Consider the following 56,797-nt stretch of genomic DNA (forward strand, 5'->3'; position numbering starts at 1 on the left):
ATTCCGAACACAGAAGTTAAGCTCACTTGTGCCGAAGATAGTTGGCTGGACACGGCCTGTGAAAATAGGTAGATGCCGGCTTCTCTCACCATCAGGATATTGAAACCGTATCCTGATGGGTTATGCACCTCTAGCTCAGTTGGTAGAGCAACTGACTCTTAATCAGTGGGCCCAGGGTTCGAGTCCCTGGAGGTGCACCAGATATTGAACGTCAAATCGCAAGATTTGGCGTTCTTTCTTTATGTAGGAAAGCGGCTGCACACTTTCTGCACACCGTTTGCACATTTGCCCGAATCGGGGGCTTTTCTGCGCAAGGTTTGCACAGCCTGCTTTCCTTTGCATAAAAAGAAAAGAAGTTAGGCGAACAAGGCTCTCGTCAATTCTCTGCGTTCGTCTGCGTCCATCAGCCGGATGGCTTCAAGGATCTCCTTACCGGAGATTTTTGTTGCCGCCGGCTTTTCGTTTTGCCGGGGCTGAGGTGCTGCCGGGGTCAGGTCTTGGGAATAGAAGTTCGCTTCGATCTTCTCGGTCAGCTCCAACCGGGGCTTGTCCTGCGTGTGGGCGTAGGTGTCCATCAGGACAGATGCCGTTGCATGACCTGTGTTGCCCTGCACCGACTTGAAGTCACCGTCAGACTGCAAAAGCTGGTAGGTGGCACTGGAGTGCCGCAGACCGTGGAACACGATCTGTTCAAACTCTGGATGCTCGGCTCTCCACAGGCGGTACCATTTTGTCAGCAACTCCGGCGCGATGGGCAGGCCGTCCGGGAGACGAAACAGCTGACCGCAGTTGCTGTACTTCTCCGGAGCGTTCTGCTCGTCCTGTTTGAGCTTTTCAAGCCATGCTTGAAGTTCCTCTTTCAGAGGTTTGGTCATATACAGGACACGGTTGGACTTCTTGGTCTTAGGCTTTTTCAGGATGAGAGAGGACTTGCTGCCCTCACGCCTGTCCGGGAAGGTGTGGTAGACCTGATTGGGGTCGAGCTTTTCCAAAGCGTCCTTGTTGGCTCGCTGCATGGTCTTGCTGACTGAGATGGTGCCACGCCCATCGGCGGCATCGAAATTCAGATCACTCGGCTGCAAGCCGAGAATTTCGCCCTCACGGAGCGAAAGGACCATGCTCATGTGCACCGCCAGATGCAGGGCGGGGTTTTCGATGGTCTGCAAGGCTGCCAGCATGGTTTTCTCGTCCCAGATGGTGCGTTCCTCGATATTGACCTTGGGGGCATCACGGGGCAGGGGAATCTTGTGGATCAAGTCCCATTCCACCGCATAGGAAAAGGCGGTTTTCAGCAGGGTGTGGACTTCGTGAATAGAGGTGCTGGACAGTAGCCGCTTCTTCTGCTTCTTGGACAGGTCCTGCTTCACACCGTGCACATATTGCCCGCAGGGGGTCTTGGCAAGGGTGGCATAGAACTTCTCAATGTCGTAGGTGCGCAGCTCCTGTACCTTCCGTTTCCCGATATACGGCACGATAAGGTTCTGCACCATCGCTACGGACTGAGTGTAGGTCTTGGGGGACCACTTGTGCTTTGTGGACTGAATTGGTATCCACTTGTACAGCATTTCCTCCACCGTCATGGTGTCGGGGACGAGGAACGTGCCGTCCAGCAGTTCTTTCTCGACCGTGATCTTTCGCTCCTGCGCCTCCTTCCTGGTCTTGAAACTTTCCCATCCCTCGCAGGGTTTGCCGGAATGGTCTTTGTACTTGTAACGGACGGAGTAGGAATCTCCGCGCTTCATAATAGATGCCATAGATTACCTCCCTCAGACCGCCGCAAACCAGTTGTCAAAGCTCTGCTTGTTTACCCGGATACTGGTGCCGATGCGCAGCACCCGAAAATCCTTCGTGGTGTTGCACAGGTTGTACGCAGCGCGAGGAGAAATCGCCAAAAGCTGGGCGATTTCCTCCACCCGGTAAACAAGAGGTTCGTGCTTGGCTGCTTTGGTCTGGTCAGAAGATTCAATGGCAGGGGATTTAGACGCTTTCATTGTAACCGGGTTCGAGTCCTTTTGCAAGAACTTATTCGTATAATTTTCGGATTTCACAGTTTCGGTCATGTCAGGCCGATTCATATTCATAGGCAGACCTCCAATTCCTTGTAACCGGGTGCCGGGGCAGAAAGTGCCAGCTTTCTGCCCCAAACGTTCCCGATGAGTTCAGATTTCCGAATGCCCCTCCTGTTTGCGGGGTTGTGCCGTTGGTTTGTTTTGCCCCTGCTCTGCCTGCAGGCGGTTCAGCAGTTGCAGAACCGAATCCCGTGCTTTCTCCTTGACCTGCTCCTTGCCTTTCTGCCGGGCTTCCGGTTTCAGGAGCTTTTCCTGCAAGCGGGCAGCGGTAGTCTGCATGGTCTTGAGGAACTTGTCCAGCACGCTATCCAGATGTTTTGCGGTGTACTCTCGTGTGGCCTTGGGAGCCTTGCGTTCCGGGGACAACAACCACTTCTTCGTGTCCTCGATCATCCGCATATCCTCCTTCCGGGTCTCACTGCGAACCACGTCCGTCACGACCTCCACCGCCTTGTCATAGGCCGCAGCCGAAACATCTTCCAGCAGGGCCTCCATCTCCGAAACTTTCACGGTCAATTCGTCCAGCCTGTTCTGCTGGGCGGCAAGCTGCTCCTTCTGCTTGGCAAGAATGAAGTCCTGCTTTTCCAGATACTTTCGATTGCCGTACTCCGCTTCTTCCTCCAATTCCAGCCCGTGCCGCTTGGCGATCTCAAACAGCATCTTCCGGCAGGCGGCATCAAAGGCGATTTTGCGGTTGTTGCGGCGGCTGAGGGGCTTGCCCGGGTCAGGCAGTTCAAAACCCAACGCTTCCAGCGCCTTTTCCTGCTGGGGAGCCACCTCGCCGTACTTGTTCTCGCAGTCGAACACATGACGTTCGTGGATATGCGGCGTACTCTCATCCAGATGCAATGCCCAGTCCAAAACATGAACATGGTCTCCGAACCTTGCCTTGAACTCCTCGATGAACTCCGTGACGATATTCAGCAAGTCCTCTGCGGAAGCGTGTTCATCCAGAGTTCCCAGCTGATAGATGGTTTCTTCCGGGCAGGTCTTGCGGCTGGACAGTAGGTCGGGAATGCTGCGGTTTCGTTCGGCGTGCCGGATTTTGGTATTGCGCTCATTCTGCCTTTCGATGAACTCCGAATAGTGGGTCTCGTAGAATTGCCGTTCCACATCCGAGAAGGTCGCTGCCAGATCGTCTGGATCTTGTGGAGCGATGGCAGAGCGAAATCCGTGGAAGCAGTCCCAGTAGATGTTGCCCTTGGCTCGTTCCGGGTCGATGTGCTCGCTGTTGGCAAGGTTGAAACTCCGGTCGTTGTGTTTGGGGTTATAGGCGCCGTTGGTTCCGGCTCGTCCGTTGTGTCGTGTCAGTTTCAGATAGACATTCCTCCATTTCAACGTCTTGGTGGGGTGCGCAGCAGCTTTGCTGCTGAATCTGCCGCCTGCGGTGCGCCAGATAATACCCAGTAGGATGTGACGCAAAGCATCATATCACTGGGGCAAAGGGCTGCACCCTCTGCACTCCTGCACCGGGCAAGCTGGAGGTCAAAGATTTGCGAATCCCTGCCCACCAGCTCGTCCGGCTTTTTCAGTTGGTCATTTTGAACACCTGATTTGGCAAGCTGTCAAATTGACAGTATGCCAGAAACACCCCTATAAAGTGCGTTTTCGGTCAATCGCTGCGTACGTGCGTACGGAGAAAGAGCAACTGCCGCGTACGCACGTACGCAGCAAAACACCCAAATTCTCCTTTTATGGGGGTCATGCCCGCCAGCCGTTTGGCGTAAGGTCAGGCTGCACAAGGGCTTCGATGCCCACAAAGCCCCGGACACGCCGCCCGGAAGAATTGATAATGTTGTTGGTGTGTTCCAGATTGTACCTGCGCCGGTTGGCGATCAGCGCATCGCTGAATCCACGGGACTTGATGGCGTTCAGGCTGTTCTCCTCGCACCACATTTTGTAGACCTCATACAGCTCTTTCGAGCTGGTGCAGGCATCCGCCTTCAGGCGGATGTAGCCCTCGGATTCGAGGAAATCGAACACATTGTTGTTGTCCCGCTTCACCAGTTCCCGGTTTCGCTGGGCACGGTCGCTCTCGGTGAACTGGAAGCCATTTTTCACCAGCCGCTGTAAGCCCTCAAATGCCCATAGCAGGATGCCATCAACCTCTGCAGCCATCTTCTCGGCAATGTCCGGGTCGTCCACACGGGACAGGGGCTTGTCCTTGGTGGTCAGAATGAGTTGGCGGCGGTAGAAACCGTCCGAGCGGTCATACAGAGCCTGCAGATCGCCGTTGCTGAACGCCAGCAGACGGGCGTACATCCAGCCCTGATAGCTCTGTTTGCCCTTGCGTTCCAAGTCCATCTGCCCCTGCGCGGTCACGATGGATTTGACGTAGTTGGTCTGACGCAGGGCTTCCATCCGCATATCATCGTCCACGCAGAGCAGGGTGTGTTCAAGGTCTGCGCGGGCAAAGCGATTCTCCGAGATCTTGCCGATGCTGCCATCCTTCATGTTACAGCCGAACAGCCGGGACAGCACCACGCCGATCTGCGATTTGCCCTCGCCGCCGCTGCCCTTGATGACCATCATGCGCTGCCCCTTATTGCTGGGAATCAGGCAATAGCCGATGAACTCCTGCACTGTGGGAATGTCCTCCGGGTAGAGCAGGTCGGACAGGAACCGCAGCCAGTGGACGGGCTGGGCGGCTTTCGGGTCATACTTGACGGGCAGACGGTTGCGCACAATCTCCGGCTTACCTTCCTGAAAGGTACCGTCCAGATACAGGGTGCCGTTTGCCAGCGCAATGCGGTCGGTGACGGGCGGGAAGTCCTCCACCTGTGCCGCCAGTTTCAGAACATCTACGACATTGCTGACCCGTTTTGCGATATTTGCGCCGATATGGTCTCGCAGCATATCGAAAATTTCACAGCGCAGGTTCATGGTGTCCGTGACCCTGCCTTCCGGGGTGAAAAATGCACCATTCGAGTAAAGCAGCTGGTGGGTACTCAGAAAATCATCACAAAACAGGGATTCGTTGAAAAAGCCTTTTTTGATCCATGCAGGGGTAAAGTTGTTTCCCATAGGCACACGTCCTTTCTCTGGTGCTGCGGCTTTTCCATGTGGTCAATTTGGCCACATGGATTTTCTCTGCTGCAACAGGTGGATAAACGTCCTTTTGCTTGTGCTACGGTCAATCAATGTGATCATTTTGATCACATTGATTTCTTCTGCGTCACGGCTGGAAAATGTGGTCAATTTGACCACATTTTCCTACAGCAACTGAGGAATTTGCGTTCTGCCGTTCTCCCTGCATGGATTTCCTGCCCCCTTCCGGCGGCGTTTTCCGGCTCTCCTTCTCAGGATCATCGCCGGGTATCCCATGCAGACGGTCATGCGGTTTTCAAAGTGCGAGGCTGGAACGGCAACAAAAAAGTCGCCACAAAACAGACCGGTCATGCCTTCGCTTTTTCGGAAGGTCTTGCCAGTCGGTTATGTAGCGACTTGAAAAGTCAAAAAGGGGAGCTGCCCAGCCCCGCAGGTACTGAGCGAATAAGTAAAATATGTAAATATAAATTGTTGGGATAGATTACCACAAAATCCGGGTCATGTCAACAAAAATTTTCAAAAACACGTCACTTTTGGCAGAGTGCAAGAAAACACGCGGAAAACTTTGGCAAAAAGAGAGAGGGCTGGGCGGTGCCAGCCCTCTTGACGAGCAAATAGAGTGTGTCAAGATGGTTTTGCAAATTTTATTGCAGTAAAGCAGTGATAGTGAGACTTATTCATTTTCCAAAGAGGAGATGATGTGCCTAATATCAAAAGAAATTCATTCTGAAAAAGAAAGCTGGAAATGAATATAAATATTGTAAGAACTGTCCAAAAAGATTATAATGAAAGAAAATCATTTGTGTTTTCTTAAGGCGGAGGAATAAGCCATGATCCCAAAATTACTTATAGGAGCCGTCGGCGCTGTCATCATCGGAGCAGTCAGTGTGATAGGTGCAAGTCTTTCGAACAATGACTCAGCAAAATCTTCAACTTCAGAAACAGCCAAATCTGCAGGGACAGCCAAGTCTGCATCCGGGTCTGATCCTCAGAGTGCAGAAACTTCTGCCAAGGCTCCACCTACTGCCCCGAGCGACAGCCCTGCCCCGGCCAAAGCACCGGAGACTGAACCGCAAAGTACTGCGATAGTGCCCGTTGCTGCACAAAAACAGGCAGAGCCTGCACCACAGGCAAAGGCGCCCAATAAAAAGCCGACATTCAAAAAACCGAATTTCAATGATGACCCGATGCAGGATTTCGTGTTGACGATCAACGACGAGGACGAAAATGGACAAAAGGATTAATGTCTATGTCCCGGTAAAAGTCGGAAAGGTCCTGTGTCACTCCACCATGCTGGATGAGATCGGCGCATTTACGCAATTTGTAATCTGGTCCATCGGAAACGGCTATCCGGAGTCACAGATAAAAGCGACTGTGCAGTTGGACGAGCTGGTCGTGGATGAGGCATTGGAAGCGCTTGAACGCTGGAAATTCGCGGAGCCCGAATATGAGGACAAGTGGAAACTGACGTCTACGGGCCGGGAGTATTTTGAACTGATCCGCTGCATGGAAAAACTCGGAAGCGAAGACAATGGTTTTCCGTGCTGTGTGGAAATGTACGAAGGAAAACTCGAGCTGATCTCTCCGGACCAGATCGAAACGCTGCGCAGATCCGAGCTGCCGGACAATGCGCTCCAGCTGCCGAAAAAGGCAACGGAGGTGTTCCTCCACAACGATAACTATGGGGACTCGCTGGAGCTTGTAAAGGCTGTGCTGCGGGAAAAGCGGCTGCTCGATGATCAATACATGGGGTCTCTTTACACAACGCTCAACCTGGAAAAAGAGATTCGCTATCGTGTATACAAAACACCGCCCTATGATCTGGCTGCCCCTGTGAAGGAAGAGAAAAACGCATGTGTCCAGTTTGCAGTCCCTATCGCCCAGTTCCAGTACAAAAAATATGCTGTGGCGCTGGACGAATATCGTACCGTGCTGGAGACTATGGAAAATCTGCAGGTGTTTGAAGAACAGCGTTGTCTGGCAGGAGGAACAATTCTGTCAGAAAATGCGCGGAAGATCCTGGAAGCTTATAAGTCTGAAAAGGCCTGTGCGCCCATCAACATCTATGTCGATGAGCATATTGGCGAAATGATCTGGCGTACCATCCCGGAAAATATCGTTCTTCAGGACCGGGCAAAAGCGAAACACCTTTTGTCAACGGTAAACGTTCACCCGCAATACCATGAAGGCGGCGACTGGCGATATGAGGAGAGCAAAACTGACAGAGCGCACGCCTGTCCGGTGAAATTCCAGTTTTCCGAATTGTGTCCCGCAGAGAGGGAATCTACCGATGAATAAAAAGAAGATGTTTAATCTCATTGCGGATCTGTGCAGTGATGCCATTCATCTCAGCCGGCAAAGTACGGAACAGAACGCAATCGAGGCCGCTTTCCGATGCTTTGATACAGCAGTCGATGCGTTGGAATATGCCGCAGCACGAAAAACAACGGCCGAGTTGGAAAAAAGCGCAGAAGTCTATGAACAGGCCCAGCAACAGTACGAAAAAGCGGAAGCTCAGAAAAAACAGAATGCTGCCCAGCGCGCCCGTTATGAACAGCAGGAAACATGGGAAACAAGGCTGGCGGAACTGAAAGAAAGCTGTGAAGAACAAAGGCATAAAATGGAACAAAGCATGGATGACCGTGCCATAGTCCGTACAATAGGACATCAAATGGCAGATAATTTGGATCAGACCACGAAAATCATACAGCAGCGAATTGAACAATTGTCTGCCACTGAAGAAATGGTCAACAGGAATCAGACTGAGATCCTGAAACTGCAGCAGGTGCAGCAGGATATTCTGCGGCATTTCACGCAACTGATAGCTTATGAAACAGGAGGTAAATGATCATGGACGGATTCGATTTGAAAACAGCAGTGCAGGCAGTATCTAAGATGGTAGATGATTTGACCGAGCTTGCAAAAAATGGTCAGGACAACAAGACAAAACGATATGAGTCCGACAACAAACGGGCAGTCGAACTCAAAAAGGAGGGCACGCAGAAGATCCTGGCGGCGAGTCAGGCCGTGAACAACATCGGGTCTGCCGCAAACCATCTGGGCAGTGCCTATAAAAACATCCGCTCGGCGGAAGGCGATCTGGAAAAAGCAAGAGCTGAGGCGACAAAAGCACAGGCTGAAATCAAAAAAGCCGATGCTGTACTGGAACGGGCCAAAAACGAAAAAAGCAAAAACGATCAGGAACATGTAAAAAACATGCACGATATTGATACGAAGCATCAGGAAGCTATGCGCCAGAAAGAAATCGATTTCACCCAGACCTGCCAGGACAATGCCAACATAAAGGCCGTTGTGGACGATCATCTCAAAACAAGCGAGATCTATCACCAGAAACTGAAGGACGGGAGCCTTTCTGCCGCTGAAGCTGATCTGATGAACCAGTCTGATGCCCGAGGTGTCGAAATCGTCAAGGCTATTTTGGAGAAGCGCAAATGATGACAGAAGCGGCCGTCGGCTCCCTTGTTGTTGCGGGCATCTATCTTACAGCGCGTGTAGCTTCCTTTATCTTTGGAGAATTAACGGAGGAAGAGCGCCAGAAACAGGACGCGATCCGACAGAAATATCAACAATTCCAGGCAGCTAAAAGTTCCGCACAAGCTGATCTGCAGGCAATTCAGGATGCAACACGCAGAGAAGGACAGACATACCAGATACACTATAATGCGCAGCTGCAGGAATGGCAGATCTATCTGCGCCGGGCGGTCGCATCGCGGATCGAAGAGCAGGACCTGCTGAAGCAGGAACTGGTGGACACCATCAAAAAAGTCCGGACGGCGCTGAAGACATCAACCGTCACACTGATGCGCAGCAACAGTCTGGAACGTCTGCTGAACCAGCTGCAGGAGGCAAAAGCGCGGTGTGACGGATATGGGATCTATCTGAAAAAATATCAGAAGATCATGAACCGCCTTCTGGGGACGCAGGACGATGAGACCCTTGAAGATCTGGCTCCGTTCGAAATGTGCATCCCCCAAAATTTTCCCTATCAGGGAAAGATGATCTGGCTCTCACTGGACCAGTTTGACAAAAACAACAGATGGACAGATACCAGCATTCCGAGCATTTCCGTTACATATCAGTGCGACCCAAGTGAATTCGGATGGGAAAAGACAGATGGTCAGCGCGCACCTTTCATGGTGGATGGATTCAACTTCGAGCAGCATGTCTACTCTGTTTCTCTTGTCAAAGGCCGTTTCATGGCAGAAGCACTGCGTGACACCCGGATGGGGGTCACGGCACTTGTAAAAGAAAACGTCAGGGAAAACAATAGGAAGGGCAGCATTTTGTGCTATGAGAAAAAGCTGGAGCTGTTCCTTCCAAGCAACCTGTGTGCAAAGCCAAACTATCCCCCTGTCCGGGCAGAGTTGCAGGTCTATCCGGTGCGATGGGAATACGGCCTTTCCTCATGGAACAAAAATTTCTGTCCTGTGACAGTGAGCGAGTATGTTGCGAATGCGACTGCCAGCCTGCAGTTCAAAAATTTTCCACTTGTCTTTACCGCAGACCAGTGGGCAGAGCTACGGAAGTATCTTGAGGACAATCATCTGACGATCGACATGGAAGATGGATGGAAGGTCGGACCGATGGAGGAAACCCAGATTCATCTGGCCGAAGGCACCCGCTTTAAGTTCCAGTTCGGCGATGCGCTGGTTCTGTGCGCCAGACTCGGGTATTCTGAGCCGCCAGACACTTCTGACCGCAAGTCTCCAATGCTGATCCCCTTCTTTGAGCGGATTATGGACCAAGACCAGAGTTTTTCCAGTGATGAACTCTTTGTGGACATCGATGTTGACATGACTCCGGTTTTTCAGGAAAGGCTGGGCCACCTTGCGGAGTATGTCAAGGAAGAAGAAACTACACTTTCTAAGGAAGAAAAACTTAAACTTTTTTTAGAAGAACTTACACTTTTTTTATATGATATCGTTTCGGAACTGCAGGTACAGCGCAAAAACAAACTCTCCATGGCAGGCGAACGGTATTTTCAGCAGTGGGCAGATGTGACACAGAAGCTGATCGACTATCACCGCAAAGGCCACCCGAAAAACCAGGAAGCGTTTGAGGTGGACATAGAGACCGATCCGGGTAAAAAAGTGTCCAAAAGATTTTACACAAACATCCGGGTCCATGACCCGGAAAAGCTGAAGACCGAGTTGGAAGCATACGATCAGGAGCGGAAGCAGGGACTTCCCGCCAGCAGAAGAAAAAAGGATGATCTGAAATTCTTTGCTGAAGATGACAGAGGTCAGCCCTGCAGCGCAGAGATCAAACCAGATTGTACAGAGATATCCCTTTACAATGGCGATTTTGAGAAGATCCTGAACAGCGACAGACTTCAGTTCTATGCAGAGGAGAAAAACATCCCGGAGCTGAAGCAGAAACAGGCACTGATCCATCTGCGCAGTGGACGCATCGCCAATGCTCAGCTGCAGATGGCCATGATGGACGGTGCCAACATCGTTCCGGAAGACAGCGGCGATCGCGTGAAAACACTGGTCAACGCATCCATCGGGCAGAACGAAGCCCAGTACAAAGCGCTGTGCGGTGCACTGGAAGAGAAGAATATCTTTCTGATCCAGGGGCCTCCGGGCACCGGCAAAACAACGGTTATCCGGGAGCTTATCCAGCAGTATCGCTCCCTGCATCCCAAAGCCCGTGTTCTTGTGGTATCACAGGCAAATGTAGCGGTAGACAATGCGCTCTCCGGATTGATAGAAACAGAGTCCTCGCATATGATCCGCTGCGGCAGCAACGAGAAAATAAGTGACGAGATGAAAAACATCTCTCTGGAAACGCGTTACGACGAATATATGGCTTCCATTCAGGAGCGGCCGCAGGATACGCGCATCCAGCAGAAATGGGCAGACTTTGTAAACCCGCAGAACGGGACCGTTTCAAACATCAGCGAGCTAATTATCCGGAATCGTCCTCTGGTGGGTGCCACCTGTGTGGGGCTGGCAAAGAAACGAGTCGGATTGGAACAGTTGAAATTTGATCTGGTCATTGTAGACGAGGCTGGTAAAGCCCTACCGGGCGAGATTCTAATTCCTGTTCTTCGCGCCAAGAAGCTGGTGCTGATCGGCGATCACAAACAGCTTCCGCCTGTTATTGATCCTGCGTTGTTTGATCCGGACAAGATTGAGCTGGAAAATCGCCAGCTGCTGAAACATGAACTGTTCGACATCAGCTTCTTTCAGCGGCTGTATGAGCGCACTCCGGAAACCAACCGCGCTATGCTGGAAACCCAGTACCGTATGCCCGCTGTTATCGGCACACTGGTCAGCAGGCTGTTCTATGACGGAAAGCTGAAAAACGGTGCAGGAACCGAATCCCGTCCAGCTCTTTTCGGAACAGGCAATCTGGTCATGTACAACTGTTCCCACGATGCAAAGTACCACGAAGGGAAAGATGAGCGCGGAGGCAGTAGCGGCATCGTCAACAAAAGAGAAATCGAGCTTGTAACGGAGATTCTGAAGCGGATAAGCCAAGAACTGCCCGGACATCAGGTGGCCGTCATCACGCCGTACCGCCGACAAAACCAACTTTTGCATGATGCGTGGGAGAAGCATCAGAAGGAATGGGAAACACTGGATCTTGCCATCAACACCATCGATGCTTTCCAGGGAGACGAGGCGGAGATCGTGATTTATTGCTCTACACGGGCAGACCGTCCTACCTTGTATTTTTCGGATTATCGAAGAATCAATGTTGCACTTTCCCGTGCAAAAAACAAGCTCATCCTTATCGGAAACCTGAAATATTTCAAGGAATATTCCAAAGCAAAGGGGGCACTGCGCAAAAGCCCACTCCCTGCTATTGCGGAGTATATAACGAATTATGGACGGATTGTTCATTCTGTCAGCGATCTTTAATATCAGGTTCTGAAAGTTCGCACATAGAGAACCCTGATAACAATGCCCACCAGCTGTGGCGAAAACCATAGGTCGGTGGGCATCGTGTTCTTTATAGGGACTTAATCTTCCAGCCTGCCGTGGTCGCATCCCAGCGAGAGATAGTGCTCCATCTCTCCTCCCAGCACAAGCTGTGCGTACTCCGGCGGCTTATTGTACAGCAGCCAGTCCAGTTCTGCCCGTTGTGCCGGGGTGTTGCCGTATTCGTCCTCCACGGCGATGCAGTCGATGGTAAGGGTAGTGCCACCCTCGAACCGGGCTTCCACCCGGTTGGTGTCCATGTTGTAGCGGCAGGAAAGCAGTTTGTTCATAAGGAAACCTCTTTCTATATTAAGGTGATGTCTGTTCGATTGTCCAAATCCCTGCCATGAATCATAGTTGTGAATGTACATTTGATGCTTGGTCTGAACAGGCAAGATTTCAGCTGCTGTTTTGGGCTCGAACCTGACCGGTTTCCCGGTTTTGCATAAAAATCCGATCCCTGTTTTAAGAGGCTGATTTTGGCTCTGCACATTTTTGCACACTTTTTGCACACCGGAACGGCTGGATAACGGATGCAAGAGGGAATAATAGGTGCAAAGGATGCAGCAGATGCAAAACGCAAATTTACGATAAAGCGATAAAAAGAACGAATCTGCGTAATTCTGGAAATTGACGATTGTTGCACGTTGGTTTCTCTTAATCAGTGGGCCCAGGGTTCGAGTCCCTGGAGGTGCACCAGACCTCATCCCGTGTGCTGTATGCGCACGGGATTTTTTGTTTGCCTTTTTGGCCGCCGGGGTCTATAATGAAACCCAAAGGAGGGAAAAGCAGATGGCCAATATCGTGATCGTAGGGGCAAACCAGGGGATCGGCTATTATCTGGCCGAGGGTTTGCTGGAGAAAGGCAATGGGGTGGCGGTGCTGGATACAGATATAGCCGGGATCAGCCGTTTGAGGTCGAAATACCCGGACAGGCTGCTGACCCTGCAGGCGGACGCGGCCGATCTGGCCAGCATCGAGGCTGGGGTGGCGCAGGCTGCTGCCCAGTTTGGCTCGATCGATGCGGCTGTCCACAATGCCTGCCTCTGTACCTTTGCGGAGGAGCCGCTTACCGGATACGATGTCTACCAACGGGTGATGGACGTCAATTTCTATGGGGCGCTCCGGCTGGCCAAGACGGTGCTGCCTTTGATGCGCCGGCAGAAAAAAGGGCGGGTCATCTTTACGAGCTCAGGGGTGGGGGTCACCGGCTTTGCAGGGATCTCCCCTTATGCGTCCAGCAAGGGCGCCATCGAGTCCCTGGCCAAATGCCTGGATATTGAAAATGCCGCCGACGGCATCTCGTTCCATCTGTTTCATCCGCCTCTGACCGACACCGCCTCGGCAAGCGGTCTGCCCATCCCCAAAGAGTTCAAAGCGGACCCCAAAAAGGTGGGCTATGGGCTGGCGAAGCACTTTTGGTCCAGGAGGTTTGTGATCTGCCACTCGCCTCTGCAGGCAGTGCAGATGGCCTTTTCTTACCGGCATCCCTTGTACATCGGGCGGCTGATGACCCAAATGGCCATGCGCGCCCGGAATCCCTGACAAGTCCTTACCCCATCATCGGGACCAGCAGGGCGCACAAGGGCAGGGTGAAGATGGACAGCAGGGTGGACGCAACCACCGCGCCGGCGCCCAGCTGCTCGTCGTAGTGGAACTGCACCGCAAACACCGATGTGATGGCAGCGCAGGGGCAGGCCTCCAGCAGGATCACCACCGCGCCCACCATCCCGCCGGTGCCGGTGGCCAGGCAGAGCAGAAAGGACACGGCGGGGATGACCGCCATCCGCAGAACGAGGATCAGCCACAGCCTGCCGCTGCGTATGACCGCGCGCAGGTCGCTGGTGGCGATGATGGCGCCGGTGATCAGCATGGACAGGGGGGTATTCATGGCCCCCAGCAGGCTGATGGGCTGGGCGATCAGGGCGGGGACCGGGATCTGACCCAGATAGAGCACCAGGCCCGCCGCTACCGCCAGAAGGGCCGGCTTTTTGGCCAGTTCCAGCAGGAGATTGCCCTGGCTCGCCTTGGGGTCCAGGATGGCCATGCCTGCCGTCCAGATCAGGATATTGAAAAAGGTGTTGAAAATGCTGGCGTACAGAAGCCCCTCGGCCCCGAACAGGGCCTCGATGAGGGGGAACCCCATATAGGCCGCGTTGGAAAAGGTGATGGCAAAGCGGATCAGGGGCCGGTCCGGATGGCGCATCCGGCAGGTGAACGCCAGCGCCACCGCCAGCCCGGCCACAAGCACCCCCAGGCTGACCAGGGCGGTGCGCACCAGGTTGGCCAGGATCTCGGGGTCAAAGGCGGTCATGTAGGAGTTGACGATCATGGCGGGCACCACGATATTCACGAGCAGGCTGGAAAAGCTGCGGCGTGCCCCGGCATCCAGGATATGGCACCGGACGGCCAGGTAGCCCACCAGGATCAGCAGGAACATGACCAGCACCTGCTGCGCTGTAATAGAGACAAGATTTCCCTGAAGCATAGATTTTCCTCACATCCCTCGGTTTTGGGCGGGCCGGGATCGCGGCCCTGGAACCCGCTTTTATTATACGCCGGGGGATGGGGCGGTGCAAGGAGTTTGTATACAACAAAAATCAAAAATTGACCCTTGACAACAAGCCCCGGCTGCGCTATAATAACCAAGTCGGGAGTCGCCTCCCGCCAGCTGAATAAGGCCCGTTGGTCAAGCGGTTAAGACAGAGGCCTCTCACGCCTTTAACATCGGTTCGATTCCGGTACGGGTCACCACGTATAAAACGGTTTGCGCCGTTTTATAGATGCCTCTTTAGCTCAGTCGGTTAGAGCACCTGACTGTTAATCAGGGTGTCGCCTGTTCGAGTCAGGCAAGAGGCGCCATAAAGCGATGGACTTTGGTCCATCGCTTTTTCTTTTTGCCTTTCTCTGCGCCTCTTGCATCCTGCGGCGGCATATGGTACTCTGAATGTACAGAAACAGAGCGGAAAGGAGCGCAACATGAAGGAATTGCTGAAAAGGGCCGGGCTGGTCCTGCTGCTGCTGGCGGCCGTCCGGGGGATCCTGGCCGGCTGGGCGGCGGCTCCCTCGGTGCCGGAGGACTATACCGGATCGGTGGCCACCGGCGGCCCGGTGGAAGCTGCGTATCTGGCCATGGGCAGCTATGAGGTGGCCTGTACCACCGCTGCCGCTCCGCAGGAGGAGTGGGGCGACCTGGTGATGTATTATCCCGCCGAGCTGCCCCAGAGCCAGTCCCGCTACCCGGTGGTGGTGATGGTCAACGGCACGGGGGTGGGGGCCTCCAAATACCCCAGTCTGTTTGAACATTTGGCCTCCTGGGGGTTCATCGTGCTGGGCAGCGATGACCCCGGCACCTATGCGGGGGACTCGGCGGAAGCCGATCTGACATGGCTGCTGGAAAAGAACGCAGACCCCGACAGCGTCTTTTATGACAAGGCAGACCTGGACCGGGTGGGGGCCTGCGGCCACTCACAGGGGGGCGTAGGGGTGTTCAACGCCATTGGGGCCACGCCCCATAAAGAGCTGTACCAATGCGCCGTCAGCCTGTCGCCCATCGACGTGGAGGTAGCCCGGGCCCTCAACATGCCCTATGACCCCGCCGGCATCCGGGTGCCGGTCCTGATCCTGGCGTCGGCGAGCAAGGACGTGATCCAGATGGAGGGCCTGCAGCAGCTGTACGACCGGATCGACGCCCCCAAGGTCCTGGCACGCCGGAAGGCGGAAGGCCACGGGGAGATGCTGTACAGCGCCGACGGCTATGTGACCGCTTGGTTCATGTGGCAGCTGCAAGGGGACGAGAGGGCCGCCGCGGCCTTTACAGGCCCTGCGCCCGAACTGCTGGCGAACCCCCTGTACCAGGACCAGCGGATCGACCTGTGAGCCGAAACGAGAAAAACGCCCCGCCGTGCGTCTTGTGGGAACAGCACGGCGGGGCGTTGTGTTGTCAGATGGGTGGGGCGGGATCAGGCGTGGGTGCGGTTGGCGATCTCATCGCAGACCTGCCGGATGAAGGCGTCCAGCTCCATCACGGTGGTGTCGCCCTTGCGGTCGCGGACCGAGATGTTGCCGGCCTCGGCTTCCTTGGCGCCCAGCACCAGCATATAGGGCACACGGTCCACCTGCTGGGCCTGGCGGATCTTGTAGCCGATCTTCTCGTTGTCGCTGTCCAGCACTACGCGGATGCCGGCAGAGGCCAGCTTGTCGGTCACTTCGCTGGCGTAGTCGAGGGTCTTTTCGGACACGGGCAGCACCTTGACCTGGGTGGGGGCCAGCCAGGTGGGGAAGCGGCCCTTGGTCTCCTCGATCAGGTAGGCCATGAAGCGGTCGATGGAGCCCAGGATGGCGCGGTGCAGCACCACGGGGGTCTTTTCGGTGCCGTCGGTGTCCACATAGGTCAGGTGGAACTTGGCGGGCAGGCAGAAGTCCAGCTGGCAGGTGGACAGGGTGTACTCGGCGCCCACAGCGGGCTTGACGTTGACGTCCAGCTTGGGGCCATAGAAAGCGGCCTCGCCGATCTCCTCGGTGAAGTCGATGCCCAGCTCGGTCAGCACCTCCCGCAGGGCGGTCTCGGCGTGATCCCACATGGCGTCGTCGTCGTGGTATTTCTTCTTGTCGTTGGGGTCCCGCAGGCTGAGCACGCAGCGATAGTCGGTGATGCCGAAGTCCCGGTACACCTCAAAGATCAGGTCGCAGACGTTGGCTACCTCGCTCTTGATCTGGCTGGGGGTGACGAACAGATGGGCGTCGTTCTGGCAGAAGTGGCGGCCGCGCTCGATGCCCTTCAGGGTGCCGCTGGCCTCGTAACGGAAGTCATGGGCGATCTCGCCGATGCGGATGGGCAGCTGCCGGTAGGAGTGGGGACGGTTGGCGTAGATCATCATGTGGTGGGGGCAGTTCATGGGGCGCAGCACATAGCTCTCGCCCTCCATCTCCATGGCGGGGAACATATTCTCCCGGTAGTGGTCCCAGTGGCCGGAGGTCTTGTAGAGGTTGACGGTGCCCACGCAGGGGGTCATGACGTGCTGGTAGCCGCGGGCACGCTCTTTGGCCTTGATATAGTTTTCCAGCTCCTGCCAGACCACATAGCCGTTGGGCAGGAACATGGGCAGGCCGCGGCCCACCAGGTCGTCGGTCATGAACAGCTGCATTTCCTTGCCGATCTTGCGGTGATCCCGGGCGCGGGCCTCCTCCTGCTGCTTCTCCCAGGCATCCAGCTCTTCCTGGGTGCGGAAGGCCACGCCGTTGATGCGGGTCAGCATCTGGTTTTCCTTGTCGCCCTTCCAGTAGGCGCCCGACTGCTGGGTGATCTTGAAGGCTTTCAGGCCCTTGGTGTAGGTCAGGTGGGGTCCGATGCACATATCAACGTACTCGCCCTGCTGGAAGAAGCTGATCTCGGCGTCCTCGGGCAGGTCGCCGATGTGCTCCACCTTGAACTTCTCCTTGCGCTCCTCCATCAGCTGGATGGCCTGGGGGCGGGGCAGGATGAAGGGCTTGATGGCCAGGTTCTCCTTGGTGATCTTGCGCATCTCCTTTTCGATGGCAGCCAGATCCTCGTCGGAGAGCTTTTTGTCACCCAGGTCTACATCGTAGTAGAAACCGTTGTCGGTGGCGGGGCCGTAGCCAAAGTCAGCCTCGGGATAGAGGCGCTTGATGGCCTGGGCCATGATGTGGGCGGCGGTGTGACGCAGGACGTGCAGTTCCTGGTCCTGGGGGCACTCGGCAACGGTGCCGTCTTTGTAGATGATCTTCATGGCGGTTTTCCTTTCTTCTCGGGTTCAAAAATAAACAAAAAGACGCTTCATCCCGCAGACAGCCTACACGGGATGAAGCGCCGGTATCCACATTTGGCCGGACCGCTCCACGGTTCCACCCGAATTGCGCAGCCCTGGGGCCGCGCCTCTCGCTGTGCTGTAACGGGCACGCCCGGCAGAGGTTCGCCTCTGCGCTCCGCGGTGGTAAGGGGCGGCCGGACGCCGGGCTGCTTGCAGCACGCCGCGCCTGCGGCGGCAGCCCTCTCTGCTGTGTCCAGGATCCGCTCCTGATGGTCCGCATCCAAGGGGGCTGCGCCCCCTCGCGCTTTGACAGGATGAAACTGGGATGTATCGGAGAAGCCGCCCGCAAGGCTGGACGAACGCCGGGAAGGTGCAGATGCACTGCTTCCCCGGCAGAACAGGGCGGAGCAGGGGCGTTTTCGGATACAGCCTGTGGTGATTGTAGCACACCTGCGGCAAAAATGCAAGCGGCAGCCTTGGCCGAGACACAAAACAGCCCCTGTCAGGCCGGAGAAGGCGGGGGACAGGGGCTGCTTTGCTTTGTGCATCTGGTAAAAGGAAAGAAAAAGAAGAAGGAGAATGCCCTGCGCGCCGCGCCCGTGTGGCAGGGCGGCCTGCCGCTGAGAGAGCCCTCTATCCTCTCCCAACGGGGGCGTATGGGCAGCGGAAAGCAAAAAGGCGCTCACAGACCTTGTCTGTAAGCGCCTTTGCTTTCCACGATGCCAGTATAGCCCGCTTTGTAGGAAATGTCAAGGAGAGACGGCAGATTTTGTCTGATTCCACAGCGCTTCCAAAAAAGGCCGCTGCTGGTCCGTCAAAATGCCAAAATCACTCCCCGCGGCTGCCGGGGTCCTGGTTCTGGCCGCCGTCCCGGTCCTGCCAGGGCCACACAAAGGCGCGGGACTGGCGCACGGCGCGCTGTTCGGCCCGGTGCTCGTCCCGCTTGGCCTCGGCCCGTTCGGCCCGTTCCGACCGCATTTCCACCCGCAGCAAAATGCTCATCAGGGCGCGGGAACCGAAGGTGGCCACCAGCAAAAGCACCGCATCCAGGCTGGGCAGCAGGATGGTCTTGGACACCTCGGCCGCCATCAGGAATTCCAGGGCGGTGATCAGGCCGGTGCTCATCTCGAGGTGGTAGTCGTAGTCATCATGGAACAGCACCACCCGCATGTAGTGGTAGGTGGTGCGCAGCAGGCTGACCACGATGATCAGCAGGCCGATCAGCTCGGCAATGCCCGAGATGAGGGGGACGGCCACCGCCAGGGCGGTATCCATCCCGATATCCATTTGCTCCAGCAGGTGCAGCATGGGGGCGGCTCCTTTCAAAAGGGGTTAGTCCAGCAGGGTCTTGACGTAGTCGGCCAGGGCCTGGTCCTTGCAGGCGGGGAAGAACAGCTGGCTGAACTGCTCGCCGGCCACGGCGCCCTTGACCAGATCCTGATCGAGGCTCTTCAGGCAGTCGATGAGGGGACGGAAGGTCTGGGCCCGCACCCCGTCCAGGATCTTCTTGTTCCGCTGCTCGGGCTCCCGGCGCTCTTTGGGGTAGCCCTGGCCGTGGCCAAAGCCGAACAGCTTCTCGAAGATGTACTCCAGGTTGAGCTCACCGCCCCAGCCAAAGCCTTTGGCAAAGGGCAGGGCCACGGCGTTGCCGTCGTTGACGTGGGCGAAGGTGTAGGCGTCCACAGGGTCCTCCACATGGCCGCACAGCACCCCGGGGAAGCTGTTCAGAGCCAGCATGGCGCCCTCGCCGGTGCCGCAGCCGGTGACTACATAATCGGCGGCGCCGCTGTTGAGCAGGATGGCGGCCAGGATGCCGTTCTGGACATAGGTCAGCTGGGCGGCGTCATCGGCGGCGTACATGCCGTAGTTGACCACTTCGTGGCCCATGGGCTCCACCGCCTTTTTGAGGGCGGCCAGGATGATGCCGTTCTTGGCGGCCTGGCTGTTTTCGTTGATAAGCGCGATCTTCATCAGGATGAACCTCCGTTTTCTCCCTGCAGTCCGGCCGGACGGCGGGCCGCAGCTGAAACTTTTGCATACATCTCTCAGTGTACCGGTTTTGGGCCGGAAAGTCAATGGACCTCCCAAAAAGGCCGCCGCCCTTTGGGCGGGCGGCGGCGGATGCGGTCACGGCTGGTCCGGGTCTGCGTAGTAGGGGCAGTCCAGGCCCAGGGCGCACAGCTGGATGTGGCGGCGCTGCCACGGGCAGTCGGGCGCCTGGGGCGGACGGCAGCCATGGCCGTGGCCCTGGCGGCGTCCGCCATGGCAGCAGCCGCCGGTGACGGCGGCCAGCTCCTCCGGCCGCAGGGACGTGCTGCCGGCAGGCAGATGCAGCGAAGAAAATGCCATACAAAACGCCTCCTTCCTGTCTCTATTATATCGGTTTGCGGCCGGCGCCGCAAGGGGATGAGGGCAGAAAAACGCCCCGCCGACCGGCGTCTAAAAAAGGACGTAACGTATGAAAAATCCTGGGCCTTGATTGACACATCCCGCCCCCTGTGATAGAATCAAACCAGGATCAAAATGCTGCCGCAGCCGTCTTTGGGGCCGGGGCGGCGTATCAAATGTGAAGGAGGACATCCCTATGTCTTGCAAGATCTCCCGCAGAAACTTTATGAGGTGCGCCGGCATAGGCGCCCTGGCCCTGGCGTCCAGCAGCCTTTTGGGCGGATGCACCCGCTTTGATACCGAATATGGCCTGAACGAAGTGGCATCCTGGACCGACAAGAAGGGCGGCACGTTCACCATGGCCATCACCCAGGCGCGGGAGATCACCGCGGGCCGCAACGAGGACCTGGCGGAGAATTTCCAGCTCAAGATCGACGACAACCAGCGGTATGTCTATCTGCACATCGAGGTGAACAACAACACCGGCGAGGAGATCGAGCTGTACAACAAGCGGTACAACATCGACTGGTTCGAGCGGAACTACACCGACGAGGTGATCCGCGACCACTTCTATGAGTCGGAGGAGGATGCCGATGTGCGGACCACCTATCCCAACGCCAACAAGATGGTGGACGCGCCGGCCGTGCTGTGGGCCTACAACAACGGCCTGTACCTCAACGGCCGGGGCAATTTCGGCGTAGTCTGCTACACCGGCACCGCCGGCGAGCCCCGGGAGGACCAGACCTGGGCCGACATCCCCGAGGGCGCATCCTACCTCGACTGCATCGGTCAGATCACCGAGAACCTCCAGACCTTCCGTCTGGTCTACCGTCTGGCCGGCCAGGAAGTCAACTTCGTGCTGTATCCCTCCCAGTTCGCCTGAGGCGGGGACCATCCCAAACATATACAAACACCGGGCTGCTGCGGGGCGTCATCCCCCGGCGGCCCGGTGTTTTTGTCATTTGTCCCTGTCCTCCCGGCTGCCGGGGCCGCGCCCGCCCTGGAGCTGGCGGCGCAGAGCGTCCAGCGAGAGGCGGCGGCTGCCATGGCGCAGCCGCGGGAAGGCGTTCAGCAGGCGGCCGGGGCTGAAGGGGCCGCGGCGCTGCAGCTGCGCCTGGAGCTGGGCCTGCATCTCCTCCGCGCGGGCCTCCAGCTCGGCCGCCAGGCGGGCCAGCCGCTGCTGCTGTTCGGTGCCGCTGGGCAGGGCCATCCGGGCGGCCTGGATGGCCTCCTCCGCCTTGGCGCGAGCGGCCCGGGTCATCTGGCGCATCTCATGGACCGACAGCCTGGCCCCGGCGGTGCGCAGTTCGGCCCCCGCCAGCTTGAGCTGCAGCCGGCTCTCGTCCAGCTTTTGGTCGGCGTCCATGGCGGTGGAACCGATCAGCCCGGTCATGGCGTCGCTGACGGCGTGGATGCCGTCGGCGATCTTTTCCAGGGCCTCCAGTTCGGCGGCCAGGCCGGCTGCGGCGATGGTGGTGGCCACCAGATCCGCGGCGTACACCAGGTACAGCGCGCCGATGAGGACCCACCCCGGGGTGACGGGCACAAAGTCCACCAGGGCGGCCACCGTGGGGTGCACCAGCTTCATCACAAACACCGCCCCCAGCCCCCAGTACAGGGAGAACTCCAGGCAGATGTAGCCCCCGAGGTTGAAGGGCCGGTCGGTGTAGTCCCACCAGCGGGTGTGGTACAGGCGGTAGAGCACCCAGCCTCCCGCCAGCTCGATGAGGCTGGGGATGAGCATCCCGCCGGCAAACAGAAGCAGGTTGTTGTCCAGGACCGGACGGAGCAAAAACAGGAGGGCCAGCATCCCGAAGCCGTAGATGGGGCAGACGGGCCCGTTCAAAAATCCGCGGTTGACCAGCTTGCCGGTGGTGACGGCGGCATAGGCCACCTCGACGCACCACCCCAGGCAGGAGTAGATCAGAAAATAGGCTGCGATCTGATAAAAGGTGAAGGGCATGGCGTGCCTCCCGTAGCAAGGTGTGTGGGGATCGGGTCAGTCCCCGCTGCCGGGGACGGGTCCTTCGGGGGCGGCCCGGCGCTTGGGCTCCACCCAGGTGACGCTGTCCGGCCCGGGCAGCTTGCGGGCGATGAGGGCCTTGATCTGGATGCCCATTTCGGTGAACATCCCCTCGTGTTCGGTGCGGATGTTCCAGGCGGGCTCGTCCTGGTGCAGGTCGTACGTCTGCCAGGTGATCTCGTACCCCGCCGCAGGGAAATAGCCCAGGCTGTCCCGGAACAGATCGTCGTCGTCGGTCTTGAAATAGACCTCGCCCCCGTCGGCTAAAAAGTCCCGGTACTGGATCAGCTGCCGGGGATGGGTCAGCCGGTGCTTGTTGGAGGAGGCGTTTTTGCTCCAGGGGTTGCAGAAATTGATATAGATCCGGCTGACCGTGTCCTCGGGGGAAAGGATGGTGCGGATCCGCTCGATGTCCACGCTCATGATCCGCACGTTGTCGATGGGGCGGCCGGCGGCGGCGTAGGCGGCCTCGATCTTCCGCTTGGCCAGGATCAGCACCTTGTCGGTGATGTCGATGCCCAGGTAGTTGTTTTCGGGGTGGGCGGCGGCCAGCTGGGAGATGAACCCTCCCTTGCCGCAGCCCAGCTCCAGGACCAGAGGCTGCTGGGGCCGGGCAAACTGCTGGTGCCACTGGCCCTGCAGGTGGAAGGGGTCGTGGATGTGGAAATCGGCGGCCAGAAGCTCTGCCCGCGCGTAAGGCTTGAAACGCATGCGCATGGTGTTTTGTTCTCCTTGTCGTATCGCAAATAAGATTCAGCGGCCCGCCAGGAAGGCGGCCACATCCTGGGCCTGTCCGGCGCAGCTGCCCTGGCAGATGGCGGGCTTGCCCCCGCCCCGGCCCGCAAAGGCGGCGTTGAGGGCTTTGACCAGGGGGCGGACATCCCCCTCCCGGCGGGCCAGGCAGTAGCCGCAGCCCTTTTCGGTGGGGGTCAGGGCGGCGCACAGGCCGTCGGTGGCCTGGGTCAGCCGCAGGGCCAGCCGGTGCAGCCCGTCGGGGTCCAGGCCGGGCACCAGACGGATGGCGTCCTCGTGGGGGTCCGCCGCTTCCGCCAGGGCGTCAAACAGCTGGCTGCACACCCCATAGTGGAGGTACTGCAGGTCGGTCAGCTCTTTGTGCATCCGGCGCACCGCGTTGGCGGTCTCGGCGGGCTTGGCGCTCAGCTCGGCCACGATCTGGCTCTGACGAGCCTGCATGGCCTGCATCCCGGCCAGGGCCCGCGCCCCGCACAGCACCGCCAGGCGCATGCCGCCCTTGTAGTGCTCCGCCGAGACGATCTTGATCAGACCCACCTGGCCGGTGGTGGCGGTGTGGGTGCCGCAGCAGGCGCATACATCCGCCCCGGGGATGGTGACGATCCGCACCTGGCCCTGGATCTCCTTTTTGCTGCGGTAGGACATATGCGCCAGCTGCCGGGGGTCGGGATAGCTGACCTGCACCGGCAGATCCTGCCAGACAAAGCGGTTGGCCTCGGTCTCGGCCTGCAGCAGACCCTCGGGGCTGATGGGGACGCTGGTGTCCATCCGCACCGCCTCGCTGCCGATGTGGAAGCCCACGTTCTCGGCGCCGAACAGCCGGTGCAGGGTGCCCGACAGGATGTGTTCGCCGGTGTGCTGCTGCATCTTGTCGAACCGCCAGTCCCAGTCGATCTGCTGGGTCACCTCGGCCCCGGGGACGGCGGCGGGGGGCAAAGCGTCCACCCGGTGCCAGATCACCCCGTCCTTTTCGTGGACATCGGTGACGGCAAGGCGGGCGCCGTCCGGCAGGGTCAGGGTGCCACGGTCGGCGGGCTGGCCGCCCCCCTCGGGATAAAAGACGGTGCCCTCAAAGGCGATGCGGCCTCCGCCCCCCGGCAGGGGCTCTGCGGCCAGGATGAGGGAGGACGCCCGGGTGCGATAGGCGTCCTGCTGATAGTAGGTTTGGGTGCGGTGCATGGTCAATGATCCCCTCTCTGAATCTGTGACGCGGCCGGGCCGGCCGGCTGCTCTGCAAAGCCCTGCGGGCCGGGCAGATATAACCCAGTATACCACGATTTTTGCCTGTGGAAAATAGCCAGCAGTTGTGTTATCATAAGAAAAGATGCAGGGTGCGCCCGAAAAGCTGCGATCCGGGGCCCCGGCCGGGCCCGGCGGCCGCTTTGGCGCGCCCCCAGGCCGCACCTGCAAGCGCTGCGGCGCGTTGAAAAAAGAGAGGAACGGAACATCATGCGTGAAAGTGGAATTTTGATGCCGGTCTCCAGCCTGCCAGGCCCCTATGGGATCGGCTGCTTCAGTGCGGAGGCAGTGAAATTTGTGGATTTCCTGGCGGCGGCAGGCCAGAGCATCTGGCAGATCCTGCCCCTCAGCCCCACCGGCTATGGGGACAGCCCCTATCAGAGCTGCTCCGCCTTTGCGGGCAACCCCTATTTCATCGATCTGGAAGCCCTGTGCCAGGAGGGGCTGCTGGACCGGGACCAGCTGGACGAGGCAGACTTTGGCTCGGACCCCGAGGTGGTGGACTACGGCGCGCTGTACAACGGCCGCTATGCCCTGCTGCGGACTGCCTACGCCGCCTGGCGGGCATCCTGCCGGGGGCGCTATGGCTGCGGGATGTACTATCCCGACGACTACTACGCCTTCACCCTGGCCAGCGAGGGCTGGCTGGATGATTACGCCCTCTATATGGCCCTGAAAGCGGCCTACGAGATGAAGCCCTGGACCCAGTGGCCCAAAGAGTACCGCCTGCGGGACCCGGAGGCCCTGGCCCGGTATGCCGGGGAGCACGAGGAAGAGATCGGCTTTTGGAAGTTCCTCCAGTACCAGTTTGACAAGCAGTGGAAAAAGCTGAAAGCCTATGCCAACGGCAAGGGCGTCCAGATCCTGGGGGATATGCCCATCTATGTCTCGGCGGACTCGGTGGACGCCTGGGTGGGCGGCAGCCTGTTCGAGCTGGACGGCGAGGGCAACTTCGCCCGTGTGGCGGGCTGCCCCCCGGATTACTTTGCGGCGGACGGCCAGCTGTGGGGCAACCCCCTGTACGACTGGGACTACCACCGCCGCACCGGCTTTGCCTGGTGGATCAAGCGGGTGCGCCACGCCGCCGCCATCTACGACCTGGTGCGGATCGACCACTTCCGCGGCTTTGACAGCTACTGGGCGGTCCCGGCGGGCAGCGCCACAGCCAAGACCGGCCGGTGGGAAAAAGGTCCCGGCATGGAGCTGTTCCGCGCCCTGGAGAATGCGCTGGGCCGGCTGCCCATCATCGCGGAGGATCTGGGCGACCTGAACGACAGCGTCCGGCAGCTGCTGGCCGACAGCGGCTTTCCCGGCATGAAGGTGCTCCAATTCGCGTTCACCGGCGGGGACAATGAGTATCTGCCCCACAACCACATCCGCAACTGCGTGGTCTATCCCGGCACCCACGACAACACCACCATCAGCGCCTGGTGGGACCATGTGGCCACCAAGGCCGAAAAGCAGAACGCCGCCGCCTACCTGCACATGACCAGCGCCATCAAGCCCACCGCCGCCCAGGCCGCCGCCGTCAAGACCGCCACGGCCCGGCAGTACCTGCTGCGCGCCGCTTTGGGTTCGGCGGCCAGCCGCGCCATCATCCCCCTGTACGATTGGCTGGGCCTGGGGGAACAAGCGCACCTGAACACCCCCGGCCGCCTGGGCGGCAACTGGGCCTGGCGGGCCAAACCGGGCTTTGATACCCCGGCTCTGGCGGCAGAAATCCGGCAGGAATGCGAGGTCTGCTGCCGCGTGAAGGATGTTCTTTTGGCAGAATGACAAACTTTTGCAGGCTGCCGCGAAATGTTGCCCGGCTGTCTGGAAATATTGCAGGCTTCGTGATATAATTTACATATGCTGGTTATTTAGACAAGTGGGCGGGCGTATGGCCTGCCCGGGCCTTTGCAAAGCCGGGGCACTGGGGGGATATCTAGGTGCTGCGCCGGCCTGCCGCATGGGCCGAAAAGGGAATTGCAGCCGTCCAAAGGGCTGCCGTTTGGCGGCCCTTGTGCGGGACGGCGCACAGCGGGGGAGCAGCTTATGGAAAAAGGATATACGGAACGGGGTCTGCAGGCGCTGACCCAAGCGCTGCAGGCTGTATTCGAAGACGTCAGCGTGGTGGAGCTGCCGCAGGAATGCGCAGACCACTGGCAGGACGATGCCGTGCAGGTGAGCTACGAGCAGGGCGGCGGACAGGTGAGCTGTGTGCTGCGCCGCCGCATCCTGGTGGACGGCGTCTGGTACGGCGTCCAGATGAGCGCTCCTCTGGCGGGCAACACTCTGCCGGAGGACCGGATGACCGAGCGGGAGCGGGAGCTGGTGCGGGAGGACATGAACCATGACTTCCTGACCGGCGCTTACAACCGGCGGTATATCGAGACGGTGTTCAGCGCCGAGCTGGAGGCGGACGTGCGTGCGGGCGGCCGTGTGGCCGCGGCCCTGGTCTCCCTGGATGGGGCTGACCGGCTGCAATACACCTATGGCCAGCCCGCCCTGGACCAGGTGGTGTGCACCATCGCCAACCAGTGGAAGAAGCACTACGACCAGCCCGGCAGCCGGATCGTCTGCCGGCTGCAGGGGGGCCTTTTGCTGATCGCCTGCGACAAGATGTCCGCCGCAGAGCTGAAAGAGGAGATGGCCCGCTATTACAGCGAGATGCCCTGCGAGTGCGTGGCCGGGACCGGCATGATGAACCGGATCTCCTACACCCTGTCCATCGGGGTGGCGGACACCGGAGAGCTGCCCCAGGGCTGCCGCTGCTGGGACGGGCTGTACCGCCTGTGCGGCCAGCGCCTGCGCACGGCATCGGAGGAGGGCGGCAACCGCATCTGCGCCGCAGAGGAAAAAGACGCCTGAATCATACCCGCTGTTGAATCATACAGCGCAGCTGCGCGAAGAATAAGAGCCTTCCTTTGGTACACCCTAATACCGAAGGGAGGCTTTTTTGGATGGAACACCAGAAAAACGACGACTTGAATATGCTGGAAGCAGTGGTGCAGAACACCGAGATGGGCAAGAACACCCTGGCCCAGATCCTGCCCATGGCCAGCGACCGCGGCTTCAAGGATGAGCTGATCCGCCAGCGCAGCGGCTACCAGGAACTGAACCAGGAGGCCCACGCCGGCCTCGACGCCCACGGGGGCCGCGCCCAGGGCCAGTCCGCCCTGGCCAAGCTGAACACCAGGATGGGCATTGGACTGAGGACCATGGCCGACCGCTCCACCCGCAACCTGGCCGAAATGCTGGCCGAGGGGAGCAGCCAGGGCGTGATGGACTGCATCAAGTGCCAGCGGGATTACCCCAACGCCACCCCCGGCACCAAGGACCTGATGCGCAGGCTGCAGGCCTTTCAGGAGGCCAACCGCCTCAAACTCGAGCAATTCCTTTGAAACCCGGCCGCGCCAAAACCTCAACAGCGAGGATAAAAGGACGCAGAAAAAACAAAAAACGCTGTCCGCCCCACGCCGGGACGGGCAGCGTTTGCTGTATGGGGGATTTGGGTCACAGCCGCTCGATCATTCCCGCCACGATCCGGGTGGCGGTGGCTACATATTCCGCGATGCTGAAGTCACGGACCACCAGCACCTCGTAGCCGTCCTCGTCGGCGTTGTCGCTCATGGCCCGCAGGATGACACAGGGCACGCCGTTCTTGGCCGCGATCTGGCTGACGGCGGCCCCCTCCATCTCCACGCAGTCGGGGGCGCATTTGGCGGCGATGGCCGCCTTGGAGGCACTGTCCCCAATGAACAGATCGCCCGTCGCAATACGGCCTGTAATATAGTGCACCCCTGCCTCAGTGCAGGCGGCCTCGGCGGCTGCGATCAGGGCCGGGTCGCCGGTGTATTCGGTGAGGTAGGGCGGGTTCTGGCTGATCATATCCAGCTGGGCGTCGTGGTAAAAGACGGTCTTGCCGATCACCACATCCCCGATGCCGACCTTGTCGGTCATGTTGCCGGCGATGCCCGAAAAGATGATCTGTCCGGCGCCGTACCGGGTGATGAGCACCTGGGTGGCAGCGGCGGCATTGGCCTTGCCCATGCCGGCACAGCATACCACCACCGGACGGCCCGCCAGGGCGCCCTTGTGGTAGCGCACCCCGCCGTAGTCCTCCACCGTCACGCCGGAGAGCCTGGCGCACAGCTGATCCACTTCTTCGGGCATGGCGCCCAGGATGCCAAAGACCATCCTGTCCACCCCCTTAGACATTGAACAGGAACTCGATCACGTCCCCGTCCTGTACGATGTATTCCTTGCCCTCGGTGTGCTGCAGGCCCTTGGCCTTGACGGCGGCGTAGTCGAAACCGGCGGCTTCCAGGTCGGGATAGTGGATGACGCTGGCCCGGATGAAGCCCCGCTCGAAGTCGCTGTGGATCTTGCCGGCGGCCTGGGGGGCCTTGGTGCCCTTGCGGATGGTCCAGGCGCGGCACTCCTTTTTGCCGTCGGTGAGGAAGGAGATGAGGCCCAGCAGATCGTAGCTGGCGGTGATCAGGTTGTCCAGACCGCTGGCCTGGATGCCCATTTCGGCCAGGAAGGCCTTCTTTTCCTCGGGGCTGTAATCGGCGATGTCCTCCTCGGTGCGGGCGCAGATGGGGATCACCTTGGCGCCCTCCTGGGCGGCCCGCTGGGACACCAGGGGGATGTAGCGGTTGTTTTCGATGCCCTCCATCAGGTCGTCCTCGCCCACGTTGCAGGCGTAGAGCACGGGCTTGGCGCTCAGCAGGCCCATCTCGCGCAGCACGGCGGCCTGGTCGGCGTCGCTCTCGTCCCAGGCAAAGCTGCGGGCGGGCTTGCCCTCGCTCAGGTGGGCGGCCAGCTGTTCCAGCCAGGCGGCCTCGGCGGCGGCGCCCTTGTTGTTGCCGCTCTTGGCGGCCTTGGCCATCCGGCCGGCGCGGTTCTGCACCACCTCCAGATCCGAGAGGATCAGCTCATAGTCGATGACGTCGATGTCGGCGATGGGGTCCACCGCCTCGGCCTTGGTGACGTCCTCCACCACATGGATGATGTTGTCGTCGTCAAAGCAGCGCACCACGTGGACCAGCGCGTCGCACTCCCGGATATGGCCCAGGAACTTGTTGCCCAGGCCCGCGCCCTGGGACGCGCCCTTGACCAGGCCCGCGATGTCCACGAACTCCACGATGGCGGGGGTCTTTTTGTTGGTCTGCCACACCTCGGCCAGCTTGTCCAGCCGGGGGTCGGGCACCGCCACGATGCCGCTGTTGGGCTCGATGGTGCAGAAGGGGTAGTTGGCCGCCTCGGCGTTGCGGGTCGAGGTGATGGCGTTGAAAAGGGTGGACTTGCCCACATTGGGCAGCCCGACGATGCCTAATTTCATAACTTGGAACTCCTTTATGGCAGCCCCGCAGCCGCAGAGGGCGGGGGCACGGTATGCTTACGCCTTTTATTATAAGCGCCGCAGCGCCTTTTGGCAAGGGCGCAAAAAGCCGCACCAAAACGAGAGCTTGGTGCGGCCGGTTTTTGGTCTATAGCGTTTGCGATTTACTGGGTCGAATCCCCAAAGGCGATCTGGAAGGCCTCGGGCAGACGGCGGGCCATTTCGTCCATGGCCAGGCAGATGCCGGCAAACAGGGCGTTTGCCCGGCTCTCGACGGATTCGGAATTGACGAGGGCGATATTCAGCTTGTGGTAGAGCTGTTTCTGGTCGCCGTAGAGGCCGTAAGCGCCGGCGGCGGAATGGAGGTTCCACTCGGCGAGATAGCCGTTCAGATCGTCGGAGTGAGGCCCGGGTTTGGGGATCATGGTAGAATACACCTGTGCAACGCTCAGCTCATCGCTGTAGTCGATGATGCAAATCTCCATGTAGACATGTCCGTTCCCGTTGGCGAGCAGCGCCGGGAACAGCCGCAGGAACAAAACGTTTTCCTCTTCGGTAAGCTCGGTCGCGCCCTCCCCCAAAGTGACCTCCAGGAGGTTCTGTACGGTGGCGAGAATATCATGCTTTTGGTTAGGCATACGATCATCTCCTTGTTTTTAGTGCGGCCCGCGGGCGGGGCCGTGTTGGATGTGCTGCAAAGCGTCAGCCCTGGCCCATCTTCTGGATGAGCAGCTGACGGACTCTTTCGGCTTCTTCTGCATCACCTGTGAGTTTATCTGCGCTCGTTTCAATACCCATGGCGCTCAGGAAAGAGGCTGCTTTGCTGCTCTTGTTCTGTCTATCCTCATCGGTATCGGTGGAGTCTGGAGCGCTCTGACCCTTTGCCATTTCGATAATGCGGCTGGCGCGCTGGTTGATCTGGTCGGCCACCAGTTCTTTAAACTTGCCGCTCTGGTAACCCATAGCTTTCAGCAGAGTATGCTTGGCCTCTTTGCGGTCGGTGATGCCGGTCTGCTGCATATAATCGTCCAGGGTTTCGTTCATACCGGTCTGTTCAAGGACTTTATTCTTGACCCGTCTCTTCTGGACCTGGTTGGCAATGGCAAAGCCGCCTTTCGCTACAAGGCTGCCGGCTTTGAGGCCAACGCCGGCGGCGGCGCCGGCGCCCGAAAGCTCGGCGATGCCGGCGGCTGCGTCCACCGCGCCGGTGACGATCTTGCCCGATCCCTTGATCTTGCCGCGGGTGCCCTCCATTTTGCCGATGACGGCGCTGTCCCACAGGATGCGGTCATCGGAATCCTCTATCATATTCCGTGCCTCTTTTCTGACTCGCTTGGCATCTTTGGAGCTGCTGAGGCTCACTCCATAGTTGTTCTCCATGAAATCATTCAGGCCGTTGACTTGTTTGCGGGCCTCGTGCACCTGCCTTGCACCCTGGGCCACGGAAAGAGCGCCGGTAGCGATATCAAATCCGGGCGCAACACTGGAGGCTATACTGCTTCCTGCTGCCTTGGCGATCGTGGCAGCGCCGCCGCCAATGGAAGACAAATTGCCTGCCAGACCAATGCCGTGTTTCGCTTTTTCTTGCTTGTCTTTCGCGTTTTTAAGGCCTTTCACATCCTGATATGCACCGTAGAGACCCGTCGCAATATTCACGCCGCCCACAACGCCGGTCGATTCGTTCATGCCCGTCTGGGGGATGAACTTTGCCTCCTGCAAGGAGGTGGCAAAGTCGAGTGCGCTAGAACCGTAATCGCCAACGACGGAAGCAACATCAGCGGCCGATTCAACCTTTTCGCCTAGGCTCTCTTCATTGATAGAGGGATCCGGAGCAGAGTTTGCAGGGCGCTTCAAGATAAGGCTGCTCCCCGGACGGCTTTGCTGCCCGTTTCGCATGTTGTTCACGAAAGCAGTTGCCTGTGCCGCCCGCTGTCTGGCGGCGGCTTCCTGCCGTTGCTGCTCTATGAGCGCTTGGCGCTCCTTTTCTGCTTTCTCCGCCGCCTTCTGGTTGGCATGCTCCTCTCTGGCTTTTTTGCTGAAAATATTATAGATCCTCTGCACCCCTCCCACAGGCGTGGCAACGGTGGGGGTGCTGGCGGCCACGACGCCCTGCTGGGCGGTGTGTACCAGCTCGTGGGCGGCCACGGAGGGATCAAAGCCGCCCTCGCCAAAGTAGATGTCCGCGCCCGAGGTATAGGCCCGGGCGTTCATGGCCTCCGCCTTGGCCTCGGCCTGGTCCCCCATGTGGAACCGTATGCCCGAGAAATCCGCCCCCAGCCGCCGGCCCATGGCGGCCTTGACCGCCTCGGGCCCGCCGCTGGTCACAGAGGCGGACAGCCGGTCGGCCTCGGCCTCGGCTGCGGGGATCTGGGCCTGCGGGCGCTCCTGCACATGGTCCAGCATATCGAGCGCCGCGCTGTTGGGCACAGCCTGGGCCAGGTTGGGCCGGGCAGCCTGACGTGGTGCGGCATCGGGCTGCCCGGGCCGCTTCTGGTATGTATATCGACCCATAAGGAACCTCCTTTTCAGTTGGAAAAATTCGGACAATGAAACCCAAGATAATCATAACAGCCCGGCCGCCCCCGGGTCAATGGGATTGGCACGAAAGACGGCCAACTGTTATAAAATGCAAACAGCCCCGCAGCCGGCAAGGCCGCGGGGCCGCGTTCAGTCGGGCTGGTCCTTATGAGGGAAGGGCAGCAGCAAAAAGACGTCCAGGGTGAACAGCCCGTTTTCGTGCTCGACGTTCATGGAACCGTCGTATTTTTTGGCGACGCGGCGCATCAGCTCCATGCCGCAGCCGTGCCACTTGCCCCGCTTGGAGGCGGGCAGGCCGTCTTTGCGCAGGGTCAGCTCGCCGGTGTAACTGTTGCGGCAGAACAGCCGCAGCCGGTTGCCCCGCAGGTTCATCCGCAAAGTCAGCTGACGTTCGGCCGGGTCGGGCACCGCCGAGGCGGCGACCACCGCGTTGTCCAGCATATTGACCAGCAGAGTGGACAGGTCGATGTCCGAAACCGGCAGGGACTCGGGCACCTGGATCAGGGCGTCCACATGGATGCCCGCGTCCTGGGCCGTCTGCAGCCGGGGCGCCACCAGCGCGTTGACCAGCTGATTGGCGCTGTACAGGCTGGGGGTGATCTGGGAGCTGGCGTAGAACTGCTCGACATAGGCCTTGATCCGCGCAAGATCCCCCTCCTCGCACAGAATGCGCAGGGTCTCGGTGCGGCTCCGGATCTCATGGCGGACCGAACGGGTCTCCAGCAGAGTGCGGTAGAGGGCGTCGGCGTGCTCGGTGGCAAAGCGGTTTTGCAGGGTGATGGCCTGGCGCTCCTGCTCCTGGGAGAGGAACATCTGGATGAAATCGTACGTCGCCAGCACAAAGCTGCTGATGGCCGTCAGGTAGCTCAGCCGGAGGGCGGGCCGGAAAAGGGTAAAGCCCTCGACGGCAAGGGGGGTATAGGTCCATGCCGGCTTGCTGGGCCCGTACAGGACGACGCTCAGCACCGAAAGGCAGATCATGGCCGCCATGCTGCACCCGGCGGTGATGAAGAACCGGCAGAACCAGCTGCCGTGGTGGGCCTTGCCGCGCCATGCACGGACGGCCTGCCATGCGCCGGCCAGCAGCAGGGCAAACAGCACCAGCGGCAGCAGCCACCAGCGCATGAAATAGACCGCGCCGGTCACCCGCCCCGGCGCCGCCAGGTTGTAGCCCAGCAGGCCGGCCATGCAGCCCACGCCGCCCAGAGCCGGCACCGCAAGGATCTTTTTGGCCCGGCCTTCCAGGTGCTGCCACAGCAAAAGCAGGACGGCCAGCAGCGGCACGTGCCGGACGATCAGGTAAAGGCCCGGGTCTTTCAGGGTGTTGCGCATGATGTCGGCGTAGAGGATGGTGCGGTTGAGGCAGATGGCCAGGGCGGTGACGGCCAGCAGCAGCGAGCCCCACTCGGGTGCGCCCCGCCACAACTGCATCAGGAAGATGGCCAGCATCAAAAAGGCGATGGTCAAAAACAGCCCGATGAGCAGGGAGGAAAAGGCGCCCAGATGGACGTTCTGGCTGTCGTAGTCGGCGACGCCGTCGTACAGGGTGACAGAGGGCAGGTTTTCCACGCTGGGGGGAACGGTCAAAAACTGTACCGCGATGGTCAGCCGGGAGCCCGCGCCGCAGCGAAAGGTATAGATCCCGCCCGGCAGGGCCTGGGAGCCGCCGCTCCCGCCCAAAAGCCCGAAGGGGTCGGCGGCTGGCTGGCCGTCCACCAGGAAGGCGTACAGCACCCCGGTCGAGCGGACCGACGCCACCGCCTGCCCGGAAGCGAAGGCCGGCGCATCGGCGGTGAGATAGAGGATAGCCCCCTCGGGGAGATCCAGTCCGCCCGCCGGATCGGGGGCGATGGGGGAACCGTCGGCAAGGGTCATCTCCCAGCCCGACAGGTCGGGCTGGACGCTTTCTGCGGCCTGGGAGCTGGACACGACGTAGTGGATGACGGCCACCAGCAAAAAGGCGCACAGCGCCACGGCGGGGATAAACACGAATAAGCGGGGCCGCTTGTACAGCTCCGCCTGAGAAGGACTCATGATAGGCAGTCTCCTTTTTTGAGAGGGAGGAAAGCTCCGCTCACTCCTCGATGGTCAGGATGTCCGAGAACCCGGTCATGTCGAAGACCTCCATCACCGGCTCGCAGACATGGCACACCACCATGCGGCCCTTTTTGCGGTTCATCTGCTTCTGGGCCGACAGCAGCACGCGCAGCCCGGCGCTGGAGAGGTAGTCCAGTTCTGCCAGGTCCATCACCAGCTTGGTCACATTGTCCAGACTGGCGCGCACCTCCTGCTCCAGCTGGGGGGCGGTGGTGGTGTCCAGCCGGCCTTTCAGCGCGAGGGTAAGGGTCTGACCGTCAACGTGTTTTTGGATGTTCATGATCGTAAACTCCTTTGCTTGATCCATAGGGTGAAAAGAAAACGGGGTAAAGGCCTGTGGGGCCATCGGGGTATTTTAAGGCTGCAGCTGGCTGCAATAGCGAAGGTAGTCCTTTTTGACCGGGACATAGTTTTTCTTGCTGACCGGGATCTGCTGGCCGTTGCGCAGCATCAGGACGTAGCGGCGGATGCCCTCCACGTATTCCAGGTTGACAAGATAGCTCTTATGGCACCGCAGGAACTGGCCGGGGGGCAGGCGCTGCTGCATCTGGCTCAGATGGCCGCTGGTCTGGTACACCTCGCCGGAGCAGGTGTGCAGCTTGAGGAGGGTATCCAGGACCTCTATGTAGAGGATCTCGCTGACCGGGACGGCCTTCTCGGCCTTTTTGCAGCGGATGACCACCGAGGGCGCCTCCTGAGGCGGAGGCAGACAGAAATCCAGCGCTTCGGCCAGGGCCTGGTCCGAGATGGGTTTGAGCAGGTAGTGGGCGGGGTGGACCGTGTAGCCCGGCAGGGCGTACTCGGCGCTGGAACTGATCAGCACCACCGGCAGCTCCGGCTGCAGCTGGCGCAGCCGGGCGGCCAGGTCGATGCCGTTGTCCCGGCCCAGCACCACGTCCAGGAACAGCAGGTCGGGCTGGGCGTTCAAAACAGACAGCGCTTTCAGCAGAGCGGCGCCGCTGTTGTAGGTGTCGATCCGGAAAGTCGTCCCCCTGGCGGACAGCAGCCGGTCCAGCTGCCGCAGGAACTGCTCCTGCCAGAAACGGTCGTCGTCACAGCAGGCAATGTGCAGCATGCCGCCACCTCCTTGATTGGAAGCTGTGTCGTATAAAGTCTAATGGATTTTGCGGCCTATGTCAAACCGCATCCATTCCCACTTGCGGTAAAATCCTCCCACTTGCGGAAAAATCGGACCGGTTGCGTAAATTCTCTTTACCTCGGGGCCCAAAAGCTGTTAAATCTTTCCATAAGAGAGCTTGTGCAAAACGCCGCGATGGGCGGCGGATGGAGAAAGGAGGCGCCGGCCATGCTGCATGGAGAACGCCCGGCCCGGATCGTGCTGTGCACCCAGGATGACGCGCTGGCCCTGCGGCTGACCGCCATGCTGGGCCGGTGGGCGGCCGCCCACTGCGTCGAGACCGCCGTACAGCAAAGCGGCAGCCTGCCCGCCCAGGGTCCCGAGCTGCTGTTCATCGATGCGGACACCATCCCGGGCGGCGGGCCCCGGCGGCCCGACGCTCTGGCCGGGACGGGGCTGGTGGTGGTGTCAAGGCGGTCCCGGCAGGCCATTTCGGCCTACCGGTGGCACGCCGCGGCCTTTCTGGCCCCCGACGCTTCCCGGCAGGAGCTGGGCCGGGCCATGGACCAGTGCTTTTCGGCCTGGCGGTGCGGTCTGCAGTGGCTGGACCTGCCGGCCCGGCGGGAACGGGTGCGCCTGCCGCTGTGCCAGGTGGCCTATGCCGAGGCGGCCGGACGGGAGAGCATCCTGCGCCTGACCAACGGCGGGAGCGTCCAGGTCAGCGTGCCCATCAAAAAGCTGGAGGAGGATTTGCCCGGCCCGCCCTTTTTCCGGTGCCAGAAGGCGTTCATCGTCCATCTGTCGGGGGTGGGCAGCTTTGCGGGCGGGCGTCTGAACATGGCCGTGGACGGACGGAGCATCTCGGTCAGCCGGCAGCAGGCGTCGCTGCTGCGCCAGGCGCTGAAGGAATGGAGAGAGGAGGAGACGCTGTGTACATCTCGGTGATGATCTGCGACGACCTGGAGGAGGAACGGGCCGCCCTGGCCCGGATGGTCCGGCAGTACTGCCAGCGCTGCGCCCTGGAATTGCGGCTGGACGTGGCCTCCAGCGGCGAGGAACTGCTGGACCGGTGGACCTTGGGGCAGTGGGACCTGGTGTTTTTGGATATCTTTATGGAAGGGATGACGGGGGTGGAGACCGCCCGCAGCCTGCGGCAGAGAGGGGAGGAGTGCGCCCTGGTCTTTGCCACCACCAGCCAGGAACACGGGATGGAAGGCTTTGACCTGCAGGTGATGGACTATCTGCTCAAGCCCTTCGACCAGGGCCAGCTGGACCGCACCATGGACTGGTTCGTACAGCAGACCGCCGACCGGCTGCGGCTGCTGCGGGTGGACATGGAAGGGGAGGAGCTGACCATCCGTGTGGGGGACATCGACTATGTGGAGATGTACCGCCATAACGCCGCCATCCATGCCGGGGGCCGGGTGTACGGGCTGCGCCGTACCATGGACGCCCTGGAGGACGAGCTGAAGGACAGCCGGTTTTTCCGCTGCCACCGCAGTTATCTGGTCAACCTGGACCGGGTGCAGGCTTTGCAGCAGCGGGATTTCGTGATGGAAAACGGCCAGCGGGTGCCCATCAGCCTCAAGAGCTTCGGGGAGGCCCGCCGGCGCCTGCAGGAGTGGATGCTGGCCAAAAACTGGGGCCGCTGAGGTCCTCTCAACTTGTGTCGAAAAGCGTGGAAGCGGTGCGGCTTCCGCGCTTTTTGTGCATTTTATGACAGTTGACAGCTGTTCGTGCCAAATCCCTGCGCGGCAGAAAAAAACCTGCTACAATAAAAACGACCCGGGAGGTGCGGGCCATTCCGCCTTTTGCCCGGAGGACAAAACCGCGGTCTTACGCGCGGCTGGACAGCTGGACCGCACAGGCACGCCCCACCTTGAGAAAGGACTCTGGAAGCAGAAAAGGAAAGGACACACCATGCGGCTGGCGATCTGCGGGTGCTCTCCGGGAGAGACCCGATATCTGTGCAAATGCATACAGCAGTATTGTGCCCGGACCGGCTGCAGCGCAGAGATCTTTCCCATCTACGACATGGAGCAATTCTGGCAGGGCTTTGGCCCCGGCCGCTACCACGGGGTGCTGATGGGCCTGGGGGACACCGCCGGATTCCTGGCAGCCCGGCGCATCCGGGAACAGGATGCGGGCTGCCGCTTGGTGGTGATGGACGATACCCCCCGCTACGCCATCCAGTACCTGCGCATCCATGCGGCAGACTTCCTGCTCCGCCCGGCGGCGGAGGACAGCCTCCACCGGTCGTTCCGGCGGCTGATGGGGATGAATTGAGGGGGGATATCGTGCAGACCAAACTCGTCCGCAAAAAGCCTGCCGATCCGGCGCCCCTGACCCAGTTGTCGGTGCGGCGCCAGCTGAACCAGGCGGTGGAGGGGAGCACCTTCCGCTACCGGGACCCTCTGGACCAGGTGACCGAACAGTTCCGCGAGACCTTCGACCAGATCGGCCGCCAGCGGGCCGCCCAGCTGACCGGGGCGGACGAAAAACAGACCCGGCAGGCCGCCGGCCCCGGCGCACAGCCGAAAGAGGCTGGAGGAAGCCGCCCTTTGCAGGCCCACCCGGAGCTGTCCGGCGGAGCGTTCCGGACCTTTTCGGAGCTGGCTTTCCAGCGCGGGAATATGGCGGCCGCCGTACTGCAGGGCACCGGCCGGATGATGCTGGCCACCTGCCTCAAGCGGTCGCTGGGACAGGCGGAACCCCTGCAGCACCGGCAAAACCTCTTTGCGGGAGGCAGCCAGGCCCGGACGGTGCCGGGCAGCGCGCCGGATCAGATGGTGTTCTGGCGCGGCTACACACAAAGCGCCGTGGGCCTGGTGGTGGACGTGCTGACCGACGCCCGCGCGGTGGTGGATTCCATGGCGCAGATGGCCGGAGGGACCGGCGCTCTGGAGGAAAACGAAGGCGCCCAGACCCTGCGCAGGGTCTATCCCTTTTTGGATGACAAGCGGGAACAGGCCCTGCTGGCCCGGTATCGGGCGCAGCTGGCCGAGACCCGGGACCCGCGTGAAAAACCGGTGCTCCAGAACGCCATCGTCCATACCCATGCCCTGATCGAGCGCAAAGCTCAGATGAAAGAAGCGTTTATCAACAAACTGCGCTGGATCTCCGACAAGGCCCAGGAGGCTTTGCAGGAGATGGAGAGCGCGGATACTTTGGACGAGGTGGCCCGGGAGCTGGCGGAGATGCCGCTCCCGCCGCCGCCCGAGCCGCCCGGCAAACCCGGAGGAAAGGGGGACGGCCAAGGTGCAGCAGCAAAGCCGTCGGACCGAGCGGGACAGCAGGCAGGAACAGCAGCAGAGCCGCCAGACCAGGCGGAACAGCCCGAGCAGCAGCCTCCTGCCGGTTGAAGCAGCCCTGCAGGCCCTGCTGGCCGGCGCCGGTCTGGAGCAGATGCCTGCCCGGACGGTGCTGGAGCTTTCGGAGCGGATCGGCAACAGCGCCCTGCTGGCGCTGGTACAGGCCCAAAAGACCGGGCCCCAGCTGGAAAGCGCCCGTCTGCCGCCGCCGGCCCTGACCGAGCCTTTGGCCTGCGTCCCGGACCAGCCCCAACTGCAGGCTGCTCCCGACTGGGGGCAGATGCCGTTTGCAGCGGGCGGGACGCTGGAACTTTGAGAGGAGGAGTCCGGTGGGACCTGAGGAGATCCGGCGGCTGCTGACCGCGCTGCTGGAGAGCAGCGGCGCAGCCTGGGAGCAGGCGGACGGATGGATCTGTTTCCGCCTGTCCAAAGATGGCGCCGTGTGGGATATGGCCTGCCGCTGCCTGACCGGCCGGATGCTGGCTTATGGCCGCCTGCCGCTGCGGGCGGCGGACCGGGACGAAGCCTGCCGCCGGTGCAGCCAGGTCAACGGCCAGGTGATCCGGGGGGCCATGTTCCTCTCGGAGGAGGGCTGGCCGGTGTTCCGCACCGAAGCCGAACTGCCCGACCCTTACGACGGCGCCCGCCTGGTGCGGGAGGCCATCGAATACAACGCGGCCGTCCTGTGCCGCTTCTGGCGCCTGTTTGCGCCGGAACATCCAACCTTGTGAGCCAGAGCATTTGCCCTCTGGGCGGGCGCTCATGGTCCGATAGATCATCCACCCAAACCAAATATCAAGACGAAAGGAGGGGCGCTTCACGACCGGCCCCAGCCAAAACAGTGGCGTGAAGCAACAACATGGCAGAATATTTGTCCCCAGGTGTATATGTAGAGGAGTACGATTCCGGGGCATCCCCCATGCAGGGCGTCAGCACCAGCACGGCAGGCTTTGTGGGCCTGGCCGAGCGCGGCCCTGTGACAGGCCAGCCCCAGCTGGTGACCAGCTTTGCGGACTACAAGCGGATGTACGGCGGCTATCTCAGCGAGGCAGCCTACGGCGGCGCACGGTTCCTTCCGTATGCGGTGGAGCAGTTCTTCCTCAACGGCGGCGCGCGGGCCTACATCATGCGCGCAGCCCCCGCTGACGCCAAGGCCGGTATCGTGCAGGCCGGCGTGCTGACCATCAGCGCAGCCAACCCCGGCGCATGGGCGGAGAATATGCGGGTCACCGTGGCTCCTGCCAGCAAGGCCAAGACCCAGGTCCTGGCCGTGGACGGCGCAGACCTGACCCTGAAGAACGCCGACGGTTTCAATCCCGGCGATGTGGTCGAGCTGTTTGACGGCAAGGAAGCGGTCTACGCCACCGTCAAGAGCGTGCTGGACCGTGTGGTCACCCTGGACGCCCCCTGCACCGCCGATGTGGCGGACAGCCGTGTGGGCACCAGCAAGTACATCCGGACCTGCGAGATCACCATCACCGCCCGCCTGGACGATATGGTGGAGGTCTATGAGAACCTGTCCCTCAAGGCCGGCGCACTGAACTACGCCCCCGTCAAGACCGCCAAGAGCGAGCTGATCCGGGTGGAGGTGGAGCCGAAGGCCGACGCTGAGACGGTGGTGCCCTACGAGCTGTGCGGCGGCACCGGCAGCGAGCTGGTCCTGACCCCTGCCGGCGGCAGCAACGGCACCGTGCTGACCGTGGCAGCCGGCACCTACCTGGGCAAGGACGACGGCCCCGGCAAGCGCACCGGCCTGCAGGCCTTCCTGGAGAACGGCAACGTGTCCATCATGGCCATCCCCGGCGTCACTCTGCCCGAGGTGCAGTCGGCCCTGATCGCGTTCTGTGAGAACAAGAAGAGCTGCTTTGCCATCCTGGATATCCCCATGGAGCTGACCAAGACCAACGACGTGGCCAACTTCCGTGATATGTACGATTCCACTTACGCGGCCATGTATCATCCCTGGCTGCAGATGTACGACGCAGGCTCCAAGCACGCGGCCTACTTCCCGCCCTCCGGCGCCATGGCAGGCATCTACGCCCGCAGCGACAACGAGCGCGGCGTCCACAAGGCGCCCGCCAACGAAGTGGTGCGGGGCTGCACCGGCCTGTCCTGCAGCTACAACACCGGTGAGCAGGATATCCTCAACCCCCTGGGCGTCAACCTGATCCGCGCCTTCCCCGGCCGCGGCATCCGGGTCTGGGGCGCACGTACCATCAGCTCCAACGGGCTGTGGAAGTACGTCAACGTCCGGCGCCTGTTCATCTACGTCGAGGAGTCCATCAAAGCCAACACCAACTGGGTCGTCTTTGAGCCCAACAGCGAGGCACTGTGGAGCCGCGTGACCCGCACCATCGCAAACTTCCTGGCCACCTGCTGGCGTGACGGCGCCCTGGCAGGCTCCAGCCCCGATCAGGCCTTCTTTGTGGAGTGCGGACCCACCACCATGACCCAGGACGACATCGACAACGGCCGCCTGATCTGCCAGATCGGCATCGCACCGGTCAAGCCCGCAGAATTTGTGATCTTCCGCATCACCCAGAAGACTGCCACCGGCGAATGAGCGGCTGTCCTTTACGCCTGACAGTCTGACAGAAAGGATGAAAACATAAATGGCGAACATCAATTATCCCTACAGAGTATTCCGCTACCGGGTGGAGATCGATGGCATCAACCGCGCCAGCTTCTCGGAAGTCTCCGGCATGAGCGCTTCCATCGATGCGGTGGAGTACCGCGAAGGCGACGACCTGCGCAACACCCCACGCAAACTGCCCGGCCTGACCAAGTTTGGCAACATCACCCTGCGCTGGGGCATCTCCGATGACTCCGACTTCCTGGAGTGGCTCAACTCGGTGGCCCCCACCAACAACGCGCCCCCGACCGGCCTGGTGCGCCACGACGTGCTCATCACCCTGATCGACGACTCCGGCGCCGACGGCCCTTCCTGGACCCTGATCAATGCATGGCCCGTGGGCTACACCGTGCCGGACCTGAACGGTATGGGCAGCGAAGTGGCCATCCAGTCCCTGGAACTGTGCCACGAGGGCCTGGAGCACACGCCGGCCGGCGTGGCAGGCGAGCCTTCGCCCATGTGATAGAGGCAGGGCTGGCGGCGGGCTGAATCCTATGTAACTCGAAGTGTTGGCGGCCCTGACCCTCTCTGCGCTGTTGCGCGGCGGTGATCAGGGCCGTCTCCGCCGCAGCCTGTAAGGAGAATGTATGGAAACCGAATTTGAATTTGAACTGCCGCGGGGCTATGTGGACAAAAACGGCGAGGTCCACCGCCGGGGCACCATGCGTCTGGCCACTGCTGCCGATGAGATCCTGCCTTTGCGGGATCCCCGGGTGCAGCAGAACGCGGGCTATCTGACCATCATCCTGCTGTCCCGGGTGATCACCCGGCTGGGTACGCTGTCCAGCATCAACACCAAGGTGATCGAGGGTATGTTCACCATGGACCTGGCTTACCTGCAGGATCTGTACCAGCGGATCAACACGACCGACCTGCCCAGCTACAAGGTCGTTTGCCCCCACTGCAACCAGGAGATCGAGGTGCCGCTGGATTTTTTGTTGAGTTAGGGCTGGTGCTGTACCCCCAGGAACAGCTTTTCCAGGAGATGGCGTTCCTGGCCTATTATCTGCACTGGCCCCGGGCAGAGATCATGAAGCTGCCCCACTGGGAGCGGCGCCGCTGGTGCCGCGAGGTGTCGGAGGTCAACCAGAAGCTCAACGGCCCCGACAAACAGCAGTCCATCCCGCTGCGCTGAGAAAGAGGTGAAGCTGCCATGGGAAACCGAGACGACGAGACCTTTGAACCGCTGCGCTCCTACCGGTTCCTGGTGGAGATCGAAGGGGGCGACAGCCGGGTGACGGCGGCCTTTTCCCAGTTTTCCGGCGTCAACATGACGGTGGAGACCATCCAGGCCCGGGCGGGCCGGGACCCGCGCGGGGTGCAGGGCTATATCCCTGTGCAGACCCGCTACGAACCGGTGACCCTGGCCAAAGGGGTGGTGGGAGACTATGAACTGCTGGACTGGCTGTATGCCGCGGCTGCCGGCAATGACACAGGCCCTACGGGGGGCGAGTCCCTGTACCGCACGGTGCGGGTGCTGGCCCTGAACGAGGACTACAAGGGAGTGATCTGGGAGCTGAAAGACGCTCTGCCCATCGGTTACTCCCTCAGCGAAATGGACGGCCTGCGCAGCGAGATGCTGATCGAAAGCCTGACCCTTGCCATCACAGGGGTGAGAAGGGAACTGTTCTGATGCGCAGCAGAGCAGGCTTGTGCCTGAAGGAGGTGGACAGGGCATGGAGTTTTTGTCCGGCGCATACTTTGAAGTCTCTCTTTTCGAGGAGGACGACACGGCGGTATACGATGACAGGGAGGAAAAACTCGCAGGTCGGTTCACCTCTGTTTCGGGCCTGAACATGGAACTGGAATATGAGGTCTACAGCGAAGGGGGCAGCAATTACCCCCGGTTCTTCCTGAAAGAGAGCAAGCCCCAGGTGCTGGTGCTGGAGCAGGGCGTGATCGTTGAGGACGATGCGTTCTCCCAGCTGATGAGCGACTGCCTGGAAGGGCGGATGGTGCCTTTGCAGGGCACCGTCACCCTGAAGGACAGTTTTGGGGAAACGGTGCGTACCTGGTGCATCGAAAACGCTTATCTGCAAAAGTACGTCGGCCCGGAGCTGAACAGCAACCAGCCGGCGCTGGCAGTCACCCGTGTGGAGCTGATTTACAATGGATGCTTCTAAGATCAAAGTCAGCAGAGAGGATATGGCGGTGATCAAGCCCGAACAGCTGGGGCTGTCCCCCTTTGGGGTGCTGTCCAGCCTGTTCCAGCAGGAGCTGGAGCAGCGTATCCGGCTGGAGACAGGGGCTTATGCGCCTCTGTCCCTGACCCTGCGGGAGGAGGATGAGGAACCGGACGCCGCGCCCCCGGTGGAGGTGGAACTCTCTGTAGACATCCACATGGATGCGCCCAAAGCAGCCCCTGCCCGCAAGGAGCCGGAGAAGAAGTCCGGCGTCCGGGAGGCCGCGCTGGAGACCCGCATCCTGGAGAAAGTCCGAATCAAAGAGCGGGAACTGCAAAAAAAGCAGGAGGTGCTCCACAAGCTGGAGATCCGTCTGGAAGAAGGGCGCTGGACACAGCCCCCCACAGCGGGCGGACAGAGCCAAAGCGTGGCGGCCCAGCCTCTGACTTTGGCCACCCGGGCGGCTGCCGTGCCGTCCGCAGGCGGATGGACGCCCCAGACCCTGCCGGCCCACCCGGGCTATCCGGCCCCCAAATCGCAGGAGAATGGCCAGGCTGCGGGCGGCAGCATCCTGCTGCCCGATGTGCTGCGCCGCCGCCGGGAACAGGCTTTGCAGCGGCAGGCCCAGCCCCAGCTGGAATGGCTGCACCAGAGCGAACTGCCCCCCGACACGGCCCGCCAGATGATGCACGCGGTGCACCAGGCGGTGGAACAGACGCTGGCCCTCAACCACGCCAAAAATCCAGCGCTGTCTGGCTGGCCCAGGACAGAGCCTCCGGCGGGTCCCGCCCGGAAACCGCAGGCCGAGCCGTTGTCCTGGCAGGATGCGGCGGAGCCTTCTGCGCCGGCACAGCCTGCCGCAGGGCAGGCCGTCCCCACGGACGAACCCTCTGTGCAGGCCCCGGTCCTGACCCACAAGGCCCGGCTCTCCCAGGAACCTCATCTACCGTACAACAGTCAAAACGCAGAAAAGGGCGCGCATCCATCCCGTCGACCCGGCCCCGAGCCATCCTCCAACTCCCGGGATGCGAGCGAGGCGAGCGGGATGGAGTGTCGCACTACTTCTGCAAAGGAACAGGGGCAGGCGTGGCCTGCGGAAAGTACGCAGGCCCCGGCCCTGATGCAGGAACCTTTGATCTACCGCGAGAGCGAAGCGGAAACCGAAGCCGCCCGCCCGGCAGATCACAAGGCCTCCGCACGAGCCACGGGTGAAACCGGCCATCCGGACCAGACGACCCGCGCACGATCTTCTGTACAGGCGAAAAACAACACAAATCGCCCGATTCAGACAAATTACGCACACCCTTCCGCACAAGCGGAGACCGGCACAAATCATCCGGCCTGGACAACTCACGAGCAATCTTCCGCACAAGCGGAAAAAGATACGGACCGCCCGGCAGGGCGGCATCCTGCTGCCCAGACCGGGCAGGAATCCCGTAGGGTCGTGGAGGCCCTTGAACTGCAAGATCGGGAATCTCACAAAGCTATGCGGGTTTCCGAGCTACAAGAGCAGGACCTCCACAAGGCTTCGCAGTCCCCTGCGTTGCAAGAGCGGGAACCCCACAAAGCTATGCAGGTTTCCGAACTGCAAGGGCAGGAATCCCATGGGGCGGTGCAGGCCGCCGAGTCGCAAGAGCAGACAGCCGTCCCCGAGGCAGTGCTCCAGGCATGGCCCGCGGAAAGTACGCAGACCCAGGCCCCGATGCAGGAGCCTTTGATCTATCGCGAGAGCGAAGCAGAAACCGCCCACCTGGCAGAACGTCAGACCTCTGCACAGGCCCCGAGTGAAATAGCTCGCCCGGCCCAAACGATTCGCGCACGATCTTCTGCACAGGCAGAAAACAACACAAATCGCCCGATTCAGACAAGTTATGCACACCCTTCCGCACAAGCGGAGACCGGCACAAATCATCCGGCCCGGACGACTCACGCACACTCTTCCGAACAAGCGGAAAAGGATACAGACCGCCCGGCAGGGCGGCATCCTGCTGTCCAGGCTGGGCAGGAATCCCGCAGGGTCGTGGGGACCCTTGAACTGCAAGATCAGGAATCTCACAAAGCTATGCAGGTTTCAGAACTGCAAGGGCAGGAATCCCATGGGGCGGTGCAGAGCCTTGAACCGCAAGAACAGACAGCCGGCCCCGATGCAGTGCCCCAGGCATTGCCTGCGGAAAGTGCGCAGGCCCCGGCCCTGATGCAGGAACCTTTGATCTACCGCGAGAACGAGGCGGAAACCGAAGCCGCCCGCCCGGCAGAACGTCAGACCTCTGCACAAGCCCCGAGTGAAATAGCTCGCCCGGTCCAAACGACCCGCGCACGATCTTCTGCACCGGCAGAAAACAGCACAAATCACCCGATTCAGACAAATTACGCACACCCTTCCGCACAAGCGGAGGCCGGCATAAATCATCCGTCCCGGACGACCCACGATCAATCTTCCGCACAAGCGGAAAATAATACAGACGGCCCGGCAGGGCGGCATCCTGCTGTCCAGGCTGGACAGGAATCCCGTAGGGTCGTGGGGGCCCTTGAACTGCAAGATCAGGAATCTCACAAAGCTATGCGGGTTTCCGAGCTGCAAGGGCATGACTCCAGTGGGCCGGTGCAGAGCCTTGAACCGCAAGAACAGGCGACCGGCCCCGATGCAGTGCCCCAGGCATGGCCCGCGGAAAGTACGCAGGCCCCGGCTCCGATGCAGGAACCTTTGATCTACCGCGAAAACGAAGCGGAAACCGCCCGCCCGGCAGAGCGTAAGGCCTCCACACAGACCCCGAGTGAAATAGCTCGCCCAGCCCAAACGACCCGCGCACGATCTTCCGCACAGGCGGAAAACAACGCAAATCGCCCGATTCAGACAAACTACACACAATCTTCCGCACAAGCTGAAAAGGATACAGGCCGCACGGATCGGGAAAAGGGGCAGGCCGCCGCAGCCCAAATGCTGCCCCCTGCCATGGCACGGGCGGCATGGGCGGCAGAGCAGCTGGTCTACCGGGCACAGGAGGCCGCAGGGCAGGCCCCGGCGCAAAACCCGCTGTCCGCCCTGCCGGCCCAGGACAGGTCCGTGGCCTCGTCGGCCCGGCCCATTGCGCTGACCCTGCGCCGCGGCGCGGTCCAGAGCGGAAACCCCGCCGCACGGGATATCCGCCTGGTGCATCCCGTCCCTGCCGCAGGAGACGGTGTGCCCGGACAGGAGCAGCCTCCCCAGTTGGTGTTGGCCGGAGGCGGCAGTCCGGAGCCTTCCCGCTCCGATAGTCCGGAGCAGGCCAGAGGGATGGAAGCGCTGCCTGACTGGGCCAGGGAGCTGCTGGAAAAAGGCCCGCTGCCCAAAGTGGCCCGTCCGGCGCAGGCCGGTCCGCGACAGTTCCAGTGGACATCGCCCCAGGCCATGGCAGCGCCCAGCGGGACGGCACAGACTGTTCTGCCGCAGGGCCAGGCGGCGCAAAGCGCGGCCCCGCCCCAGTTGTCCAATGCGGCCCAGGTGCCGCCCAGCCTGATCCATCCGCAGAAGAACGAGGAGGAGCAGAGCGCCCGCCAGAAGGCAGAGCGGGAGGCCGAGATCCGGCGCACCGCCGACCGGGTCTACCGCATCATTGAAGAACGCCTGCGCCGGGAGCTGCGCCGCAGCGGCCGATAGCGCCGGTATAAACGAAAGGAGGCCGACGCTGTGTATACAGGCCCCGGCAATTTGAACGCATCGACCCATGTGGAAAAAATGACCATCGTCAACCTGGAGACCGATGAAGAGATCATCGTGCTTTACAATCCCCAGAGCTATACCTGCAAGCGCAGCGTCAACTATGCCCCTCGGCCCGCGATGGGAACAGATGGGCCTGTCATGCAGTTTGAGAGCGGCAGCGGGGAGGTGTTAAGCTTCGAGCTGTTCTTTGACAGCCTTTCCGCCGCAGACGAGGTGGGAGGGTCGCAGGATGACCGCAAGAAGTTCCTGGAGAACAGCCGCAAGATCTCGCTGGACAACAGCATCGACGTGCGGGATTATACCCGGAAGATCTACGATCTGACGAAAGTGGACGCGGATGCTCACTGCCCGCCCAAATTGCAGGTGGAATGGGCGTCCTTGCAGTTCGTGGGCTATCTGTCCAGCTGTGAGGAACACTTTACCAAATTCGACGAGAACGGGCTGCCGGTGCGCGCTGTGCTGAACTGCACCTTCATCGAATTCATTGACCCTGACAGCGTTGCGCTCAACCCGCGCCAGTCGCCGGATACCACCAAATACCGCAAAGTCCGGCAGGGGGATTCGCTGTGGGCCTTCTCGGCCCGGGAGTACGGCGGTGCCGGACAGTGGCGGCAGATCGCCCAGGCCAACGGCATCGACAACCCGCGGCGACTGCGCTCGGGGGAGACGCTGGTGCTGCCGGCTCTGAAAGACTGACGCACAGACCTGCCGAACGGAGAAAGGGGGGACGGTTCCTTGGACAAGGGTACGTATCAATACACCGACCTGGCAGATAAATACGAGGATTTTTCCGCCCCCGGCTGCGAGATCACCTTGGCCGGCAAGGTACTGTCCGGCATCTCGCAGGTGGACGTCGAACTGACGGCAGACGGTACGGCCAGCGGATGCAGTTTTTCGCTGGACGCCGGGTATGACCTCAAAAACAGCTGCTGGGACAATGATATCATCGACCTGGTGGAGCCCGGCGCAAAGCTGGTCATCAAGGGCGGCTATGTGAAAAAGAAAGAGCTCTTTTACGGGTATCTGGACGACTATTCCCTGGAGTTTTCCAGCGATGGAGCGCCCCATATCCGCATCGGCGGCATCGATGGGCTGGGCTTTTTGATGAGCAACCGGGAACCTCTCTATGCCGGCCAGCGCAAGACGGCCGAAATCGTCAAGGGCATTTTGAACAAAGCAGTGTCCGCAGGCTTTGCCAAGAGCGTCACGGTGGGAACCCTCACCGACTTCGAGACGCCGCTGGTGAAAGAGCAGGTGGACGACTGGCGGTTTTTGACCCTGATGGCTCGACGCTACGGCGCGTCGCTTCTGGTGGTGGACGGGGAGATGATCTTTGATACGGCCATAGACAACGACAAAGAGATCCTGGCCCTCACGCTGGGAGTGGGACTGAACCGCTTTTCCAAGCGGGTGTCCCTGGCCCACCAGGTGGGCAAGGTGGAGATCTATGGCCGGGATGTGAACCAGAAGCCCATCCAGGGCACGGCCAGCTCGGTCACGGTGGGGGGCAGCGGCAAGTCCGCCGCCCAGCTGGTATCCGCTTTCAAGGATGCCTGTCTGCGGGAGTACAGCGAATTTGCCCGCACCCAGAACGAATGCCAGAAGCTGGCCCAGAACCGGCTGAACAGCCTGGCCATGGACTTTGTATCCGGGGAGGGGGAATGTGTGGGCATCCCCGAGCTGATCCCCGGCCGCTACCTGAAGATCGAGGGCAGCGACAGCCATACCAACGGCCTGTATTTTCTGACCAAGGTCCGCCACAGCTTTTCGGAGGCGGGCTACACCACATCGTTTGAGTTCAAGGGGGCGAAACTATGAGCCTGGCACAGCAGCTGGAGAGCCTGATCCAGGAAGGGGGGATGCCCCCCGAGCGGCAGATGGGCCGCAGCGGCCTGACGCTGGCCCGCATCACCAACGTCACCGACCCGGACAAGCTGAACCGGGTCAAGTGCCTGCCGATCGGGGTGCCGGAGGCGGAGGAGACCGACTGGTGCTATTTCATGTCTCCCATGGGGGGCAAGGGCTGCGGGGTCTATTTCCCGCCCCATGTGGACGATCTGGCGGTGCTGGGTTATCTGGATGACGACCCCCACCGGCCGGTGGTGCTGGGCAGCATCTGGAACACCGAGCTGACCCCGCCTTTCACCATCCAGGAGGGGAAGGTGGAGGACTACGCCATCCGCACCCCCCAGAAGATCGACCTGACATTCCATGACGAGGAAGCAAAACAGACCGTCACCCTGACCATGCCCTCGGGGGTGGTGCTCAAGCTGGACGATGAGAACCAGACCGCCGCTTTGCAGGACAAGGACGGCAAAAACGCCCTGACTCTCAATTTCAAGACGGGGGAGGGCACCCTCTGCTGCGAAAAGAAGCTGACCCTCAGCGCGGGGCAGACCACCATCACCCTGGAGAGCAGCGGCAACCTGACCATGAAGTGCAGCGGCAAGCTGTCGATGGAAGGGGCCAGCATCGCGGGCAAGGCGCAGGGCCAGCTGGCCCTGCAGGGCGCTACCGCCTCGGTGAAAGGGGACGGCACGCTGGAACTGAGCGCCAGCGGTTCCACCACCCTAAAGGGCGGCATTGTGAAGATCAACTGACACCGGCGGCGCGCCGGTGGGACGGGAGGAGTGTATGAACATGAACGGAAAGGAGTTCCTGGGCCGCGGGCTGAAATTCCCCCTGCAGGTGGACCCCCGCACGGGCAAGTTCGCCATGGTCAGCCAGGAGGAGGACATCCGGGAGGCCATCGGCATCATCCTGAACACCATGCAGGGTGAGCGGGTCATGCGCCCGGGTTTTGGCTCCAACATCATGGACTATACGTTCACGCCTTCCTCCAGTTCCACCCGGGAGAGCATCGCCCGCCAGGTGCGGGAACAGCTGATCTACCAGGAACCGAGGATCACCGATGTGAAGGTGAACTGCCGCCAGATGGACCGGCAGAACGGGGCCATCGTGGTGGAAGTGGGGTACACCGTCCGCTCGACCAACAACCGCTACAACCATGTTTATCCCTTCTATGTGACGGAAGGTTCTGAGGGAGGGGGCAGCGTATGAATCACCCGGTCCTTGATCCCCGCGGCCCGGAAGAGATCCGGGCCCAGGTGGCGGCCCTGGCCCGCAGCTATACCCCCGAGTGGCGGTATGAGAGCACCGAGGACGATCCCGGCGCCGCCCTGGCCGAGCTGTTCTGCACCATGTTCTGCCAGACGGTGGACCGCATGAACGCCGTGCCCCAGAAGCTCTATACCGAGTTTCTCAACCAGATCGGCTACCAGGAGCCGGGGCCGGTGGCGGCCCAGGGCAATATGCAGTTTATGCCCAACGAGTCGGTGGAGCAGCCGGTGCTGGTCCGCTCGGGAACGCAGGTGTTCACCTCCGACGCGTCGGGCAGCAATGTGGTCTATGAGACCCGCCGCTCCATCGAGGCGACCCCGGCCCGGCTGACCGATGTCTACTATGTGGACGCCCAAAGCGACAGCCTGCAGCGGGTGGACCTGTCCAGGCCCTGGCCCCTCTTTGCTCCCGGCGGGCAGGAGATGCAGGTCCACGAATTCTATCTGAGTGAAAACGACGTGCTGCGGCTGGAAGGGCCCTGCACCATCCAGGTGGAGCTGCGGCAGAACGTGCGCTACCTGGAGCTGGAGACCGCCAACCTGCTGACCGCCCCCGGCCTGCGCTGGAGCTACTTCCACGGCGGGGCCTGGCTCCCCTTCGACGGGGTGCGGGCCGAAAACGGCCGGATCCTGCTGGAAAAACGCACCGGCCTGTCCCTCGAACCGGACCAGGATGGCCGGATCTGCATCCGCTGCCAGGGGTGCACCCCCATGGCCCTGACCTTGCAGCAGGCGGCTGTGTGCAGCGCCCCGCTGGGGGAGGTGCCGGCGGCCCGGCTGTTCAGCGGGGATGTGCCTCTCGAGGAGGAGGGGGGCTATTGCTTTGGCAAAAGGCCCGCCCTGTACGACCTGTTCTATCTGCGCAGCGACGCGGTGCTGACCAAGCGCGGCGCCCGGGCCCAGCTGCATCTGGAACTGGAGCCCATCGTGTTCGATCCCCCGTCCCAGGGGCCAAACTACCAGTTCACCCAGCCCATCATCGACAAACGCCGCGCCGTGCTGGCCAAGCCCGACGACGTGCGGGTGTCGGGGGTGGTGTGGGAGTACTACAACGGCATGGGCTGGCGCCAGCTGCAGACCCAGGGCAGCCGCAACCCCTTCTCCTGCCGGCAGGAGGGGCCTTACGACCTGATCTTCCAGGTGCCGCAGGACATCCAGCCCGCCGAGGTCAACGCCGAGGAGGGATATTACATCCGGGCCCGGGTCACCGATGTGGAAAACAGCTTCTCGCTGTACCAGCGGTGGATCGTCCCCCTGTGCAAAGGGGCCTGGTTCCAGTGGCAGTACCCGGCGCCGGCGCCGGTGGCCTGGATCGCCAGCGCCAACAACGGGACCCGCCGTGAGATCGGCCAGGCCGCCGGCCTTGGCGACCTGCAGATGACGGTGCTGGAACCGTTGGCCCCCGGGCCTGCGGCCATGTATTTCTGCTTTGACCGCTCGCCCCACGCCATGCCCCTGTCCATCTGGCTGCAAATGCTGGGGCGGGCCGAGCTGAAAGGCCAGCTGCTGTGGGAGCGGTGGAACGGCAAAACGTTTGAGCCGGTCCGGGCCGTCGATGAGACCGAACAGCTGCTGCACAGCGGCTGCATCTATTTGTTTTTGACCGAGCCGGTGCCCCGCGCCTCCCTGTTTGGGGTCGAGGGCTGCTGGCTGCGGCTGACCTGCACCGGACCCCGTCCCGTCCCGCCTCCGGTGGCGGCCAGGGTCCAGCTGAACGTGGTGCCTGCGGTCCAGTGCCGCCAGGAGCCCGACCAGCGGTTCGACACCGGCATCTATGAGGCGGGCAAGACGGTGCAGCTGCTCACGGCCCCGGTGCAGCGCTGCACCGTGTGGGTGGACGAGCTGCAGGGGCTGTCCGCCGCCGAAGCGGGACGGATGGCCCGGGAGGCTCCGGACCGTGTCCGGCTGGAACAGCAGGACCATGTGCTGACCCGCTGCTGGGTGCGCTGGGAGGAGATCCCGGACCTGGCCCTGGCGGACGGCGGGGACCGGGTCTACACCCTGGACCCCTATCAGGGGACCATCCGCTTTGGCGACGGCCGGCAGGGCCGTGTGCCCCCCGCCGGTGACCACAACATCCTGGTGACCTACGCCAGCGGCGGCGGCGCCCAGGGCAATGTGCCGCCCGGGGCGGTGCACTCGGTGCTGGAAGGGCTGCCCCGCATCAGCGCGGTGCAGAACCTGACCGCCATGAGCGGCGGCATCGGACGGCTGACCATGGAGCAGATCGAGAGCCGGGGCAGCCGGCACCTGCGCACCCGGGGCCGGGCCGCCGCAGGCCGGGATTTTGAGGACCTGGTGCGCCAGGGCTTCCCGCAGGTGCAGCATGTGCGCTGCTTTGCGGGGCGGGACCCCCAGGGCAAGCCCCGGGCGGGTCATGTGACGGTGGTGCTGACCGGCTTCAGCCAGGCCGCCGAGGACAACGAGGCATTGTGCCGGCAGGTGTACAGCTACCTTGGCAGCCGGTGTTCCTGCTGCCTGGTGGCCGAGGGGCGGCTGCACGTCCATCCCGCCACCGTCCTGCGGGTGAACACCCAGGTGACGGTGGAGCTGGAGCGGATGGAACAGGCCGCCGATACCCAGCAGGAGATCGGACGCCGGCTCCAGCAGCTGATCGGCCAGGTGTGGAGCGCCCGGCCGGTGGGCGGGCAGATCCGGATGGACGAGCTGTGGAGCTGCGTGCGGAGCGTGCCCAACGTGCGCGCGGTCCGCAGCCTGCTGGCCGAGGGCGCCTATGACCGCCAGGGCCAGGCCTGCCTGGCGCCGCTGGAAAAGGACGGCGGCTTCCCCTATGCGGTGGTGGAAAGCGGCGTCCATGTGGTGCGCATCCAGTGAGATGCGCTTGATGAAGGGATCGTTTGAAAGGAGGGTGCCCTGTGTTGGTATCCCGCAGGCTGGACGACCAGCGCTATGATGAGATCGTTGCGGAGGCCGAGGGCCGGCTGCCATGGCTGTGCCCGGTGTGGACCGACCACAACGCCCATGACCCGGGCATCACCATCCTGGAGCTGATGGCCTGGTACAAGGAGATGCAGCAGTATCAGATGGACCGGCTGACCCCGGCCATCCAGCAGAAGCTGCTGGAGCTGGCGGGGCTGCGGCTGCGGCCTGCCCAGCCGGCCCGCTGTGCGCTGGAGATCCCGCCCGAGGCTCCCCCCCGCCCGGCGCTGGCCCGGCTGGCCACGTTGGAGGAGGCTTGCTTTGAGCTGGCCGAGCCCATCCCTGCCCGGCGCCCCTGCCTGGAACGGGTGCTGGTGGCCCGGGACGGCGGACGGGTGGACGTGTCGGGTCTGGCGGCGGACGGGACACCGTTCCAGCCGTTTGCCTTTGGCGGGACGGCGGACACCAGCCTGCTGCTGGGCTTTGGCCAAAAGCCGGAGGAAACGCTGCGTCTGTGGTTCCAGGTGCATCAGCCCGACGGGGTGCAGCGCAACCCGCCCGACCGGCAGGCCCGGCTGCCCCGCACCCTGTGCTGGGAGATGGAGGGGGCCGGCCCGGTGGAGCCCCTGCAGGATGAGACCTGGGCCCTCAGCTGGAGCGGCTATGTGACGCTGCCGGCGCCCGAGGCCTGGCAGGCAGGGGAGGACGGCCTGTGGTGGCTGCGCCTGCGCCAGACCGAGGGCGGCTGCGAAGAACAGGTGCGTCTGTCCGGCCTGTCGGCGGGACGTTACCAGGCGCTGCAGCAGGAGACCCGGGCGGCCAGTTATTTCTTTACGGTGAACGGCCAGGCGGGCTGCCGGGTGCAGATCGCCAGCGCCCAGGCCCGGAAGGCGGATCTGGCGGTCTTTCTGCGGGACGGCATGGGCTGGCAGCAGACCGGGCGCTATGAGGCGCACGCCGCCGCCCAGGGGCTGGAGCTGGAGGTGGACGCCGCCGGCGCAGCCCTGGACGGAGAGGACAACCTGCTGGTGGTCTGCCAGGATCCGGATCATCCGGGCGAGATGGTATTCGACGCCAAGGGACGCCCGGGCGAACAGTTCCAGCTGCGGGTGGAAGGCCAGGAGGTGCTGACCGACCGGCTGACCCTCCTGTGCATGACGCTGCAGCAGGACGGCAGCGTCCGCCCGGCTTTATGGCACTGGGTGGAGGAGCTGTCGGTCTGCGGGCCCCGGGACCGGGTGTTTACCTACGACCCCCGGCGGGAGATCATCACCTTCGGGGATGGGCTCCACGGGGCGGTGGTGATGCCGGGGCCGGGCGCGGTGCTGGTGACGGGGCTGGTCCTGTCCCGGTGCAGCGGCGGCAATATCCCGGCGGATTCCCTTCTGGCGTTCCAGGAGGACGGGACCCGGGTGGAGCACAGCGCCGCCTGGGGCGGCCGGGAAGCCGAGACCCTGGCCCAGGGCCGGGCCCGGCTGCTGGCCGAGCTGAACCGGACCCGCAAATGCCTTTCGGCAGAAGATTACGAGCGATGCGCACGGCAGACGCCGGGGCTGCGTCTGGCCGGGGCCAGGGCCCTGCCCGGATATGACCCCGACGCGCCCCAGCAGCGGCACAGCGCCTACGTCAGCGTGGTGGTGCTGCCGGCGGGGGAGGGCAGACGCCCCCAGGCGGACCGCCGGTTCCTGGACGCGGTGGACCGCCAGCTGGAGCGCTGCCGCTCCATCTGCGTGCAGGCCAGGACCATTGCGGCCCAATATGTGCCCTTCAGCCTGACGGGGCGGCTGACGGCGGCGCCGGGGACCAGCCAGGAGCTGGTGCGCCGGGCGCTGGAAGAATACTTTGCCCCCTGCCAGCAGCGGATCGGCGCCCCGGGCTGCCCCGGAGAACTGGCGGCGGCGCTGCAAAAGCTGCCCGGCATCTTCCGGATCGAGCAGCTGGAGCTGCGGGGGATGGACCAGCGCAGCTACCGCAATGCCGCCGGCGACCTGGTGATCCCGCCGGACGGGATCCTGGCGCTGGAGCGGGTGGAATTGGAACTGAGGCGGCCGTGAGAATGGCCGGCCGAACGGGGGTGAAGGACATCCTATGAGTGAGACACAGAAATACCGGACCCTCTGCTGCAAGGAACAGTGGCTGGGCGGTATCTTTGAACATATCGCCCTGCAGGGAGACGCCCTGGCTTTGGAGGCCGGGGCATATGCCGGGGCGGCCTGCCTGCCGCCGGTGGACAGCGGGGAGGCGGGCTTTGGGTGGCGGCGGCTCAGGCTGCTGGCCCAGGTGCCGCCGGAAGCCGCCGTCCGGGTCTATGCCCGGGCCAGCGACCGGAAGGACTGGCCCCAGTGGGAACAGCTGCGGGGCCAGGCCCTGACTTCGGAGGCCCTGCGGGAACTGTTTGGGCCGCCCACGGCCCAGACCGACCTGCTGCTGCAGGTGTCGGGGCGGTACCTCTGGCTGGCGCTGGAGCTGGCCGCAGGCGGGGCACGGCGCCCCCGGGTGGAGGGGCTGTCCCTCTGGATGGAGGGGGACCACATGGTGGACTACCTGCCCGCCATTTACCAGGGGCAGGACTTTACTTACAGATACCTGTCGATCTTCAACACCCTGCTGATGGGGATGGAGGCGGACATCGAGGCTCTGCCCCGCCAGCTGGAACCCGGCAGCGCCAGCGACGGGATGGTGGATTTTCTGGCGCGGTGGCTGTGCATGGAACCGGAAAAGGGGGAGGAGGACCTGCGGGCCCGGCTGCCCCGGATCCTGGACGAATACGAGACGATGTACACCGTGGAGGGAGTCCGGCGCACCGCCTGGCGGCTGACCGGACGCAAGCCCTGGATCATCGAGCACTTTGCGGTGGACCCCAACAGCCCCGCCTGCCGCAACCCGGCCCTTTACCGCCGGCTGTACGGCGAGGACCCCTACCGCTTTTTCCTGCTGCTGCCCCAGGGCACCTTTGAAAAACAGCAGGATATGGAACACTTTCTGGAGCGGATGAGCCAGCTGCTGCCGGCGGAAACCGAGATGGAGCTGGTGCTGCTCAAACCCTGCATCCAGCTGGACTGGCACACCTATCTGGGCATCAACTCCCGGATCGGAGACTACATCCCCGCGGCCATCGACGACTCGGTGACCATCCACTATGACACGACGATTGGAGGAGCATACCCATGAGTGGAAACACGGATTTTTTCCCTGTGGTTCGCAACCGCTACTTTTACGGCAAGCTGCTGACGGTCCGCGACTTTGAAGTGGAACAGAACTATATGCGCAAAAAGAGCCAGCTGCTCAGCCGGCTGTCCCTGGGGGCAGGCGTGGTCTGCGGGCTGGGCGTGAGCGCCAGCGACGACAGCACCCTCCTGATCGAGAGCGGTATGGCTCTGGACTACCAGGGCCGCATGGTGGTGGTGGAAGAACCCCTGCTGCGCAAGCTGCAGATGATCGAGGGCCAGGAGACGCTGCAGGGCCAGGAGAGCGCCTACCTGTGCCTGAGCTACGACGAGACCGACGTGGAGCCGGTGAACGCTGTGGGCGCCGACACCGGCGCCAGCCGCCAGTGCAATATGACCAGCGAGGGCTGCCGTCTGTTCCTCACCGCCCAGCCTCCCGAGTTCCGGGGCCTGCTGGAAGCCGCCGGCCGGGACAATGTCTCGGTGCTGTACGCCAGCAAGGAGCTGACGCTGGTGCTCTGCGCCCCCGAGGCGGTCTGCGCCGGGGAGGAGTTCACGGTGGAAGTGCTGGTGGTGAAGAAC

The 56,797-nt window shown here is 61.6% G+C and carries 52 protein-coding genes, 3 tRNA genes and 1 rRNA gene (1 of these 56 cut by a window edge); 36 read left to right on the forward strand and 20 right to left on the reverse strand.

Annotated features, from left to right (window positions below; translation table 11 throughout):
* Positions 1 to 81, forward strand: a 5S ribosomal RNA gene (gene rrf, locus B5E66_RS13630); the annotation flags it as partial.
* Between the two features lie 43 nt (positions 82 to 124).
* Positions 125 to 200, forward strand: a tRNA-Lys gene (locus tag B5E66_RS08225).
* A gap of 156 nt (positions 201 to 356) precedes the next feature.
* Here B5E66_RS08225 and B5E66_RS08230 read toward each other — a convergent pair.
* The 4 genes from B5E66_RS08230 to B5E66_RS08245 form a co-directional block, all read right to left on the reverse strand.
* On the reverse strand, positions 357 to 1,754 hold the full coding sequence (locus B5E66_RS08230; RefSeq protein ID WP_087231331.1) for a site-specific integrase: 1,398 nt from the start codon (positions 1,752 to 1,754) through the stop codon (positions 357 to 359).
* Between the two features lie 12 nt (positions 1,755 to 1,766).
* On the reverse strand, positions 1,767 to 2,081 hold the full coding sequence (locus tag B5E66_RS08235) for a helix-turn-helix domain-containing protein (RefSeq protein ID WP_087231334.1): 315 nt from the start codon (positions 2,079 to 2,081) through the stop codon (positions 1,767 to 1,769).
* A 78-nt stretch (positions 2,082 to 2,159) separates the two neighbouring features.
* Positions 2,160 to 3,491: a hypothetical protein gene (locus tag B5E66_RS08240; protein WP_242958132.1), complete on the reverse strand. Its 1,332-nt coding sequence runs from the start codon at positions 3,489 to 3,491 to the stop codon at positions 2,160 to 2,162.
* 279 nt (positions 3,492 to 3,770) lie between these two features.
* Entirely contained in the window at positions 3,771 to 5,093 is a 1,323-nt protein-coding gene (locus tag B5E66_RS08245; RefSeq protein WP_087231337.1) for a DNA primase family protein, read from the reverse strand.
* Between the two features lie 854 nt (positions 5,094 to 5,947).
* Here B5E66_RS08245 and B5E66_RS12860 point away from each other — a divergent pair.
* The 5 genes from B5E66_RS12860 to B5E66_RS08265 are packed head-to-tail and all read left to right on the forward strand — an operon-like array spanning position 5,948 to position 12,007.
* A complete protein-coding gene (locus B5E66_RS12860) occupies positions 5,948 to 6,361 on the forward strand; it encodes a hypothetical protein (protein WP_143406950.1) in 414 nt (137 codons plus the stop codon).
* Positions 6,345 to 7,415, forward strand: coding sequence for a hypothetical protein (locus tag B5E66_RS08250; RefSeq protein ID WP_087231341.1), 1,071 nt, complete (start codon positions 6,345 to 6,347; stop codon positions 7,413 to 7,415). The genes B5E66_RS12860 and B5E66_RS08250 overlap by 17 nt, the downstream gene beginning before the upstream one ends.
* A complete protein-coding gene (locus B5E66_RS08255; protein ID WP_087231344.1) occupies positions 7,408 to 7,965 on the forward strand; it encodes a hypothetical protein in 558 nt (185 codons plus the stop codon). The genes B5E66_RS08250 and B5E66_RS08255 overlap by 8 nt, the downstream gene beginning before the upstream one ends.
* Before the next feature lie 2 nt (positions 7,966 to 7,967).
* Positions 7,968 to 8,573, forward strand: coding sequence for a hypothetical protein (locus B5E66_RS08260; protein ID WP_087231347.1), 606 nt, complete (start codon positions 7,968 to 7,970; stop codon positions 8,571 to 8,573).
* Positions 8,570 to 12,007: a DEAD/DEAH box helicase gene (locus B5E66_RS08265; RefSeq protein ID WP_087231350.1), complete on the forward strand. Its 3,438-nt coding sequence runs from the start codon at positions 8,570 to 8,572 to the stop codon at positions 12,005 to 12,007. Before B5E66_RS08260 ends, B5E66_RS08265 begins: the two co-directional genes overlap by 4 nt.
* 101 nt (positions 12,008 to 12,108) lie before the next feature.
* Here the strand turns inward: B5E66_RS08265 and B5E66_RS08270 are convergent, their stop codons facing one another.
* Positions 12,109 to 12,357: a DUF6061 family protein gene (locus B5E66_RS08270; RefSeq protein WP_087231353.1), complete on the reverse strand. Its 249-nt coding sequence runs from the start codon at positions 12,355 to 12,357 to the stop codon at positions 12,109 to 12,111.
* Between the two features lie 502 nt (positions 12,358 to 12,859).
* Here B5E66_RS08270 and B5E66_RS08275 point away from each other — a divergent pair.
* Positions 12,860 to 13,612 carry an SDR family NAD(P)-dependent oxidoreductase gene (locus B5E66_RS08275; RefSeq protein WP_087231356.1) on the forward strand — a complete coding sequence of 251 codons (753 nt, stop codon included), beginning with the start codon at positions 12,860 to 12,862 and terminating at the stop codon, positions 13,610 to 13,612.
* 7 nt (positions 13,613 to 13,619) lie between these two features.
* Here B5E66_RS08275 and B5E66_RS08280 read toward each other — a convergent pair whose 3' ends face one another.
* Positions 13,620 to 14,555 (reverse strand): AEC family transporter, encoded by a 936-nt coding sequence (locus B5E66_RS08280; protein WP_087231359.1) that lies wholly within the window; start codon positions 14,553 to 14,555, stop codon positions 13,620 to 13,622.
* Between the two features lie 191 nt (positions 14,556 to 14,746).
* On the opposite strand from B5E66_RS08280, the gene B5E66_RS08285 reads away from it, so the two are divergent.
* The 3 genes from B5E66_RS08285 to B5E66_RS08295 all read left to right on the forward strand — a co-directional run bounded on the left by B5E66_RS08285 (position 14,747) and on the right by B5E66_RS08295 (position 15,946).
* Positions 14,747 to 14,821: transfer RNA gene (locus tag B5E66_RS08285), tRNA-Glu, on the forward strand.
* Positions 14,822 to 14,852: 31 nt separating this feature from the next.
* Positions 14,853 to 14,929, forward strand: a tRNA-Asn gene (locus tag B5E66_RS08290).
* A 117-nt stretch (positions 14,930 to 15,046) separates the two neighbouring features.
* Positions 15,047 to 15,946, forward strand: coding sequence for a poly(ethylene terephthalate) hydrolase family protein (locus B5E66_RS08295; protein WP_087231361.1), 900 nt, complete (start codon positions 15,047 to 15,049; stop codon positions 15,944 to 15,946).
* A gap of 83 nt (positions 15,947 to 16,029) precedes the next feature.
* Here the strand turns inward: B5E66_RS08295 and thrS are convergent, their stop codons facing one another.
* From thrS to B5E66_RS08315, 4 genes are all read right to left on the reverse strand, one after another.
* The gene (thrS, locus tag B5E66_RS08300; RefSeq protein WP_087231364.1) at positions 16,030 to 17,817 is read right to left on the reverse strand and encodes a threonine--tRNA ligase; all 1,788 of its coding nucleotides are present in this window, start codon (positions 17,815 to 17,817) and stop codon (positions 16,030 to 16,032) included.
* Positions 17,818 to 18,666: 849 nt separating this feature from the next.
* Positions 18,667 to 19,146 carry a DUF1622 domain-containing protein gene (locus tag B5E66_RS08305; protein ID WP_087231367.1) on the reverse strand — a complete coding sequence of 160 codons (480 nt, stop codon included), beginning with the start codon at positions 19,144 to 19,146 and terminating at the stop codon, positions 18,667 to 18,669.
* A 24-nt stretch (positions 19,147 to 19,170) separates the two neighbouring features.
* Positions 19,171 to 19,809, reverse strand: a complete 639-nt coding sequence (locus tag B5E66_RS08310) for an RpiB/LacA/LacB family sugar-phosphate isomerase (protein ID WP_087231370.1) — start codon at positions 19,807 to 19,809, stop codon at positions 19,171 to 19,173.
* Positions 19,810 to 19,965: 156 nt separating this feature from the next.
* Positions 19,966 to 20,187 (reverse strand): hypothetical protein, encoded by a 222-nt coding sequence (locus tag B5E66_RS08315; RefSeq protein WP_087231373.1) that lies wholly within the window; start codon positions 20,185 to 20,187, stop codon positions 19,966 to 19,968.
* A gap of 235 nt (positions 20,188 to 20,422) precedes the next feature.
* On the opposite strand from B5E66_RS08315, the gene B5E66_RS08320 reads away from it, so the two are divergent.
* Complete coding sequence (locus tag B5E66_RS08320; RefSeq protein WP_087231376.1) at positions 20,423 to 21,109, forward strand: hypothetical protein; 687 nt, start codon at positions 20,423 to 20,425, stop codon at positions 21,107 to 21,109.
* A gap of 75 nt (positions 21,110 to 21,184) precedes the next feature.
* On the opposite strand, the gene B5E66_RS08325 is transcribed toward B5E66_RS08320, so the two are convergent.
* The 3 genes from B5E66_RS08325 to B5E66_RS08335 are packed head-to-tail and all read right to left on the reverse strand — an operon-like array spanning position 21,185 to position 24,181.
* Positions 21,185 to 22,189, reverse strand: a complete 1,005-nt coding sequence (locus B5E66_RS08325; RefSeq protein WP_087231379.1) for a putative ABC transporter permease — start codon at positions 22,187 to 22,189, stop codon at positions 21,185 to 21,187.
* 36 nt (positions 22,190 to 22,225) lie between these two features.
* Positions 22,226 to 22,966: a tRNA (guanosine(46)-N7)-methyltransferase TrmB gene (trmB, locus tag B5E66_RS08330; RefSeq protein ID WP_087231382.1), complete on the reverse strand. Its 741-nt coding sequence runs from the start codon at positions 22,964 to 22,966 to the stop codon at positions 22,226 to 22,228.
* A 36-nt stretch (positions 22,967 to 23,002) separates the two neighbouring features.
* Positions 23,003 to 24,181: an alanyl-tRNA editing protein gene (locus tag B5E66_RS08335; protein ID WP_087231512.1), complete on the reverse strand. Its 1,179-nt coding sequence runs from the start codon at positions 24,179 to 24,181 to the stop codon at positions 23,003 to 23,005.
* Between the two features lie 234 nt (positions 24,182 to 24,415).
* Between B5E66_RS08335 and malQ the strand changes: the two genes are divergently transcribed.
* The 3 genes from malQ (at position 24,416) to B5E66_RS08350 (ending at position 27,627) form a co-directional block, all read left to right on the forward strand.
* Positions 24,416 to 26,017: a 4-alpha-glucanotransferase gene (gene malQ / locus B5E66_RS08340; RefSeq protein WP_255396636.1), complete on the forward strand. Its 1,602-nt coding sequence runs from the start codon at positions 24,416 to 24,418 to the stop codon at positions 26,015 to 26,017.
* Between the two features lie 261 nt (positions 26,018 to 26,278).
* Positions 26,279 to 27,094, forward strand: a complete 816-nt coding sequence (locus B5E66_RS08345) for a GGDEF domain-containing protein (protein ID WP_087231388.1) — start codon at positions 26,279 to 26,281, stop codon at positions 27,092 to 27,094.
* 92 nt (positions 27,095 to 27,186) lie between these two features.
* The gene (locus tag B5E66_RS08350; protein WP_087231391.1) at positions 27,187 to 27,627 is read left to right on the forward strand and encodes a hypothetical protein; all 441 of its coding nucleotides are present in this window, start codon (positions 27,187 to 27,189) and stop codon (positions 27,625 to 27,627) included.
* 112 nt (positions 27,628 to 27,739) lie between these two features.
* Here the strand turns inward: B5E66_RS08350 and B5E66_RS08355 are convergent, their stop codons facing one another.
* The 7 genes from B5E66_RS08355 to B5E66_RS08385 form a co-directional block, all read right to left on the reverse strand.
* A complete protein-coding gene (locus B5E66_RS08355; RefSeq protein ID WP_087231394.1) occupies positions 27,740 to 28,423 on the reverse strand; it encodes a 5'-methylthioadenosine/adenosylhomocysteine nucleosidase in 684 nt (227 codons plus the stop codon).
* 13 nt (positions 28,424 to 28,436) lie between these two features.
* Positions 28,437 to 29,570, reverse strand: a complete 1,134-nt coding sequence (gene ychF, locus B5E66_RS08360; protein WP_087231397.1) for a redox-regulated ATPase YchF — start codon at positions 29,568 to 29,570, stop codon at positions 28,437 to 28,439.
* 164 nt (positions 29,571 to 29,734) lie between these two features.
* Positions 29,735 to 30,208: a hypothetical protein gene (locus B5E66_RS08365; protein ID WP_087231401.1), complete on the reverse strand. Its 474-nt coding sequence runs from the start codon at positions 30,206 to 30,208 to the stop codon at positions 29,735 to 29,737.
* Positions 30,209 to 30,272: 64 nt separating this feature from the next.
* Positions 30,273 to 31,973 carry an eCIS core domain-containing protein gene (locus B5E66_RS08370; protein ID WP_158098343.1) on the reverse strand — a complete coding sequence of 567 codons (1,701 nt, stop codon included), beginning with the start codon at positions 31,971 to 31,973 and terminating at the stop codon, positions 30,273 to 30,275.
* A gap of 264 nt (positions 31,974 to 32,237) precedes the next feature.
* Positions 32,238 to 34,142: a sensor histidine kinase gene (locus B5E66_RS08375; RefSeq protein ID WP_087231407.1), complete on the reverse strand. Its 1,905-nt coding sequence runs from the start codon at positions 34,140 to 34,142 to the stop codon at positions 32,238 to 32,240.
* Positions 34,143 to 34,182: 40 nt separating this feature from the next.
* The gene (locus B5E66_RS08380; RefSeq protein ID WP_087231410.1) at positions 34,183 to 34,485 is read right to left on the reverse strand and encodes an STAS domain-containing protein; all 303 of its coding nucleotides are present in this window, start codon (positions 34,483 to 34,485) and stop codon (positions 34,183 to 34,185) included.
* A 75-nt stretch (positions 34,486 to 34,560) separates the two neighbouring features.
* Positions 34,561 to 35,280, reverse strand: a complete 720-nt coding sequence (locus B5E66_RS08385) for a LytR/AlgR family response regulator transcription factor (RefSeq protein ID WP_087231413.1) — start codon at positions 35,278 to 35,280, stop codon at positions 34,561 to 34,563.
* Between the two features lie 231 nt (positions 35,281 to 35,511).
* On the opposite strand from B5E66_RS08385, the gene B5E66_RS08390 reads away from it, so the two are divergent.
* From B5E66_RS08390 to B5E66_RS08490, 21 genes are all read left to right on the forward strand, one after another.
* Positions 35,512 to 36,228, forward strand: a complete 717-nt coding sequence (locus B5E66_RS08390; RefSeq protein WP_143406953.1) for a LytR/AlgR family response regulator transcription factor — start codon at positions 35,512 to 35,514, stop codon at positions 36,226 to 36,228.
* Positions 36,192 to 36,935 (forward strand): LytR/AlgR family response regulator transcription factor, encoded by a 744-nt coding sequence (locus B5E66_RS08395; RefSeq protein ID WP_087231419.1) that lies wholly within the window; start codon positions 36,192 to 36,194, stop codon positions 36,933 to 36,935. Before B5E66_RS08390 ends, B5E66_RS08395 begins: the two co-directional genes overlap by 37 nt.
* A gap of 268 nt (positions 36,936 to 37,203) precedes the next feature.
* Positions 37,204 to 37,569, forward strand: a complete 366-nt coding sequence (locus B5E66_RS08400; RefSeq protein WP_087231422.1) for a hypothetical protein — start codon at positions 37,204 to 37,206, stop codon at positions 37,567 to 37,569.
* 11 nt (positions 37,570 to 37,580) lie between these two features.
* A complete protein-coding gene (locus B5E66_RS08405) occupies positions 37,581 to 38,645 on the forward strand; it encodes a hypothetical protein (protein WP_087231425.1) in 1,065 nt (354 codons plus the stop codon).
* On the forward strand, positions 38,542 to 38,910 hold the full coding sequence (locus B5E66_RS12865; protein WP_143406955.1) for a hypothetical protein: 369 nt from the start codon (positions 38,542 to 38,544) through the stop codon (positions 38,908 to 38,910). The genes B5E66_RS08405 and B5E66_RS12865 overlap by 104 nt, the downstream gene beginning before the upstream one ends.
* A 13-nt stretch (positions 38,911 to 38,923) precedes the next feature.
* Positions 38,924 to 39,325 (forward strand): hypothetical protein, encoded by a 402-nt coding sequence (locus B5E66_RS08415; protein WP_087231431.1) that lies wholly within the window; start codon positions 38,924 to 38,926, stop codon positions 39,323 to 39,325.
* A 128-nt stretch (positions 39,326 to 39,453) separates the two neighbouring features.
* Complete coding sequence (locus B5E66_RS08420; RefSeq protein ID WP_087231434.1) at positions 39,454 to 41,157, forward strand: phage tail sheath family protein; 1,704 nt, start codon at positions 39,454 to 39,456, stop codon at positions 41,155 to 41,157.
* Positions 41,158 to 41,206: 49 nt separating this feature from the next.
* Positions 41,207 to 41,689, forward strand: coding sequence for a phage tail protein (locus B5E66_RS08425; RefSeq protein ID WP_087231437.1), 483 nt, complete (start codon positions 41,207 to 41,209; stop codon positions 41,687 to 41,689).
* Positions 41,690 to 41,813: 124 nt separating this feature from the next.
* Positions 41,814 to 42,173, forward strand: coding sequence for a hypothetical protein (locus B5E66_RS08430; protein ID WP_087231440.1), 360 nt, complete (start codon positions 41,814 to 41,816; stop codon positions 42,171 to 42,173).
* Between the two features lie 5 nt (positions 42,174 to 42,178).
* Positions 42,179 to 42,361 (forward strand): DUF6760 family protein, encoded by a 183-nt coding sequence (locus B5E66_RS08435; RefSeq protein ID WP_204245663.1) that lies wholly within the window; start codon positions 42,179 to 42,181, stop codon positions 42,359 to 42,361.
* An 18-nt stretch (positions 42,362 to 42,379) separates the two neighbouring features.
* Positions 42,380 to 42,859 carry a phage tail protein gene (locus B5E66_RS08440; RefSeq protein WP_087231443.1) on the forward strand — a complete coding sequence of 160 codons (480 nt, stop codon included), beginning with the start codon at positions 42,380 to 42,382 and terminating at the stop codon, positions 42,857 to 42,859.
* Between the two features lie 43 nt (positions 42,860 to 42,902).
* A complete protein-coding gene (locus tag B5E66_RS08445) occupies positions 42,903 to 43,349 on the forward strand; it encodes a phage tail protein (protein ID WP_087231446.1) in 447 nt (148 codons plus the stop codon).
* Positions 43,336 to 46,986 (forward strand): hypothetical protein, encoded by a 3,651-nt coding sequence (locus B5E66_RS08450; protein ID WP_087231449.1) that lies wholly within the window; start codon positions 43,336 to 43,338, stop codon positions 46,984 to 46,986. The genes B5E66_RS08445 and B5E66_RS08450 overlap by 14 nt, the downstream gene beginning before the upstream one ends.
* A 30-nt stretch (positions 46,987 to 47,016) precedes the next feature.
* On the forward strand, positions 47,017 to 47,745 hold the full coding sequence (locus tag B5E66_RS08455; protein ID WP_087231452.1) for a CIS tube protein: 729 nt from the start codon (positions 47,017 to 47,019) through the stop codon (positions 47,743 to 47,745).
* 39 nt (positions 47,746 to 47,784) lie between these two features.
* Entirely contained in the window at positions 47,785 to 48,867 is a 1,083-nt protein-coding gene (locus tag B5E66_RS08460; protein ID WP_087231455.1) for a phage late control D family protein, read from the forward strand.
* On the forward strand, positions 48,864 to 49,649 hold the full coding sequence (locus B5E66_RS08465; protein ID WP_087231457.1) for a phage baseplate assembly protein V: 786 nt from the start codon (positions 48,864 to 48,866) through the stop codon (positions 49,647 to 49,649). The genes B5E66_RS08460 and B5E66_RS08465 overlap by 4 nt, the downstream gene beginning before the upstream one ends.
* Positions 49,650 to 49,683: 34 nt before the next feature.
* The gene (locus tag B5E66_RS08470; protein ID WP_087231460.1) at positions 49,684 to 50,109 is read left to right on the forward strand and encodes a GPW/gp25 family protein; all 426 of its coding nucleotides are present in this window, start codon (positions 49,684 to 49,686) and stop codon (positions 50,107 to 50,109) included.
* Positions 50,106 to 53,003, forward strand: a complete 2,898-nt coding sequence (locus B5E66_RS08475; RefSeq protein WP_087231463.1) for a baseplate J/gp47 family protein — start codon at positions 50,106 to 50,108, stop codon at positions 53,001 to 53,003. Before B5E66_RS08470 ends, B5E66_RS08475 begins: the two co-directional genes overlap by 4 nt.
* Positions 53,004 to 53,044: 41 nt before the next feature.
* The gene (locus B5E66_RS08480) at positions 53,045 to 55,102 is read left to right on the forward strand and encodes a putative baseplate assembly protein (RefSeq protein WP_158098344.1); all 2,058 of its coding nucleotides are present in this window, start codon (positions 53,045 to 53,047) and stop codon (positions 55,100 to 55,102) included.
* 34 nt (positions 55,103 to 55,136) lie between these two features.
* A complete protein-coding gene (locus B5E66_RS08485) occupies positions 55,137 to 56,219 on the forward strand; it encodes a hypothetical protein (RefSeq protein WP_087231469.1) in 1,083 nt (360 codons plus the stop codon).
* Positions 56,216 to 56,797 carry the 5' end (the start) of a hypothetical protein gene (locus B5E66_RS08490; RefSeq protein WP_087231472.1) on the forward strand. The gene runs 1,200 nt beyond the window's last position, so only the first 582 of its 1,782 coding nucleotides appear in the window; its start codon is at positions 56,216 to 56,218; the stop codon falls past the right edge of the window. The genes B5E66_RS08485 and B5E66_RS08490 overlap by 4 nt, the downstream gene beginning before the upstream one ends.

Source organism: Faecalibacterium sp. An121 (genome assembly GCF_002160915.1).
GTDB classification, from domain to species: Bacteria; Bacillota; Clostridia; order Oscillospirales; family Ruminococcaceae; genus Faecalibacterium; species Faecalibacterium avium.

Excerpts from the sequence above, each read along its gene's own strand:
- B5E66_RS08230 (WP_087231331.1), bottom strand. The coding sequence starts at position 1,754 with ATGGCATCTATTATGAAGCGCGGAGATTCCTACTCCGTCCGTTACAAG.
- B5E66_RS08235 (WP_087231334.1), bottom strand. The coding sequence starts at position 2,081 with ATGAATATGAATCGGCCTGACATGACCGAAACTGTGAAATCCGAAAAT.
- B5E66_RS08245 (WP_087231337.1), bottom strand. The coding sequence starts at position 5,093 with ATGGGAAACAACTTTACCCCTGCATGGATCAAAAAAGGCTTTTTCAAC.
- B5E66_RS12860 (WP_143406950.1), top strand. The coding sequence starts at position 5,948 with ATGATCCCAAAATTACTTATAGGAGCCGTCGGCGCTGTCATCATCGGA.
- B5E66_RS08250 (WP_087231341.1), top strand. The coding sequence starts at position 6,345 with ATGGACAAAAGGATTAATGTCTATGTCCCGGTAAAAGTCGGAAAGGTC.
- B5E66_RS08255 (WP_087231344.1), top strand. The coding sequence starts at position 7,408 with ATGAATAAAAAGAAGATGTTTAATCTCATTGCGGATCTGTGCAGTGAT.
- B5E66_RS08260 (WP_087231347.1), top strand. The coding sequence starts at position 7,968 with ATGGACGGATTCGATTTGAAAACAGCAGTGCAGGCAGTATCTAAGATG.
- B5E66_RS08265 (WP_087231350.1), top strand. The coding sequence starts at position 8,570 with ATGATGACAGAAGCGGCCGTCGGCTCCCTTGTTGTTGCGGGCATCTAT.
- B5E66_RS08270 (WP_087231353.1), bottom strand. The coding sequence starts at position 12,357 with ATGAACAAACTGCTTTCCTGCCGCTACAACATGGACACCAACCGGGTG.
- B5E66_RS08275 (WP_087231356.1), top strand. The coding sequence starts at position 12,860 with ATGGCCAATATCGTGATCGTAGGGGCAAACCAGGGGATCGGCTATTAT.
- B5E66_RS08280 (WP_087231359.1), bottom strand. The coding sequence starts at position 14,555 with ATGCTTCAGGGAAATCTTGTCTCTATTACAGCGCAGCAGGTGCTGGTC.
- B5E66_RS08295 (WP_087231361.1), top strand. The coding sequence starts at position 15,047 with ATGAAGGAATTGCTGAAAAGGGCCGGGCTGGTCCTGCTGCTGCTGGCG.
- thrS (WP_087231364.1), bottom strand. The coding sequence starts at position 17,817 with ATGAAGATCATCTACAAAGACGGCACCGTTGCCGAGTGCCCCCAGGAC.
- B5E66_RS08305 (WP_087231367.1), bottom strand. The coding sequence starts at position 19,146 with ATGCTGCACCTGCTGGAGCAAATGGATATCGGGATGGATACCGCCCTG.
- B5E66_RS08310 (WP_087231370.1), bottom strand. The coding sequence starts at position 19,809 with ATGAAGATCGCGCTTATCAACGAAAACAGCCAGGCCGCCAAGAACGGC.
- B5E66_RS08315 (WP_087231373.1), bottom strand. The coding sequence starts at position 20,187 with ATGGCATTTTCTTCGCTGCATCTGCCTGCCGGCAGCACGTCCCTGCGG.
- B5E66_RS08320 (WP_087231376.1), top strand. The coding sequence starts at position 20,423 with ATGTCTTGCAAGATCTCCCGCAGAAACTTTATGAGGTGCGCCGGCATA.
- B5E66_RS08325 (WP_087231379.1), bottom strand. The coding sequence starts at position 22,189 with ATGCCCTTCACCTTTTATCAGATCGCAGCCTATTTTCTGATCTACTCC.
- trmB (WP_087231382.1), bottom strand. The coding sequence starts at position 22,966 with ATGCGCATGCGTTTCAAGCCTTACGCGCGGGCAGAGCTTCTGGCCGCC.
- B5E66_RS08335 (WP_087231512.1), bottom strand. The coding sequence starts at position 24,181 with ATGCACCGCACCCAAACCTACTATCAGCAGGACGCCTATCGCACCCGG.
- B5E66_RS08345 (WP_087231388.1), top strand. The coding sequence starts at position 26,279 with ATGGAAAAAGGATATACGGAACGGGGTCTGCAGGCGCTGACCCAAGCG.
- B5E66_RS08350 (WP_087231391.1), top strand. The coding sequence starts at position 27,187 with ATGGAACACCAGAAAAACGACGACTTGAATATGCTGGAAGCAGTGGTG.
- B5E66_RS08355 (WP_087231394.1), bottom strand. The coding sequence starts at position 28,423 with ATGGTCTTTGGCATCCTGGGCGCCATGCCCGAAGAAGTGGATCAGCTG.
- ychF (WP_087231397.1), bottom strand. The coding sequence starts at position 29,570 with ATGAAATTAGGCATCGTCGGGCTGCCCAATGTGGGCAAGTCCACCCTT.
- B5E66_RS08365 (WP_087231401.1), bottom strand. The coding sequence starts at position 30,208 with ATGCCTAACCAAAAGCATGATATTCTCGCCACCGTACAGAACCTCCTG.
- B5E66_RS08370 (WP_158098343.1), bottom strand. The coding sequence starts at position 31,973 with ATGCTGGACCATGTGCAGGAGCGCCCGCAGGCCCAGATCCCCGCAGCC.
- B5E66_RS08375 (WP_087231407.1), bottom strand. The coding sequence starts at position 34,142 with ATGAGTCCTTCTCAGGCGGAGCTGTACAAGCGGCCCCGCTTATTCGTG.
- B5E66_RS08380 (WP_087231410.1), bottom strand. The coding sequence starts at position 34,485 with ATGAACATCCAAAAACACGTTGACGGTCAGACCCTTACCCTCGCGCTG.
- B5E66_RS08385 (WP_087231413.1), bottom strand. The coding sequence starts at position 35,280 with ATGCTGCACATTGCCTGCTGTGACGACGACCGTTTCTGGCAGGAGCAG.
- B5E66_RS08390 (WP_143406953.1), top strand. The coding sequence starts at position 35,512 with ATGCTGCATGGAGAACGCCCGGCCCGGATCGTGCTGTGCACCCAGGAT.
- B5E66_RS08395 (WP_087231419.1), top strand. The coding sequence starts at position 36,192 with ATGGAGAGAGGAGGAGACGCTGTGTACATCTCGGTGATGATCTGCGAC.
- B5E66_RS08400 (WP_087231422.1), top strand. The coding sequence starts at position 37,204 with ATGCGGCTGGCGATCTGCGGGTGCTCTCCGGGAGAGACCCGATATCTG.
- B5E66_RS08420 (WP_087231434.1), top strand. The coding sequence starts at position 39,454 with ATGGCAGAATATTTGTCCCCAGGTGTATATGTAGAGGAGTACGATTCC.
- B5E66_RS08425 (WP_087231437.1), top strand. The coding sequence starts at position 41,207 with ATGGCGAACATCAATTATCCCTACAGAGTATTCCGCTACCGGGTGGAG.
- B5E66_RS08430 (WP_087231440.1), top strand. The coding sequence starts at position 41,814 with ATGGAAACCGAATTTGAATTTGAACTGCCGCGGGGCTATGTGGACAAA.
- B5E66_RS08440 (WP_087231443.1), top strand. The coding sequence starts at position 42,380 with ATGGGAAACCGAGACGACGAGACCTTTGAACCGCTGCGCTCCTACCGG.
- B5E66_RS08445 (WP_087231446.1), top strand. The coding sequence starts at position 42,903 with ATGGAGTTTTTGTCCGGCGCATACTTTGAAGTCTCTCTTTTCGAGGAG.
- B5E66_RS08450 (WP_087231449.1), top strand. The coding sequence starts at position 43,336 with ATGGATGCTTCTAAGATCAAAGTCAGCAGAGAGGATATGGCGGTGATC.
- B5E66_RS08465 (WP_087231457.1), top strand. The coding sequence starts at position 48,864 with ATGAGCCTGGCACAGCAGCTGGAGAGCCTGATCCAGGAAGGGGGGATG.
- B5E66_RS08470 (WP_087231460.1), top strand. The coding sequence starts at position 49,684 with ATGAACATGAACGGAAAGGAGTTCCTGGGCCGCGGGCTGAAATTCCCC.
- B5E66_RS08475 (WP_087231463.1), top strand. The coding sequence starts at position 50,106 with ATGAATCACCCGGTCCTTGATCCCCGCGGCCCGGAAGAGATCCGGGCC.
- B5E66_RS08485 (WP_087231469.1), top strand. The coding sequence starts at position 55,137 with ATGAGTGAGACACAGAAATACCGGACCCTCTGCTGCAAGGAACAGTGG.